Origin of the sequence: Agromyces protaetiae, assembly GCF_030866785.1 — a bacterium.
GTDB lineage: Bacteria > Actinomycetota > Actinomycetes > Actinomycetales > Microbacteriaceae > Agromyces > Agromyces silvae.
Genome location: NZ_CP133018.1, coordinates 3,198,228 through 3,255,319 on the forward strand (window position 1 = coordinate 3,198,228; position 57,092 = coordinate 3,255,319).

A 57,092-nucleotide genomic window follows, 5' to 3' on the forward strand; every position below is an offset into this window, starting at 1 on the left:
GTGCGTGACGGTCGCGCTCGAGGGCCGTCGTGCGCTTCCGGTCGAGGTCCAGGCGCTCGTCGTCGAGTCGAAGGCGCCACAGCCCCGTCGGGTCGTGAACGGCGTCGATCCTTCGCGGGTCGCGATGATCCTCGCGGTGCTCGAACGCCGCGCCGGCCTGCGCCGCATCGGCGAACACGACGTGTACGTCTCGACGGTGGGCGGCGTGCGGCTCATCGAGCCGGCGGCCGATCTCGCGATCGCCGTGGCCATCGCCTCGGCCGTCCGCGACCGCGCGGTGCCGCACCAGCTCGCCGCGTTCGGCGAGATCAGCCTCGCGGGCGAGGTGCGCCCGGTGTCAGCGGCGAAGCAGCGCACGTCCGAGGCATCCCGGCTCGGCTACTCGACCATCCTCGACGTCGAGGCCGGCAGCGTGCGAGCCGCCGTCGAACGCGCCATGATCGCCGCGGGCGACCCACGCGAGCGCGAACTCGATCGCGCGTTCTGAGCGCCGGCACCGCTATGAGCCGGCTCGGCCCCCGGCCTCGGCCCTGGTGCTAGGCGTCGAGCGCTTTCAGCAGCTCGGTCGGTGACGCCTGCATGGGGTGCGGGCCGGCGATGTCGAGGAACACGGTCGTGATCGTCGACTCGTGGCGTTTCAGGAACGACCGGAGCCACGCGGGGCTCTGCAGTCCCACCGCGGGCGGCAGGTTCTCCGGCTTGTTCGCCGCGTCGCTGAACAGCAGCAGCGCCACCTCGCCCGTCTTCACATCGCGGTAGGTCCAGACCTCGCCGCCGTCCAGCGGCTTGTCCCGCGGGCCGGGCTTGATGAGCGGCACCACTGTGTTGCCGTGCCGCAGCGCGAGCGCCACGGCCGCGACATCCTGCTTCTCGAGCGCCTCGGCGAGCGCCTGCGACCGGAACTCGATTGGCGTCTCTGACTTCCCGCTGCGCTTCTTCCCGGCCATCCCTCCAGCGTATCCGCCCGCCCTCCCTCCACCGGCCGTCCGCCCCACTCCCCCGGCGCCCCCTCGCCCCGGCGCCCCCTCCCCCCGGCGCCCCCTTCGCCCCGGAGCCCCCCTCGCCGAGTGATGCCGAAACGCCTCGAGTGTGAACGGAATGAGCGGTCGTTCGAGACGTTTCGGCATCACTCGGCGGCGTAGCCGACGGCGCGGGCCCAGGCGGCGCGGGCCCAGGCGGCGCGGGCCCAGGGGGCGCGGGCCGGCACTCAGTAGAGCAGGAACTGCTTCGACGCCGTCGACGGCATGCCGTCGACCGTCACGTCGAGGTGGTACGACGCGCCGCCAGCGGGCACGGCTTCGCGCGGGCCGTCGCAGGTCTCGACGCTCGACCGCGTTCGGTCCCAGATGATCGGCACGCTCGAACTGATCGGGTCACCGGGCTCGAGCGTGACCTCGGCGTCGCTCGGGGAGGTCTGGCAGTCGGTCGACGTCCAGTAGGTCTCCGCACCGCTCGTGATGGTGAACACCTGCGCGCTGGTGCCGGCATTGATCGTGCACGGGGCGTCGCCAATGTTCCTGATCGTGATCGAGAGCTCGGGCTGCTGGCCCTCGGCGTACTCGGTCTGGTTGGTGATCGCCTCGACGATGACCTGCTCGGGTGTGCAGGCGCCACCGCCTGCCGCACCGGGGTCAGTCGACGGCGAGGCCGATGGATCGGCAGCCGTCTCGGTCGAAGGCGTGGCCGTGTCGCCGGCCCCGCCGCCCGTCTCGCCCTGACTCGCTCCGGGCCGGACCACGATGAGCACGATCGCGACTATCACGGCGACGAGGCCGAGGAGCACCACGAGCCGGCGACGCCGGTACACGGCGGGCGAGTGCCGCCGGGCCGGGGACTGGTTCGTCGACATGTGCACAGGGTACGGCCGCGCCGATGCGAACCGGCGGCAACGCTCCGGCGCGCCGGTGGACGCTCAGAGGAGCTTCAGCATCCGCGTGTTGCCGAGGGTGTTCTGCTTGACGCGCGCGAGGTCGAGGAACTCCGCCACGCCCTCATCCCGTGAGCGCAGGAGTTCGGCGTAGAGCTCGGGATCGACGGTCTCGGACCCCATGTCCTCGAAGCCGTGCCGGCCGAAGAACCCGACCTCGAACGTCAGGCAGAACAGCCGCGACAACCCGAGTTCGCGGGCATCCGCCTCGAGTGCATCGAGCAGGGCGTGTCCCACCCCGGCGCCGAGCCACTCGTCGGAGACGGCGAGCGTGCGCACCTCGCCGAGGTCCTCCCACATCACGTGCAGCGCGCCGCAGCCGATGACCTCACCCGCGTCGGTCTCGGCGACGCGGAACTCCTGCAGCGACCCGTACAGGTCGACGCGCTCCTTGCCGAGCAGGATGCGTCGTTGCACGAGCGGCTCCACGAGGTCGACGATCTTCACCACGTCGCTCGTGCGCGCCCGGCGCACCCTGAAACCGCTCATCCGCCCATCGTATGGCCGCCGACGCATCCGCTCGCCGCGCCAGTCCGCGCACGAGGCATCCGCCCGATGCCACACTCACCGGCCCCACCGCACCATCCGCGCTCCCGCGGTCCTGACCCCCCGCGCTCCTTGCTCAGGAAGCACGACGCGACGCGCCGCAGACGCGCGCCTCCGCCGCGGCGTGTCCACCCGTTCTTCCTGAGCAAGGAGAACGGCAGCACGCGATACCGGCGGAGCATCCGCCCGCATCACCCTGCCAGGCCCGGCCTGGCCAGGCCAGGCCCGGCCCCACCGCACCATCCGCCCCCTCAGGAAGCGCGACGCGCCGCGCCGCAGGCGCGCACCCCCACCGCGGCGTGTCCACCCGTTCGTCCTGAGCACGGGCCAGGGGCATGGGACACACACGAGGGGCGGATGCCTCATGGCATCCGCCCCTCGTGAGCGAAACGTGACCCGCGGGCCCGACGATCTAGTCGCCCGACGCGGCCGCCAGGTCTGGCGTCGCCGACCCTGTGCCGAGCGCGGCGCCGGCGTTCACGCCGATGCCGACCGGCAGCGCACGCTGCGTGGTCGTGAACACGAACTCGCCGTCCTTGAAGTCGGCGTGCACGTGGTCGCCCGAGTTGAGTTCGCCGTGCAGGATCTTCTCCGACAGGCGGTCCTCGATCTCGTGCTGCACCGCGCGACGCAGCGGCCGGGCGCCGAGCGTCGGATCGAACCCGACCTCGATGAGCCGTTCCTTGGCCGCCTGCGTCAGCTCGACGGTCATGTCGCGGTCGAGCATGCGCTCGCTGAGCCGCTTGATGAACAGGTCGACGATCTGCAGCAGCTCTTCCTTCGACAACTGCGGGAACACGATGATCTCATCGACGCGGTTCAGGAACTCAGGCTTGAAGTGCTTCTTCAGCTCCTCGTTCACCTTCGCACGCATGAGGTCGTACCCGGTGCGCGAGTCGCCCTCCATCTGGAAGCCGACGGGCCCGCCCGAGATGTCCTTCGTGCCGAGGTTCGTCGTCATGATGATGACGGTGTTCTTGAAGTCGACCACGCGCCCCTGACCGTCGGTCAGGCGCCCCTCTTCGAGGATCTGCAGCAGCGAGTTGAAGATGTCGGGGTGCGCCTTCTCGATCTCGTCGAAGAGCACGACGCTGAACGGCTTGCGGCGCACCTTCTCGGTGAGCTGGCCGCCCTCTTCGAAGCCGACGAACCCGGGAGGGGCGCCGAACAGCCGCGAGACGGTGTGCTTCTCGCCGTACTCCGACATGTCGAGCGAGATCATCGCGGCCTCGTCGTCGAAGAGGAACTCCGCGAGCGCCTTGGCGAGCTCGGTCTTGCCGACGCCCGTGGGGCCGGCGAAGATGAACGACCCCGAGGGGCGCTTCGGGTCCTTGAGGCCCGCACGCGTGCGGCGGATCGTCTTCGACAGGGCGGAGATCGCCTCCTCCTGACCGATGACGCGCTCGTGCAGCGCCTTCTCCATGAAGACCAGCCGCGAGCTCTCCTCCTCGGTGAGCTTGAACACGGGGATGCCGGTCGCCTGCGCGAGCACCTCGGCGATCAGACCCTCGTCGACGACCGCGGTGGTCTTGACGTCGCCCGACTTCCACTGCTTCTCGAGGCGCAGCCGCTCGCCGAGCAGCTGCTTCTCCTCGTCGCGGAGCGACGCGGCCTTCTCGAAGTCCTGCTCCTCGATCGCCGTCTCCTTCGCGGCGCGGACGACCGAGATCTTCTCGTCGAACTCGCGCAGCTCGGGCGGCGACGAGAGGATCGACAGGCGCAGGCGTGCGCCGGCCTCGTCGATCAGGTCGATGGCCTTGTCGGGCAGGAACCGGTCGCTGATGTAGCGGTCGGCGAGGTTCGCCGCGGCGACGATCGCTCCGTCGGTGATGGACACCTTGTGGTGCGCCTCGTACCGGTCGCGCAGCCCCTTGAGGATGTTGATCGCGTGGGGCAGGCTCGGCTCGGCGACCTGGATCGGTTGGAACCGACGCTCGAGCGCGGCGTCCTTCTCGAAGTGCTTGCGGTACTCGTCGAGGGTGGTCGCGCCGATGGTCTGCAGCTCGCCGCGCGCGAGCAGCGGCTTCAGGATCGAGGCGGCGTCGATCGCGCCCTCGGCCGCGCCGGCGCCCACGAGGGTGTGGATCTCGTCGATGAAGACGATGATGTCGCCGCGCGTGCGGATCTCTTTGGTGACCTTCTTCAGGCGCTCTTCGAAGTCACCGCGGTAGCGGGACCCGGCGATGAGCGAGCCGAGGTCGAGCGAGTAGAGCTGCTTGTCCTTCAGCGTCTCGGGCACCTCGTTCTTCACGATCGCCTGCGCGAGGCCCTCGACGACGGCGGTCTTGCCGACGCCGGGCTCACCGATGAGGACGGGGTTGTTCTTGGAGCGACGCGAGAGGATCTGCATGACCCGCTCGATCTCCTTCTCGCGGCCGATGACCGGGTCGAGCTTCGACTCGCGGGCGGCCTGGGTGAGGTTGCGCCCGAACTGGTCGAGAATCTGCGATCCGCCCTGAGCCTGCTGCTGCTCGTTGGCGCCCACCTGGACCTGCTCCTTGCCCTGGTAGCCGGAGAGGAGCTGGATGACCTGCTGACGCACGCGGTTGAGGTCGGCGCCGAGCTTCACGAGCACCTGTGCCGCGACCCCCTCACCCTCACGGATGAGGCCGAGCAGGATGTGCTCCGTCCCGATGTAGTTGTGGCCGAGCTGCAGCGCTTCGCGCAGTGACAGCTCGAGGACCTTCTTCGCCCGAGGCGTGAAGGGGATGTGCCCGGTCGGCGGCTGCTGGCCCTGGCCGATGATGTCCTGGACCTGCTCGCGCACCGCGTCGAGCGAGATTCCCAGCGACTCGAGCGCCTTGGCGGCCACGCCCTCACCCTCGTGGATGAGGCCGAGCAGGATGTGCTCGGTGCCGATGTAGTTGTGGTTCAGCATCTTGGCTTCTTCTTGGGCCAAGACGACGACCCGGCGGGCTCGGTCGGTGAATCTCTCGAACATGCTCTCTCCTTGCGCGCAGGGTAGGTGCGTGCGTCGCGATACTTCGAGGGTAAACAGATCGGATGCCTCGCGGGTGGCTGTTCGCCCTGGGCGCAGCGTGCCTTGACACCTGCCGCCACATGTGCCTAGCGTATCGTTTATCGATGTTATCGAAATTCGATATGCACAATCGGAGGGCTCCATGACCACCTCGACCGACCCCAAGCGCATGACCCGCGGCGACACCCTGGCGATGTACTTCACGATGGCCGTCGGAGCGGTCGGCATCGGCGCGATCGCCTGGTCGGCCGCCGCACGCCTCATCGACGTCCTGCCCGGTCGCGACGTGCCGGTGCTCGTCCCGTTCGCCGGCGAACGTGCCGAACTGCCGATCGGCCCGAACGGCACGCCGGTCGAGGTGGACGTCGCCCAGGCGACGGTCACGGTCCCCGAACCGGCCGCGGCGACGCAGTTCGCCCTCGTCGCCGAGCCGATCGTGCACGCCGCGGCCTCGATCGCCGGCATCGTGCTGCTCGGCCTGCTGGCGTGGAACCTCGCACGCGGTCGCGCCTTCGCGAGCAGTACCGTGCGCCTGACCTGGTGGGGCGCCGGAGTGCTGGCCGTCGGCTGGTTCGCGGGCACGATGCTCACGAACATGACCGTGAACGGCGCGCTCTCGGCGATCAGCGAGTACACGTACGAGGGGATCAGGTTCTCGGCGAGCTGGCTGCCGTTCTTCGCCTTCCTCGCGCTCGGCGCCATCGGCGGTGCGTTCCAGATCGGCGAAAAGCTGCAGCGCGAGACCGAAGGCCTCGTCTGATGGCACCGGCAGATGCCGCCGACGTCCACGACATCCATTGCCGGCTCGACGAGCTGCTGGCCGAGCGCGGTCTCACGCTCGCGCGGCTCGCCGACCTCGTCGGCGTCACGGTCGTGAACCTCAGTGTGCTCAAGAACGACCGCGCACGCGCGATCAGGTTCTCGACGCTGCAGGCGATCTGCGAGGCGCTCGACTGCGAGGTCGGCGACCTGCTGGTCAGGCGCCGGGCGGATACCCCGTCGGCCCCGTGACCGCCGCGACTACTTGATCGGGACCTCGATCTCCTCGCCCTGGATGCGGACGGTGAGCGGCTCGGTGGTGGTCACGTCGAGCGGGGTCCAGAAGACCGTGGTGTACGGCACGAAGTCCATCGTGCAGACCTGGTCTTCGGCGTACTCCTTCGTCACGATCTCGACGGTGTTGCCCTCGCCCCGCGGCTCGACGACGCGGATGTCGGTGCCGACGACCGGGCAGGTCGACGAGCCCCACGTGGTGATCGCGAGCTGGCCGCCCTGCTGCAGCCAGACGGCCGAGGTCTCGCCCTCGACGGCGTGCGACTCCTCCTCGGCCGCGCCCTCTTCGTCTTCGGCGACGACGTGCTCGACCTCGGGCTCGCCCGCGTACGACTCGGCGGGCGAGGTGCCCGGGGCGCACGCGGCGAGCAGGAAGACGGAGGCGAGCGCGGCGCCCGCGAGCGCGGCGCGACGAAGCGAGGTGGAAGCCATGCGGCTATGGTATCGGCTCCGCCGCCCCCACAATTTCATGCACGCGTATGATGCCGTCGTGAGCAACCTCGAGCGCGACCCGGTCGAGTTGCAGGTTCCCGTGCGCGAGCCTGCCGGCCCTGCCATGACCGTCCTGCAGCCGCGCGACGTTCCGCTGGGCGGCGTCCGCGCCATGCAGGTGCGCCGGACGCTCCCCCAGCGCGGCCGCACCACGATCGGGGCCTGGTGCTTCGCCGACCACTATGGGCCGGACGAGGTCGCCGAGACCGGCGGCATGGTGGTCCCGCCGCATCCGCACACCGGCCTGCAGACCGTCAGCTGGCTGTTCGAGGGCGAGATCGAGCACCGCGACTCGACCGGCGTGCGCGCACTCGTGCGTCCCGGCGCCGTGAACCTCATGACCGCCGGTCGCGGCATCTCGCACTCCGAGGTCTCGACGTCCGGGACGACGCGCCTCCACGGCGTCCAGCTCTGGGTCGCGCTTCCGGATGCCTCGCGGCACACGATGCCCGTCTTCGAGCACGCCGAGACGACGCCCGTGCCGGTCGACGACGCGACCGTCCGCGTGTTCGCGGGGTCCCTGCCGGGTGTGCCAGGCGAGGCATCCGTCACCGCCTTCTCGCCGCTCGTCGGCGCCCAGATCGAGCTGCCGGCCGGCGGCGAGGCGTGGATCGACCTCGATCCCGCGTTCGAGCACGGCGTGCTCGTCGACCTCGGCCCCGTGGGGGTGACCGTGCCCAAACGCGACGACGAGGCCGACGAGGCGCCCGAGGGCGCCGACGGGCTCGCGGTCGCCGGGCATACGACCGTGCTCGAGCGCAGCGAGCTCGGTCACCTCGCGACCGGCTACGACGGCGTGCGGCTGCGCGCATCGGATGCCCCGGTCCGGGTGATCCTCATCGGCGGTGTGCCGTTCGGCGAACAGCTCGTCATGTGGTGGAACTTCATCGGCCGCGACCACGACGAGATCGTCGAGTTCCGCCGCCAGTGGCAGGCCGACGTCATCGACGGTGCCGACCGTGACGGCCGTTTCGGCACGGTCGACGGCTACGACGGCGACGCACTGCCCGCGCCCGAGCTGCCGACCGTCCGGCTGAAGCCCCGCGACTGACCGGGCCGACACCGTTCGCGAGGCGGCTCAGCGCGCCACCTCTGTCCCTCCGCGCCAGCAGTGCTGGCGCGGACCTGCAGAAATGGCGCAACGCTTCCGCTCGATAGACCCGCTCATCGGTATACTGTTATGCTTCGGCGATGATCGGTCGTGCTGGCGGCATTCCGCGCCGTGCGGGCGTCGGCATGGGAGCGGCGCTGACGGCCGTAGCGCTCGTCGTCGTCGGCAGCATGACCTCGGCGTGGGCTTCCCCGACCGGGAACCCAGGAGCCGGCGCGCCGGTGGTTGGCGGGTTCGGGCTGGGCGACGGCCTCGAAGGCCTCATCGACGAGCGCGACGGCGCGCTCTCCGTATCGGTGGCTGTGGCGGAGCTCACCCTGACCTGGGACTCCCGTTCGAGCGCCGAAGATCGGTACGGGTTCGGTTCGGGGTGGGGCATCGGCCTGAGCCGGGTCGACACCGAGGGAGGCGTGTACGTGTCGCCCTCGTCGGGCGGCAGGTATGCCGCGGATGACACGCAGGTGTCGGGGCTCTCCGGGTATCCGACGGCGGATGTGCGCTTCGAGCAGGTGCCCGGCGGGGTGCTGCAGGGCCGGCCCGACGAAGCTCGTGGTGAGGTCGGATACTCCTTCGTCCTCCGCGAACTCGGAGGTCTGACGACGTATTTCTCCGTCGACGGCGACCCGGTGGCCCGGGTCTCCGCGACGGGGCAGCGGTTGGATTGGGCGTGGCACCCGGTGAGCCCGCACCGTCTGCTGTCGGTGGTCGACGAGTTCGGCGTCGTCACCGCATTGGACTGGACGGATCCGGGCGCGGTGATCGTGCGCCCTGGCGAGAACCTTCCGCCGCCCGACCATGGTGCCGCGTCGGAATGGCGGATCGAACTCGACGGCGGCCAGGTCACCTCGGTGGTGGACCCGATCGGTGATCGTGCCCGCGTCGGCTATGCGCCCAGCGGCCTCGTCGACCGGTTGAGCGGCAGCTCCGGGGCGATCACGTCGGTTGCATGGCAGTCCCACGAGGATCAGGTGCCGCGCATCAGTACGCTCCGTACCACGGATGCCTCGGGCACGGAGCTGAGCACACGGAGCTGGAGTCTCGGTGACGCGAATCTCGCCTCTGGGTGGCCGGATGTGCAGACGCCGGTCGATCTTGGTCTCGCGCCTGCATCGTCATTCCGGTACGAGAGCGAGATCTCCGACGGATCGACGCGCGTGCGGTCGGTATACGGACCCTTGCACACCCTGCAGTCGAGGGTCCTCGTCGCCTCCACGGCCTCCGGCGACCTCGAGTTGCAGTCGCAGACGTTCACCTACCCCGAAGCCGCCGGCGGAGCGGCCGATCCGGGTGCCCTCCCGGTGAACTGGTCCCGTCCGCTCGTCACCGAGGTCACGCATTCGGACGAGACCGGTGCCACCCGAACGCTGACCGAGCAGTTCGAGTACGACGACGTGGGCCGACTCGTGCTCCGCACGCAGCCCGATGGGACGGTCGTCGAGGTCGAGTATGCCCCGAGCAGCCCGGGCGAGACCGGTCCACCGATCGGGCTTCCGGTGCTCGAGACCACGACCGCACCGGACGGATTGATCACCCGAGCCCGGCACACGCTGACTGACGACGGCACATCCCTCCTCGCGACCGAGGAGCTCACCGGGCGGACCGGCGGGGAACTCGCGCCTGTGAGCCGAACCGAGTACACCGTCGAGCCGGATGGCTACGTGTCCGAAGAACGTGTCTTCCCCGGGGGCGACCCCGACGCGGAGCCGGTCGTCACCCAGCACCGGAGATCGATCGACCTGGACCGTGGCGAGATGACCGGCAGCGAGACGATCGCCGCGGGGTCCAGCGCCGAGGCCACCACGACGACCGTGACCTCGCTCCGGCACGGTGGCGTCACCGAACAGGTCGATGCGCTCGGCAACCGCGCGACCGCGACGTTCGACGTACTCGGCCGGCTCCTGACCGAGACCGCCGCCGGGCTGACGACGACGACCGCGTACGAGTCCGCCGAGCGCCACGGCCGGAACGCCACGACCGTGACCGACCCGGCCGGTCGCGCGTCCACTGAGATCGTCGACCCACTCGGCAGGATCACCGCCGCGCACGACAACATCGACCATGGCGTCGTGAGTCCCGGTCACGTGCGCGTCGCGGAGACCCGGACGTATCCCGCACCGGGCCTCGTCGAGGTCACCGATGCGTGGGGTGCGGTCACCAAGACCCGGCAGGACATCTTCGGCCGCACCGTCGAGTCCGTCGCCCCGGGCGGGCTCACGATGCAGACCGACGCGGACGGCACGATCACGACAACGACGTACTGGGCGGACGGCTCCCGCAAACGGCGCACGCGAGCGAACGCGACCACCGGCGAACAGACTGACATCGGGTACTACTGGTCCGGCGGCATGCTCGTCAACGAAACGCATGCGAGCGGGGACACCGATGCCGCTGCCGATGCCGCTGCCGATGCCGCTGCCGAGGTGAGCTATCTCATCGGCGCCGGACGTCACGCCCGCACGACACCCGACGGCACGCAGTACTCCGACGCCGATCGCCACGGCAACATCGTCGAGACCACCGACGAACACGGCATCCGCGCCGCCTATTACTCGTACTCCGACTACGGCATCGCCCGGATCACCGGCCCGGGGAACGACGCGACGGGCATCGCACGGAATCCGTTCCAGTACGCCGGCGAATACACCAGTGAAGACGGCACCCAGCCGCTCGGCTCGCGCACCTACGATCCTCGCCTCATGCAGTTCACGACCCCCGACACCGAACCGCTGCACAACCTCCGCGCGTATGCCGACCTGAACCCGATCATGAACGTCGACCCGAGCGGCACGAGCGCGAACCTCGACGAGGTGCTCAACTGGGTCATGTTCGGCGTTGCGGTCACGGCTGCCGCCTTCAGCGTGCCCACGCTCGCGGCCGCCACGCCGGTCGGCGCACCCGCCATCTTCTCGTTCGCCGCAGCGGTCGTCGCGGGCGCCGCCGACGCCGTGAACCTCGGCATTACGGCCGCCGTGCTCATCAAGCAGTACAAGCCGCAGTGGTACGGCGATGCAGACACGAGCATGCTCGAGTCCGAGGAGCTTCGGCGTGCCGGATACGGGCTCGCCGCCGCAGCCGCACCCGGAGCCCTGTCGGCGCTCCTCTCACGCGGCTTCACCCGCCTCGCGAACCCGAAGATCGTCAAGAACGAGTCATTCGTGAGCGATCTCAAGCACCTCGACGACGACCATCGCGCGGCGGCACTCCGCATCAGGATGAAGAAGGACCGGACCGGCAAAGCGTACTTCCACGGCACGAAGCTGTACGCCTATACCAAGATCCGCCAGATGGGCTTCAAAGCCCCGTCGGGGAGCGATCGTGCCCTCTACGGCATTGGCACCTACTTGGCGAAGGATTCGCGTACGTCGGTCAGGGACTACGGGCGCCATCTCATCAGGCTCGATCCTGGCGGGGTCGTGCGGGCCATGAAGGTCGATGCGTTCCGCCAATGGTCGACACCGGGCTCGGGCACGGTGTACGGCCTGCGGAACCCGTATTGGACGAAGACCTCCCCGTTCTGGGTGCGCAAATACACCCGGATGTTCGCGTCGGTGGACGAGGTCGAGGCGTACCGGGAGAGGCACAGCATTCAAGCCGTGTTCATCGCTCGGGACTTCGAAGGCACGGTGTCGCACCCCGGACATGGCACGGTGCTCCACTACCTCCGCGTGCCGCAGAGCACCGTCGCCAGCGGCGTACTCACGAAATCCCGACTCACCTTCCTCTTCCCCTCGACCCCGGCTCCAGGGCTTCCGCCTCGCGGTCGGTGGTAGGCCCGCGCCGGCGCTACTGCAGCGCCGAGGTGAGCCGCGCGAGGTTGTCGAGCACGGTCGAGCGCAGGGGCTGCTGCTTCCATTCCTCGAGCGTGAGCTCGCGGCTGTCCCGTCGGTAGCCGGCCTCGATCTCGCGCATGTCGCGGACGAACGACGCACCTCGAACGAGCAGCGAGATCTCGGCGTTCAACTCGAAGGAACGGATGTCCATGTTGCTCGACCCGATGACCGCGACGTCGTGGTCGATCGAGAAGTGCTTCGAGTGCAGGATGTACGGCGCCTTGTACAGGTAGATCTTGACGCCCGTGCGCAGCAGCGCCTCGTAGTATGAGCGCTGCGCGTGGTACACCAGCGCCTGATCGCCGATCTCCGACACGAACAGCTCGACGTGCACGCCACGCTGGGTCGCGCCGCTGATCGCGTAGAGCATGGACTCGTCGGGCACGAAGTAGGGGCTCGTGATGATGATCCGCTCCTTCGCCGCATACAGCAGCGACAGGAACAGCTTCAGGTTGTTCTCGTTCCGGAACCCCGGCCCTGACGGCACGAGCTGGCAGTCGAGGTTCTGCTCCTCGCCCGGCTGATCGAACGCGGGGATCTCGGTGACGATCACCTCGCCGGTCTCGAGGTACCAGTCGCTCGAGAAGATCGCGTCGAGCCCCGAGACGATCGGGCCCTCGACGCGAGCGACGAGCTCCTTCCACTTGAGCCCGCGTTTCTCGTTGCTGCGCTTGTTGTAGCCGCGGTCGATGATGTTCTGCGACCCCATGAACGCGACCTCGCCGTCGACCACGAGGATCTTGCGGTGGTTCCGCAGGTCGGGCCGCTGGTACTTCCCCTTGAACGGCTGCACGGGCAGCATCAGGTGCCACTGCACGCCCATCTCGGTGAGCCGGCGCAGCGTCTGCTTGTACCCGCGCACACGCATCGACGCGATGTGGTCGAGGAGCACGCGCACGGTCACGCCGCGTGCGGCGGCCTCGCCGATCGCGTCGAAGAACGGTGCGGTCGTCTTGTCGAGCGCGAAGATGTAGAACTCGACGTGCACGTACGCCTTGGCATCGCGGATCGCCGCGGCCATCTGGTCGAGCGAGTCCTGGTACTCGCCGATGAGCTGTGCACTGTTCGACCCCACGAGCGGCATGGACCCGAGATTGCGGTTCATCTGCACGATGCCCTCGAACCACGACGGCCACGACCGGGTGTCGCTGACCCGCTCGACACCGTGCGTCGCTTCGAGGATGGCGCGGTCGACCTCGGCCTGCTTGCGGCGACGGTGCCGCGGCAGCTTCGGATTCCCGATGAGCAGGAAGAACAGCACGCCGAAGTACGGGATGAAGAAGATGGCCAGCAGCCACGCCATGCCCGCTGTCGGCTTGCGGTTCCGCGGCACGACGATGATCGCCACGACGCGGATGGCGAGGTCGATGAGGAGGAGCCCGACGACGACGAATAGCGCCCAGAACTCCTCGAAGTTCATCGGGTCGAGTTCGCCGGCCGCTCGCGGGCGAACTTCGCCCGCTCCTCCGCCTCGATCCGGGAGTACGCGTCGCGCTCGGTGCGGTCGGAACGGATGATCGCACGCATGACGAACCAGAAGATCAGCCCGATGAGCACGGTCGGCGCCAACGACCACACGGCGTTCGCCCAGAATTCTTCGACCATAGTGCTCCCAGGATACCCGGCGGGACGCTACCTTCGTGCCGCCGCCCGACCGCCCGGATCAGCCCGGGGTGATGAGGCCCCAGACGCCCGACCCGATGAGCCAGAGCGCGATGGCGGTAACGACCACCCAGATCGTGATCCGGGCTTGAGACGGCTTCTTGCGATCGTCGTCGTTCACGGTCGGGTCACCGCCTCACTTGACCAGCGGGAACAGGATCGTCTCGCGGATCCCGAGCCCCGTGATCGCCATGAGCAGCCGGTCGATGCCCATGCCCATGCCACCGGTGGGCGGCATGCCGAACTCGAGCGCACGCAGGAACTCCTCGTCGAGGCGCATGGCCTCGGGGTCGCCGCCCGCGGCGAGCTTCGCCTGCTCGACGAACCGGTCGCGCTGCACGACGGGGTCGACGAGCTCGGAATACCCGGTCGCGAGCTCGAACCCGCGCACGTACAGGTCCCACTTCTCGACCACACCAGGGGTCTCCCGGTGCCAGCGCACGAGCGGCGACGTGTCGAGCGGGAAGTCCATGACGAACGTCGGGCGCTCGAGCCCGGGCTTCACGTGGTGCTCCCAGAGCTCTTCGACGTACTTGCCGGGCAGCGGGTGGTCGACCTCGAGGCCCACCGCGTCGGCGAGCTCCTTGAGCCGATCCATGCCGGTCTCGGGCGTGATCTGCTCGCCGACCGCCTCGGAGAGCGACCCGTACATCGAGATGCGCGGCCACTCGCCGCCGAGGTCGAACTCGGTGCCGTCGGCCCAGGTCACCACGAGCGAGCCGCTCGTGACCATCGCGGCATCCTGGACGAGCTGCTGGGTGAGCGCGGCCATCGAGTGGTAGTCGCCGTACGCCTCGTACGCCTCGAGCATCGCGAACTCGGGCGAGTGGGTGGAGTCCGCGCCCTCGTTGCGGAAGTTGCGGTTGATCTCGAACACGCGCTCGATGCCGCCGACGACGGCGCGCTTGAGGTACAGCTCGGGCGCGATGCGCAGGTACAGCTCGGTGTCGAACGCGTTGGAGTGCGTCACGAACGGCCGGGCGGATGCCCCGCCGTGCATGACCTGGAGCATGGGGGTCTCGACCTCGATGAAGCCGCGGTTCGCGAAGGTCGCTCGCAGGCTCGCGTTCACGCGGGCACGGTCGACGACGTTGGCGCGCGCCTGCTCGCGCGCGATGAGGTCGAGATATCGGCTGCGGACCCGGGTCTCCTCGGAGAGTTCGCTGTGCAGGTTCGGCAGCGGCAGGATCGTCTTCGCTGCGACCCGCCACTCGCGCACCATGATCGAGAGCTCGCCGCGACGGCTCGTGATCACTTCGCCCGAGACGAACAGATGATCGCCGAGGTCGACGAGTTCCTTCCACTCCTTGAGCGAGTCCTCGCCCACCTCGGCGAGCGAGACCATGGCCTGGATGCGCGTGCCGTCGCCGGACTGCAGCGCGGCGAAGCAGAGCTTGCCGGTGTTGCGCAGGTGCACGACTCGGCCCGCGATGCCGACGGTGTCGCCGCTCGCCTCGTCGACGCCGAGGCCGACGTAGCGGTCGCGCACCTCGGGGATCGTGGCCGTGATGGGCAGGCTGACCGGGTAGGCGCCCTCGCCGAGCGCGGCGCCGTCGTTGAGTCGGTCGCGCTTGGCGAGCCGCACGGCCTTCTGCTCGGAGATCTCCTCCGGGGTCGGCTCGGCTGCGGCGTCGGTCTGCGTGTCGGCCATCGTTCTCTCTCGTCGACTGGATGAAGCGACACCCAGCCTACGCGGCGCACCCACCCCCGGTGGTCGAGAACCGGCCCGTAGGTCAGCGCAGGCTGATCAGCGCCCGCTGATCGGCACCGGCTGATCAGCGCAGGCTGATCAGCGCGTTGTCGATGAGTCGGGTCGCCCCGACGCGCGCGGCGACGAGCACGAGCGCGGGGCCGGATGCCTCGGGCTCCACGGGCAGCAACGTCACCGGGTCGACCACCACGAGATAGTCGGGCTGCACGGTCTCGCTCGCGCCGAACGCGGCCTCGGCCTCGGCGAGCACCTCGGCGACCCCCTGCGGACCGGCGGCCTCTGCCGCACGCAACGCCTCGGAGAGCGTGAGCGCCGCCCGCCGTTCGGCCGGCGACAGGAACCGGTTGCGGCTCGAGAGCGCGAGCCCGTCGGCCTCGCGCACGGTCGGGACGACCTCGACCCGAATGGGCAGATCGAGATCCCGCACCATGCGCTGCACCAGGAACACCTGCTGCGCGTCCTTCTGCCCGAAGTACGCGACGTCGGGCTGCACGATGCCGAACAGCTTCGCGACCACCGTGAGCATGCCGTCGAAGTGGCCGGGGCGCGAAGCGCCCTCGTACAGCGCGCCGACGGCTCCTGCCGTGACCCGGGTCGACGAGGGCCCGTCGGGGTACATCTCGGCGACGGTCGGCGCGAACACCACGTCGACCCCGCGCCCCGTGAGCGCGTCGAGGTCGGCGTCGAGGGTGCGCGGGTAGCGGTCGAGGTCTTCGCCGGGCCCGAACTGGAGCGGGTTCACGAACACCGAGACGATGACGACATCGGCGGTCTCGGTCGCCCGGCGCACCAGCGCGAGGTGCCCGTCGTGCAGGGCGCCCATCGTGGGCACGAAAGCGACGGATGCCCCGGCGGCACGCCGTTCGCACACGACCTCGCGGAGCTCGGCGATGCCGTCGATCACCCTCGGGCGACGCGCGGCCGCGCTCACGCGGCACCTCCTGTCGCCGCCACGTCGATCGTGCGGCGACGGCACACGGCCTCAGTCACGCGGTCCCTCCAGGCGGCGGCACGATGCCGGCCCCGTCGATCGTACCCGCGCCGTCGGGCCCGGGCCCGCTGTCGTGCCTCGCAAGCGCGTTCTCGACGGCGCTCCGCACGAGCGGCGCGAGTACCGCGCCCGGTCGGGCGACGCCGATGCCGTCGAGCAACCCGCTCGCCTGATCGACGATCGCGGTGGAGAACGAGGTAGCGGTGTCGACGGCTTCGGCGTAGGCCGGGCGATCGGCCTCGGCCACGATGAACGGCTCGCCGCCCATCTCGACGACGAGCGCCTGCCCGATGGGGAGCACGGGCGCCGGAGCGGTCACCGCGAACCAGGTGCCGGCGAGCCGGGCGAGGTCGATCGACGTGCCCGTGAACGCCATCACCGGGTGCACCGCGAGCGGGATCGCGCCCGCACGGCGCGCCGGGTCGAGCACGCCCGTGCCGTATCGCGCCGCGGTGTGCAGCACGAGCTGGCCGGGCTGCCAGACGCCCGCCGCCCCCAGGCCCGCCACGAGTTGCTCGAGCTCGTCGGCCGGCACCGCGAGCAGCACCAACTCGCTGCGCTCGATGATCTCGGGCACGGGCAGCACCGGCACGTTCGGCAGCATGACGTCGGCCCTCGTACGACTCGCCTCGGAGACCGCGGCCACGCCGGTCAGCGCGTGGCCCGCCCCGCCGAGCGCCGAGGCGAGCACGGCCCCGACCCGGCCGGCACCGATGACGCCGACCCCCAGCCGCCCCGCCCTCATCTCAGGCATGCCCGGCTCCCGATCGTGTCTTCGTCGAACAGTCCCGCATGGCGAGTGTTTCAGCGCAATACCCGCCATGTGCGACCGCTCGGCGAAGGGGGTGGGTCGACGACTGCTCAGCCACGCACCGCACCCCAGTGATGCGTGGTGTCGGCCGCGGCGCGCTCGATGGACTCGCGAGCGACCGCGTCGAACGCGGCGTCCGCGGCGCGCTCGTCGACGGCCGGCAGCGTCGGGGTGACCGGGCCGGCGACGGTGTGCAGCCGCAGGGTCGCGAGGCGGAGCATCCGCCGAAGCGGCCCGCGCTGGACCGCGACCGACTGCAGACGCGCGAGCGGCACGAGCGCGAGTCCGCGGAGCAGCACGCCGCGCCGGATCGCCGCGACACCGCCGCGCTCGAGCCAGCCGATGCGACGCCACGAGAACGGGTGCAGCCACGCCGCTCGGCGCGGGGCCGGCTCGAAACCGCCGTCGGCGCCCCGCCCCACGAGCCCGGCGGTGAGCGAGTCGCCGAGCGCTTCGGCCGCGCCGGGCAGCAGCAGGTCGAGGACGCGTCGGACGTCGTCTGCGGTGCCGACCGGCAACACCACCGTGCGCTGTGCGGCCTCATTGCTGGCCGAGAGCGACTGCCCGGCGATGTTGATCCTCACGCTCCACCAGCCGAACGGCCGCCAGAGCAGCCACTGCGTCGCCTCGACGGCGTGCACGCGCCCGGGCGGCAATGTCTGGTTGGCCGTCGAGAGCAGGCCGTGCCCGATGCGCACCCCGTCGGGTGTCCCGGCGATCGAGTACCTGAGCGATCGCGTGATGCGCGACCACACGTAGCTCACGAGACCGATGAGCGCGGGGATGAACGAGAACAGCACCCACCAGGTGCGTGTGGCGACGCCGACCGCGAGCACCCCGACGAGCACGAGCATCCAGATCATGGCGCCGCCGAGCGCCGTCGATCCGATCACACGACCGAGCGGGATGTGCACGACCGACTCGGGCGGCGCGAGATCGGGGTCGAGCTCGGGTGCGAGGAACTCGCCGACGCGCCGGTTGACGAGCTCGCCCACGCGCCCGCGCGCTTCGGCGTCCGCACCCGGCCCCTCGGGTGATGTCGCCGCAGCCGCGGCGTCCGCCGCCGCCTCGGGCGAACCGGGTGCCACGGCGGCTGCCGGAGCATCCGCCCCCGCCTTCGCGGCGCGGGCACCCGACGCGAGCCGCAGGATGTCGGCACGCAGCCCGTCGGCGAGCGCCGAGCCCAGGTACGAGAGCTGCACGTTGCCCGACTGCCCCGCGACCGAGACGTCGAGCTTCGCGGCGCCGAAGATGCGCGCGAACAGCGGCCTGGCGATGTTGATGCCCTGGATGCGGTCGAGCCGGGCGCTCCGGTGCGATCGGAACAGGATGCCGCTGCGCACCTCGACCGCCTCGGACGTGATCCGGAACGTGTGCATGCGCCAGGAGAGCCAGAACCCGAAGACGATGCCGATGATCACGACGGCGATTCCGAGCAGCACCCACCCGACCAGCCCGTTCATGACGATGCCGCCGATCGGGTCGTTCGCCCAGTCGCCCTGCCACCGGCTGAACTCCTGATCGAACTCGTCACCCAGGTCGGGGGCGAACACCGGGATGAACAGCTCGACGAGGCGTTCGCGCAGGTTGGCGATGACGATGCCGAGAATCGCGAGCAGCGCGAGGCCACCGCGCAGCAGCGGGCTCGCGGGGTGCAGCCGGTGCCACTCGCCGTCGGCGAGATTCGTGGCGAGCGCCGCGTCCGGGCTCTTCGCGGTCACAGGCCCGCCCGGCGGGTCTCGGCGAGCGCGACCAGCTCGTCGCGGAGCCGGTCGGCCTCTTCGGCGGGCAGGCCGGGCACGGTCACGGCCGTCGCCGCGGCGGCCGTGACGAACTTCAGGTCGGCGAGGCCCATCGCGCGAGCGACCGGCCCGCGCGTGATGTCGACGAGCTGCATGCGGCCGTACGGCACCGCGACCTGCCGCTGGAACATGATGCCTCGGCGGAACACCAGGTCGTCCTCTCGCAGCCGGTACGCGATCGAGCGCACCCGGCGCGGTTCGAACGCGATCGTGATGAGCGCGATCACGCCGACGGCGATGGCGACCCACAGCGCCCACTGCTGATTCCCGAGGAAGTAGGCGATGAGCATGCCGGCGATGAGGACGCCCGCGCCGATGATCGAACCGACGATCTCGACCACGATGTACTTCGGGGAGACGCGCCGCCAGTCGCGGTCGACGTGCCGCTCGGGCTCACCGGTGGACCGCACTGTCTCGGGCGCGACGTCCGGAGCGCTGGGCCGCGTCGCCTCGGGCACGCCGTCCGGCCCGGCGGGGTGCGCCGCCTCCGGGGTCGTGGGGGCGTCAGACATGCGCGTGCTCCTCGTGTGATGCGTCGGGGTCGTCGGGCGGGGGAAGCGTGCAGAACCACTCGGCGATGAGTCCGGCGACCAGCAGGAGCGCCGCGCCGATCGCGGTCGCCACGGCGAGCCAGACGGTCGCAGCACCTGGCACGACGGCCCGGGTGAGCAGGAACGCCGTGATGCCGAGACCGAGCCCGAGCACGAGCCCGCCCGCGAGGCTCGAAGCCTTCGCGAGCACCGCGATGCGCATGGCGCGGAACGGGTCGATGCGCCGCTGCGAGTGGCCGGACACCGCGCGCCGCACGGGCCACGCGAGCACGAGCACGATGACCGCGACGCCGACGAGCGTGATCGGCAGCGACAGCGGGGGCACGAGCGCCGCGCCGCCCGTGCTGACCACGAGCAGATCGCCCAGGTAGCCGAGCACGACACCGCCGACGGCACATGCGACGAGGGACGAGGGATGGGTGCGTTTCACCGGCGGGTCACCTCGTCGGATGCGTCGGCGCGGAGCGCCGCGATCGGCCCGTGCCCGGGAAGCGACGCTTCGGGTTCGAGATCGAGCCACGGCTGCAGCACGAACGCACGCTGCCAGGCGCGCGGGTGCGGGAGCACGAGGCCGCGATCGTCGATCACCTGGCCGTCGACGTCGATGAGGTCGAGGTCGAGCGTGCGATCCCCCCAGCGCTCGGTGCGCTCGCGGCCGTACGCGGCCTCGATCGCGTGCAGGCGCTCGAGCAGCGCGTGCGGGTCGAGCGCGGTCTCGATGGCGACCACGCCGTTGAGGTAGCCGGGCGCTTCGGCGTCGACCCCCTCGACCCTGATCGCGGCGGTCTCGTACACGGGCGAGACCGCGACGAGCGCGACCCCTTCGGTGTCCGCGAGCTCGCGAACCGCGGCGGCGATGGTCGCCTCGCGGTCGCCGAGGTTCGCCCCGAACGCGACGATGGCGTGGCTCATGAAGATCCTCCGGAGCGGTCCGCGACGGTGCCGGCCGGCACCGCGACGATGGGGCGGCTCATGCGCGCGCTCCCGCCGAGACGGCACGCGAGCGGGTGATCGTCACCGCGACGTCGGTGAACGGCACACGGATCGGCGCATCGGGCTTGTGCACGGTGACCTCGACCTCATGCACAGCCGGGTACGCGAGCGCGACGCCCGCGACGCGCTCGGCGACGGTCTCGATGAGGTCGACGGGGTCTCGTTCGACGGCCGCGACGACCGCGTCGGCGAGCTCGCCGTAGTGCACGGTTCGCGCGAGATCGTCGCCTGCAGCGGCCGCGCGCAGGTCGACGAACGCGGTCACATCGATGACGAACGGCTGCCCCGTCTCCCGCTCGAAGTCGTACACGCCGTGGTGCGCGTGCACGCGCACGCCGGTCAGCGTGATGCGGTCGCGAGGATCAGCCACGTCGTCCACTCTGCCACGCACCGACGACGTCGAGCGCGCGCCGCGTGGAAACGACGTCGTGCACGCGCACCGCCCACGCCCCCGCCTGGGCCGCCAGCGCGCTGATGACCGCCGTCGGCAGATCGCGGTCCTCGACGGGCGCGTCGCCCGGCAGCAGCGAGCCGATGAAGCGCTTGCGGGACGCGCCCACGAGCACGGGCAGGCCGAGCGACTGCAGCTCGTCGAGGCGCGCGAGCAGCTGCCAGTTGTGCTCGCCTCGCTTCGCGAACCCGAGCCCCGGGTCGACGATGAGCCGTTCGGCCGGCACGCCCGCCGCCACGAGCGCGTCGACCCGCCCGGCGAGCTCGTCGCGCACCTCGCGCGCGACGTCCTCGTACTCGGCGAGCCGGTCCATGCGGTCCGAGTGGCCGCGCCAGTGCATGGCGACGTACCGCGCACCCGACGCGGCGGCGATCGCCGCCATCGCGTCGTCGGCGAGGCCGGCGGACACATCGTTGATGATCTCCGCGCCCGCTTCGACGGCCGCTTCGGCGGTCGCGGCGCGCATGGTGTCCACGCTCACCCGGATGCCTCGGGCAGAGAGTTCCCGGACCACGGGGATGACCCGTCGGAGCTCCTCGTCGGGCTCGACGCGCGCCGCACCCGGCCTGGTCGACTCGCCGCCGACGTCGACGAGGTCGGCGCCCTGGGCGATCAGCTCCTGGCCGTGGGCGATCGCCGCGTCGGCGTCGAACCACCGGCCGCCGTCGCTGAACGAATCGGGTGTGACGTTCACGACCCCCATGACGAGCGTCGGCGAGGCCTCAGGCACCGACTGCCCCGTCGTGCGCGCGGACGCCGATGAGGGCGATGATCTCGGCCCGGGCGACCGGATCGGCGAGCGCTCCCCGGCTGGCGATGGTGATCGTGGAGCTGCGCTCCTGCCGCGACCCGCGGGTCGTGACGCACCGATGCTGCGCGTCGAGCACGACCAGCACGCCACGCGGATCGAGCCCGGCGACCAGCGTGTCGGCGATCTCCTCGGCGAGCCGCTCCTGCAGCTGCGGGCGGTGCGCCAACGTCTCCACGACGGCCGGGATCCGCCCGAGGCCGACGACGCGGTCGCCCGGCAGGTACGCCACGTGCGCGGTGCCGACGAAGGGCAGCAGGTGGTGCTCGCACACCGAGCGGAACGCGAGATCGCGCAGCACGACGGCGTCGCCCGTCGCGGGCGCGCCGGAGCTGGTCTCGCCGATCGGCACGGAGTCCGCGAGGTGGCTCAGCGGGTCGACCGCGAGCCCGCCGAAGAAGTCGGCGTAGGCCTCGGCGACCCTCTGGGGCGTCCGCAGCAGGCCCGGGCGTTCCGGATCCTCACCGATCGCGATGAGGATCTCGCGCACGGCGCGCTCGATACGGGCGGCATCGACCTCGGTCATGGCACCCCTTCCACCGGGCCGGCTACGCCGTGGCCGGCCGCGGGTTCGACCGCGGCTTGCGCGTGGCGACGGGCTCCTCGACCGGGGTGTCGCCGGAGTCCACGCCGCCGTCGACCGCACCCTGATCGATGGGCATCTTCTCTTTGGGGAAGGTGATCGGCGGGACGTCGGAGACCGGCCGCTTGTCGCTCGAGAGCCACAGCGGGCGCTCGGGCAGCTTGCGCACGTCCTTGAAGATCTCGGCGATCTGGTGGTGGTCGAGCGTCTCCTGCTCGAGCAGCTCGGCGGCGAGCCGGTCGAGGATGTCGCGGTTGTCGTTCAGCACCTGCCACGCCTCGTCGTGCGCCTGCTCGATGAGCGCGCGCACCTCGGAATCGACCTTCTCGGCGATGCCCTCCGAGTAGTCGCGCTGGTGGCCCATGTCGCGGCCGAGGAAGACCTCACCCTGCGATTGGCCGAGCTTCACGGCGCCGACGTTCGCGGACATGCCGAACTCGGTGACCATCTTGCGCGCGGTGGCGGTGGCCTTCTCGATGTCGTTCGACGCGCCCGTCGACGGGTCGTGGAACACGATCTCTTCGGCGACGCGGCCGCCCATCGCGTAGGTGAGCTGGTCGAGCAGCTCGTTGCGGGTCACCGAGTACTTGTCCTCGAGCGGCAGCACCATCGTGTAGCCGAGGGCGCGACCGCGCGGCAGGATCGTGATCTTCGTGACCGGGTCGGTGTAGTTCATCGCGGCGGCGGCGAGTGCGTGACCGCCCTCGTGGTACGCCGTGATGAGCTTCTCTTTGTCTTTCATGACGCGCGTGCGACGCTGCGGACCGGCGATGACGCGGTCGACCGCCTCGTCGAGGGCACGGTTGTCGATGAGCTGTGCGTTCGAACGCGCCGTGAGCAGCGCAGCCTCGTTGAGCACGTTCGCGAGGTCGGCACCCGTGAAGCCCGGCGTCTTGCGGGCGAGCACCTCGAGGTCGACGCCCTTCGCGAGCGGCTTGCCTTTGGAGTGCACCTCGAGGATCTTCTGGCGGCCCTTCAGATCGGGCGCGTCGACGCCGATCTGCCGGTCGAACCGGCCGGGACGCAGCAGGGCGGGATCGAGGATGTCGGGACGGTTCGTGGCCGCGATCAGGATCACGTTCGTCTTGGGGTCGAAGCCGTCCATCTCGACGAGCAGCTGGTTGAGCGTCTGCTCGCGCTCATCGTGACCGCCGCCGAGGCCCGCGCCACGGTGCCGGCCGACGGCATCGATCTCGTCGACGAAGATGATCGCGGGGGCGTTCTGCTTGGCCTGCTCGAACAGGTCTCGAACGCGGCTCGCGCCGACGCCGACGAACATCTCGACGAAGTCGGAACCGGAGATCGAGTAGAAGGGCACTCCCGCTTCACCGGCGACGGCGCGCGCGAGCAGGGTCTTGCCCGTGCCGGGAGGACCGTACAGCAGCACCCCCTTCGGGATCCGGGCACCGACTGCCTGGAACTTCGCGGGTTCCTTGAGGAACTCCTTGATCTCGTGAAGCTCTTCGATCGCCTCTTCCGCGCCGGCGACGTCCTCGAACGTGACCTTGGGGCTCTCTTTGGAGACCATCTTCGCCTTGGACTTGCCGAACTGCATGACGCGGTTGCCACCGCCCTGCATGCCGGAGAGCATGATCCAGAAGAAGAGACCGATGAGCAGGAGCGGCAGCAGGATGCCGAGCATGGAGAGGAACCAGTTCGGCTGCGGGACCTCGTCGTCGTACCCGTCTGCGGGGTTGGCCGCGTCGACCGCTGCGATCACGTCGTCGCCGCGCGGCGTGACGTAGTAGAACTGCACCTGCGAGCCGAGCTCGTCGTCGGCCTCGCTCAGTGTGAGGTCGACCCGGTTCTCACCGTCGACGATCTTGACGGCGGCGACCTTGCCGTCGTCGAGCAGCTCGAGACCCTCTTGGGTGGAGACCTGCTTGAAGCCAGACGCGGTGATCAGGCTGGACCCGATCCACACGGCGACGATGGCGAGCAGGATGTAGATGATCGGCCCGCGCAGGATCTTCTTCATGTTCATGGTGAGGTAAGGCTACCGGCGCGGCACTGTGGGTGCGCTCTATGTTCGCTGAAAGCGCGCAGCGCGCGAAGCGAACCATCGGCACCGCCGCTGAAAGCGCGCAGCGCGCGAAGCGAACCATGGGCACCGCCGCTGGCAGCGCGCAGCGAACCACCGGCTCTACCGCTGCACGCGCGCCTGCCGTATGCCCAGCATGTAGGGCACACCCTTCCCCGCCGCGCGGAACGTCGCCCCGAGACGTCCTCGCCAGGACGGCGGGGTCAGCGGCGGGAGGTGGTCGCCGAGCTCGCCCACGTCGACGAAGTAGGCGCGGACCGGCCCGAACCCTTCGAGCTCCGGCGCGACCTCGCGGGCCGGTGACGGCAATGCGGTCGCGCCCACGCGGTGCAGCTCCTCGGTGACCAACACGTACTCGTCGATGGCGACGGGGTTCTTCAGCAGCCGGTGGACGAGGATCACGTCGATCCCGACGAGCTTGGTGCGGTCGCGGATGGCCTGGGTGGCCACGTCCCCGACGTGGGCGACGAACTTCAGCTTGAGCTTGGCCGCTTCCTTGCAGCCGGCGCAGGGGCACAGGTTGGCGGCGACGTATTGCCGCTCGAGGTGGAAGGCCCGGTGCATGGCCGCGGCTGCCTGGAGCGTCTGGCCCATGGCCGCGGCATCCGTGCCGTTCGAGACCGGCCGCGCCAGGAAGGCGGCGTCGCCCTCGATCTCCACCAGTTCCCAGCCGGGCGCGGCGTCGATCATCCGTTCGAGCATGCGCGCGGTGTTGACCTCTGCGTGCGCGAGCGTCAGGCGATGGGTGCTCATGTACTCCGTATAGCCGCCGATGTCGGCGATGAGGAGGACGGCTCGGCCGGAGCGCATGCCTCACGATCCCATCAACACGAATGTTTCTCAATGTTTCTCATCGGGCGAGTACCTTCCGAGCTCGCCGTCGATCGTGGCGTCAGCCTCCAGCGCGCTCGCGGTGTACCCGAGGACGACGGGAAGGAACTGCTCCGCGCCGAGGGTCCGGAGTCGGAGGGCGCTCGTCGCCACCACGGTCGCGGTCCGGCGGGTCCGCCGCAGCAGGGCGATCTCGCCGAAGCCCTCCCCCGTTCCCAGCGTCGCGACGACCCGGCCGCCGCCGACGACGTCGGCCGTGCCCGACTCGATGACGTAGTAGCGATCGCCCACCTCGCCCTGCGTGAAGACCGTCGCTCCGGCCTGCAGCTCGACCGTGTCGAGGCTGCGGGCCAGCTGCTCGATCGAGGGCAGCGGGAGGGCACGGAACATGGGCACGGTTCGGAGCAGGGCGAGGTCGGCGTCGAGCGCGTGCACCGAGTGGTCGAGCCGGCGCAGGCGTCGCAACGACAGCACGGCGAGCACCGGGCACACGAGCCCGATCGCGATGAGCGCCGCCTGCAGCCCCACCCATCCGATCACCGCTGACGCGGCGACCGCACCGACGCCGATGCACACGGTGACGAGGCTCTCGAGCACGCCGAACACGCGCGCGAGCACGGCGTCGGGCGCGAGCCGGCCGAGCAGCGTGAAGCCCGCGACGTCGATCAGCGCGTTGCCGACCCCGACGAACGCGAGGAGGACGAGCGCGGCCGCCTGCTGCGGCCCGGTCGCCTGCGTGAGGGCGCCAACGAGCGCGATCGGCAGACCCCAGAGCGCGACGCCGACCGCGAACCAGACCCCCAGCCGGCCGGTGCCGACGAGGAACGACGCGAACAGCGATGCCACGACCGCGCCCACCCCGACGGCGGTCATGATCGCGCCGGCGCCGGGCTCGCCGGTGTCGAGCAGCTCGATGGCGACCACGACGGAGAACACCGTGAGCGCGCCGCGCGTGAACGACTGCGCCCCCGCGAGCCCGACGATGATCGCCAGTCCTCGATCGCGCGCAACAGCCCGGACGCCCTCGACGGCTTCGCGCAGCAGGTCCGGTCGCCGCGCCGCGGGCCGGGGCGGGGCGTCGTAGCGCACCCGGGCCAGCAGCAGGGCCGCCCAGAGCGACGCGGCCGCGGCGACCCCGAAGACGACGGCCACGTCGGTGAACTGGAGCAGCACGGCCGCGAGCAGCGGCCCGATGAGGGTGGCGGCCGAGTCGAGCAGGCCGCGCACCACGTTGGCGCTGGTCAGCTCGTGTCCGGTCCGGCAGAGCGAGGGCAGCAGCGCCGAGTGCGCCGGCCGGAACAGCGTCGCCGCGATCGTGGAGACCACCGCGAGCACGTAGACGATCGCGACCGGCCCGGCGAATGCCGCGACCAGCGCGGCGGCGGCGGTCGCGAGCCCGCGCACCGTCGAGACCAGCACGAGCACGCGCTCGCGGCGCCCGCGGTCGGCGATCGGCGAGAGCAGCGGCGCCAGCACCGCGGCGGGAAGCATGCGCAGGAGGCCGACGAGGCCGACGGCCGCTGCGCCGCCGTCACGGTAGGCGATGATGCCGAGCGCGACCGTGAACGCCCACTCGGCCGTCCACGCGCCGAGGAAGCTCAGCTGCGCGCGGCGCAGGTTCGGGTTGACGGCGTTGCTGGTGAAGGCCGCGACGGCGTCGCGGACCTTGCTGCGGCGTTCGGGCACGCCCATGCGGGAACTCTAGGGGTGCGAGCCCCCGCCGGTCGAGCGGCGATCAGGCCGGTGAGCTCAGGAGTACACGTGCGGCGCGAGGATCGCGACATCGCGCAGGTTGCGGTAGCGCTCGGCGAAGTCGAGCCCGTACCCGACGACGAACTGGTTCGGGATGTCGAACCCGAGATAGGTCACGTCGACGTCGACCTTCGCGGCGTCGGGCTTACGCAGTAGCGCGCAGATCCGGACCGTCGCGGCGCCGCGCGACTCGAGGTTCTCGCGCAGCCAGCTGAGCGTGAGTCCCGAGTCGATGATGTCTTCGACGATGAGCACGTCGCGGCCGGTGAGGTCCGTGTCGAGGTCTTTCAGGATGCGCACGACGCCGCTCGACTTCGTGCCGGCGCCGTAGCTGGAGACCGCCATCCAGTCCATGGTGACGTGCGAGCGCAGCTCGCGAGCGAGGTCGGCCATGACCATGACCGCGCCCTTCAGGACACCCACGACGAGCAGGTCGCGGCCCTCGTAGTCCGCTTCGATGCGACGCGCCAGCTCGGCGAGCTTCGCCTGGATCTCGGCCTCGGTGACGAGCACCTCAGTCAGGTCGGCCTCGATCTCGCGCGCGTACATGCCTGCTCCTGTCATCCAAGGCGAACGGATGCATCGAGCCTACGCGAGCGCGCGCGATCAACCGACCGTGCCGGCCATGCCGAGCGCGCCGACGAGCCACACCACGCAGAGTGCGACGAGGCACATGGTGAGGCCTACTCGCCGACGATCAGGCCGATGATGAGCACGATGAGTCCGAAGAGCGGGAAGGCAGCCATGCACACTAATATACGCAGCTAGTGGTCGTGCGACAAGACCTCGGTCGACCCGGTCGCCGAGAACACCACGTGCCGACCGGCCCGGGTCGCCGTCCCGCCGCCCGGCAGGTCCACCGGGCCCTGCCCGTGCCAGTCGGTCGCGAGTCGTGCGACCTCGAGCGTCTGCGACCGACGCAACGACACCCCGAATTCGCTCTCGACGACGTGCCGGATGATGCGCTGCCTGAGCGCCGGGGGGTTGGCTTCGAGCACACCGACGGACACCGCGATTCCGGCCTCGGCGGGCTCGCAGATCTCCTCGATGAACTCCTCGATCTGCGCGTCGAACGCGGCCTCGTCTTCACGCAGCTGCTCGGCCGTCCGCGCGAGCGCCTCGGCGATGCCCGGCCCGAGCTCGGCCTCGAGCACCGGCAGCACCCGTTCGCGCACGCGCACGCGTGCGTACGAGGCATCCGTGTTGTGCGGGTCGTCCCAGAAGGTCAGCCGCGCATCCGCGCACGCCTGGCGCGTCGTCTCGCGCCGCACCCCCAGCAGCGGCCGCGCATACCGGCCCGACCGAGCCGCCATGCCCGACAGACTCGCCCCGCCCGACCCCCGCGCGAGCCCCAGCAGCACCGTCTCGGCCTGGTCGTCGAGCGTGTGTCCGAGCAGCACGAGCGCGGCGCCGGTCTCCACGGCCGCGGCGTCGAGCGCGGCATACCGCGCGCGGCGCGCCGCGCCTTCCGGCCCGCCGTCCTGCCCGACGTCGACCCGGCGCACGAGCACCGGGTCGAGCCCCAGCTCTCGTGCCTGCGCGGCAGCCGTCGCCGCGACTGCGGTCGAGGCATCCTGCAGCCCGTGATCGACGACCACCGCACCCGCGCGCACGCCGGCCCGCGGCGCCTCGAAGGCGGTCGCCGCGGCGAGCGCGAGCGAGTCGGCGCCGCCCGAGAGGGCGACGAGCACGAGCCCGTCGGCGGGCAGCACCGCGCGCACGGCGCGGCGCACATGGGCGATCGGCGGGGTCAGTCGCGGACGGCGCGCTGGCGGAGCATCCGCCGGCCCGTCCGAAGGCTCGGAAGGCATCACGGTAACCTTATTGCGCCGATCGCGGGCCCGGGCCCGCGCGCAGACTTCCACCGACAGGAGCAACACATGGGCGAGTACGCCGCCGTCATCGAGATCCCCAAGGGTAGCCGCAACAAGTACGAGGTCGACCACGAGACCGGTCGCGTCTTCCTCGACCGTGTGCTCTACACGACGTTCGTCTACCCGACCGATTACGGGTTCTTCGAGAACACCCTCGGCGACGACGGCGACCCGCTGGACGTGCTCGTGCTGCTCGACTACCCGCTGTTCCCCGGCGTGGGCGTGAAGGTGCGCCCCGTCGGCGTGTTCCACATGACCGACGACGGCGGCGGCGACGCGAAGGTCATCGCGGTGCCCGCGGGCGACCCGCGCTGGAACCACATCCAGGACGTCGACGACATCCCCGAGTTCCAGCGGAAAGAGATCGAGCACTTCTTCGAGCACTACAAGGACCTCGAGCCCGGCAAGTGGGTCAAGACCGAGGGCTGGGCGAACGCGGCCGAGGCCGAGTCGCTGATCCAGAAGGCGATCGAGGCGTTCCCGGGTCACTGACCGTCGGTCACCGAGCGCACGAAGGGGCGCGAACCGAATGGTTCGCGCCCCTTCGTCGTATCCGGACCGATTTCGTCGTGCCCGACCGAATCCTTGCGCAGGAAGATCGGCGAGACACGCCGCGTCGCGGCGGGCGGCGCGCCGACGATGCATCCGTTCTTCCTGAGTAGCGAGAGCGGATGCCCCAGGCGGATGCCTCGCGTGGATGCCATGGGCTGGCGCCCCGGGCGGATGCCTCGGGCGGATGCCTCTGGCGGATGCCTCGCCGGTCAGCCCGCGGGGCGGGCGGCCGCTGACGGGGAGCCCCAGATCGGCCAGATCCGCACCGTCTTGCCATAGTCGGGCGCTTCGAGGATCTGCCCGCCGCCGAGGTAGATCGCGACGTGGTAGTAGCTTCCGCCACCACCCCAGAAGAGCAGGTCGCCGCGCTGCGCGTCGCGCACGGAGACCGCCTTCCCCTGCCCGGCGAGCGTGTGGTACTGATTCGTCGCCGAGTGCGTGCCGATGTAGATGCCGGCGGCGCCGTACGCCGCGCGCGTGAGCCCGGAGCAGTCCCAGGTGTCCCGCGAGTTCCCCGGGGACGAATACGGCTTGCCGAGCTGCCCGCTGGCGAAGGCGATCGCGGTCTCGACGGCGCCCTGGTTCGGCGGCGCGGGGGCCGGCGGCGGATTCGGCGCGGGCGCCGGCCCGGGGTTGCCGCCCCCGGGCGCCGGGGCGGGCGCGGGGGCCGGGACCGGGGGTGCGTTGCGCATCGCCTCTTCGGCGGCCTCCTGCGCGATGCCCTCGACCCGCTGGCGCTCGAGCGCGGCGGTGGTGTCCTTGAGCAGCGCGAGCTGCTCGTAGAGCTCGGCCGAACGCTGCTCCTGCTCGGCGACGGCGGCCATCGACGCGGCGGCCGCAGCGCGCGACGCCTCGGCCTGCACCTCGGCGGCGGCGGCGAGCCGCTCGCGTTCGGCGGTCGCCTTCTTCGCCTGCCCGCCCAGGGCGTCGGCCGAGTTCTTGTCGGCCTGGGCCTGGTCGTAGAGCGTCTGCGAGCGCTCGCCGAGCTTCGAGGCCATGCCGAGCTGCTGGAGCAGACCGTCGGGGTCGCCCGAGAACGCCAGTTCGCTGGTGAGCCCGCCGTCGGCGCGCTTCGCGAGGTGTGCGGCGAGCAGACCCGCGCGCATGCGTGAGATCTCGGCGACGGCCTGCGCTTCTTCGGCCTGCTTCGAGAGCTTGTCGGCGCGCTCCTGCGCGGCGTCGCGCTGGAGCAGCGTGTTGCGGTGCTTCTCGGCGGCGATCATCGACGCCTCGACCGCGGCGTCGGCGGTCGCGCGCAGGCCGGCGAGCAGCTCGCCGAGCCGCGCGATCTCGGCCTGTTTGGTCTGCTCGTTCTGCTTCGCCTGCTCGATCTCACCCCATGACGGGTAGTCGGGTGCGGCGTACGCCGGACCGCCGGCCATGCCGATGGATGCTGTGACGGCGCCGATGGCGACGGTCGAGAAGACCGTCGCGGGCTTCACCCGGGACACCGGGCGGGTGCGATGTTCAGCCAAGTCCCACTCCTCGGTCGGCCATGAAGGTGATCGGGTTGATGCGCGAGCCGCCCACCCAGACCTCGTAGTGCAGGTGGCAGCCGGTCGATGCGCCGGTCGTGCCACTCGACGCGATGTTCTGGCCCGCGCCGACCCATTCTCCCTGACCCACGAAGGTACCGCCCGGCCGGATGTGCGCGTACCCCGTCCAGACACCGCCGCCGTGGTCGATCTGCACGTAGTTGCCGTACGTGCCCGACCAGCCCGCGAAGCGGACGACGCCGCTGTTCGCCGCATAGATGGGTGCGGAGCATCCGGTGCCAAGGTCGACCGCGTAGTGGAACGAGTTCGAGCAGCCGCCACCGGTGCAGATCGACCCGCGCGCACCGTAGCCCGACGTGATGCGGCCCGCTGCCGGACGCGCCCACCCGGAGCTCACGACCGTGCCGGGGCTGCCGGCGCGCATGGCCTCTTCGCGGCGCTTGCGCTCCTCTTCCTGTCGGATGCGCTCGCCCTCTTGATACTGGGCCGTGGTCTTCGCCTCGGTGTCGCGCAGGAACGCGAGCTGCTGGTCGAGCTCGATCTTCTTGGTCTGCGATTCGGCGAGCGCGGCCTCGGCTGCGGCCTGGGCCGCCTGCGCGGCCGCGAGGGCCTCCTCGGCCGCGATGCGGAGCGACTCGCGCTCACCCCGGGCGACCTCGGCCTGCTCACCGAGCGAGGTCGCGGAGTTCGCCGCCGCCTGCGCCTGCTCGTAGATGGAGGAGGTGCGCTCGACCATCTTGTCCATGCTGCCGAGCTTGGCGAGCAGCTCGTCGGTCGCGGCCGCGTCGCCCGAGTCGAACATCAGGTTCACATTGAGGTCGCTCGCGCCCGTGCGGTAGAGCTGGGCGGCGACCTGCCCGGCGTTGCGCTTCGCGCCGTCGGCCTCGGCCGCCGCCGAATCGGCCTGCGCCTGGAGCTCGTCCGAGCGCCGGACGGCGTCGTCGTACCGCTGCTGCGCGGCGATGAGCTCGTCGGTGCGGCGCTCGGCCTCGATGCGCGCCGTCTCGGCCTGTGCTTCGAGCTGGCCGATGAGCGAGACGATCTGGTCGACCGCCTGCGCGGCCGCGACGGTGTTGGCCTTGGCGGCCTGCAGCTCGTCCCAGGTGGGGTACGTGGCCGCGGACGCGGGCGAGATCGGCTGAGCGAGCGGCAGGGTGATCGCCATGAGCGCCGCGGCGGCGGCGGCCAGGAGCCGTTGGGTGCCCGGTCGGCGCGGCCGGCGCGCCCGCGTAGGCGCGGTCGTGCGTGTCGCGGCAGTTCGGTTCATGGAGTCCCCGTCCACGCGGGGCCGGTCCCCGCGCCAAGTAGCGATCAGCAGGCGATCACAGCCACGCTAGGGAGCGAACGGCCGGGATCCGGGATTTCCGCTCCGCGTGCCGCAAACGCGGTTCATGGGCGTGAACACCTCGGCGCGGGGCATCCGCCTGGTTCGTTTTGGAATCTCGCCGCGGAGCCCGTATGCTTTCCTCTCGGTGGTTGTGCCAGTCACAACTCCCGGCCCCATCGTTTAGCGGCCTAGGACACCGCCCTTTCACGGCGGCAGCACGGGTTCGAATCCCGTTGGGGTCACGTCGAACGGCGTGAGCCGAACGGCGGGTATAATTTCACAAGCATGGCCCTGTAGCGCAGTTGGTTAGCGTGCCGCCCTGTCACGGCGGAGGTCGCGGGTTCAAGTCCCGTCAGGGTCGCCAAGGCGACAAGCCCTTTCGTCAGAAGGGGCTTTCTCCTTATCGCGGCGCCTTTTCGACTCGGTCGAGCGGATGCCTCGAGGCTCTGTAGCTCAGTTGGTAGAGCGTTCGACTGAAAATCGAAAGGTCACCGGATCGATGCCGGTCGGAGCCACCACGAAACCCCCGGGAGACCGGGGGTTTTCTTGTTTCGGCGGGACCTATCGAGGCTCGAGACCCAATTCGGCGCCGCTCGGCCGCCTCGACCCGACTCAGGTACTCGGCGCTCCACGCGGCATCGACCATGACGCTCCCCCTCGACTCATCGGCCGCCGGCTGACATCTCGTGCATGCCGACCCACGCGCGGCTATTTGCAGGTACCGGAGATTGTCATCGGTCGCAGGTTTCGGCAAGAACCTGAGCTGACACGTCCGTTCAACTAAATCGCCTCGTGCCGATCCCAGTGCCGCCTCGCGGAGATCAGTCGCACGACGACCTCCTGCATCAAGACGACCTCCTGCATCAAGACGACCTCCCCGAGGGCTGGCACCTGCACGTCGGCTTCCCGGGCCACCGCGACGACGACCCGTCGCTCGAGATCGACGAGCTGCTCGGCTACAACCGATGGCTCACCATGGAGCACGAGCAGTACCGCGTTGCCGAGTCCGACCAGAACGAGACGATCGACGGCCGCTGGCGATACATCGAACACAGTGCGACGCACACACGCGTCATGATCCGCCTGCAGCGCCAGACGTTCGCCGTACCGGAGGAGGTGCGCATCACCGGCGTCATCTACCTTCCCTGGCGGGCCGGCGACCCAATCACGAGCCAGCTCCTCCGCGAGCTGCCGACCGCCCGCATCGAGGCGGCGATCAACAAGCGGCTCTTCGCGATGAAGCGCACCGAGACGAGCACGGGCGGCAAGATCGTGCTTCCCTCAGGCCACAAGATCAGCGAGCGCGACCTGCTCAAGCCGCTCGGCGACCCGAAGAAGATGCGCGACTTCTACGAGCTGGTCGCGCTGCAGCATGGCCAGCTCACCCGGGAGGGCGACAGGAACCCGAGCGCGACGATGGCGCAGGTCAACGGGGTCGCCCTCTCCACCGCTCAGGGTTGGATCACGAAGGCGCGCGAGCGCGGATTCCTGCCGCCTGGGCGGCGAGGTCGGGCCGGGTAGGCCCCTACCACGGGGCAACCGAAGGCGACGGTCGTCGCAACTTTCAGCTCACGACCGGTTGTTTCGGTCGACGCCAGCGCCGCTCCTGGACGAGTTGACGATTCACAGCGTCGGCAAGGTGTCCCCGGGCCACGCGCTCAGCCTCGCAAAGCGGCTCGGCTTGGCGAGCGTCGACAGAGTGGTGTCCGTCTTCCTGTGCTACGAAGGAAAATTCATCGAGTTTCGCCTCAAAGCGTTCCAACGTGGATTGCCAGAGCTCGAACGCACGAAACACCTTCGTTGAAGCGTATGCGCTTACGATGGCTCGAGCGCGAACGCGCGTCGCCCTTTGAGGACGGGCTGTACGCCGGTGCGGCATCTCCGTCCGGTAATCATCATCCGAGGTTTCGAGCAGGTCATAGGTCTGGTCACCTACCCAGAGACCATAGTGCTCAACCAGCTCCATGAGCTCCAAGTACTTCTCACCGCGGTTAGCCCGATCGTCTCTGAGCAACTGCTGACGCCCGGTGATTGCGGGGACGAGCACTGCAAGCAAAGACACAATGAGTGCCGAGATGGCGAGACCGGTCGCAATCCAATCGCTCGATGCGTTCGAGGGCTCCGTCGCGGCCGAGATCATGCGCCGATCGTATCCGTCTTTGCGATAGCGCCACTCACCCACCCGTTGCCCGAGTCCACCGTACAATCCGCGAGGCAGAATCGATGATGCAAGTAGCTGAGCGTGCGGAGCTAACACCAGCGACGGCGGCCCGGACTAGAGTCCAAGTGATGGAGCATCGTTGTGGCGTACGCGTTTGAAGTAAAGACTTCCACCCCACGCGCGGGGAGGCGATTTGAGCCGATTCAGGAACGTGAGCTGCATCACGATGCGCTTGCATCAGCGCGCAGTCTTCCGGGAGCGACGCGGGGTCTGGTCGTGGTGCCTGAGTTCGCTGGACCGATCGGTATTCCAGATTTCACCGCATATGTGGGCCCGATCGACCGAATCCGACACCGAGCGCAACTCGAAGTCGAGCCTGTCATCAATGAGCTGGAGTCCGGAATTGTCTCGGCGGCCTTCTTCCGTCGACCGTCAACGGCCCTCGACATCGCCGATGCCCTCGGGTGGCCAGTCGCAACGGTTGCCGGTCGCGCGAGTCGCTTGGCCAAGCGAGGCGCATTGGTGGAAATCGGCGCGGGCCGTTACATTCGCCCTTTCCCGATCGAGCCTGGCGGACGACTGTACGCCATAGAGACCAAAGTGGACGACTGGAAATCCGCACTCCGACAAGTCCGAACATACCGAGTGTGGGCCGATGGCTACGTTTTGGTGATGGGGAAGCTCAGCGACCGCGTCGAATCGGACCTGACGAATGAGGTTAGGCGTGATCGAGGCGGCCTAGTCATCGCCGGAGCTTGGAAGATTCGTCCAAGGATCGGAAAAGTTGCTGCACGGCGAAGACTTCAAGCGTGGGAGATGTTTGCGGCCGCAACCCAAAGCGGGTTAGGGGATCCAACCTTCGCTCTGGGCGTACATTCGTAGGCCTTGCTGAAAGGGGGCGACCCAGGTTCCTGATCGGTCGGACAGACCCATCACTGCTCGGACCGCAGCCCAGTTGGTGGAAGCTTCGGTGTACATCTTGTCCAATTCTTCATAGCGCTGTTGATAACTGCCGCCCGAGATCTGGACTCGCCGGATTGCGGCGTCGAGCTGCTGAACGTGGTGGCTGAATACCCCCTTGGGCCCTGGCACGGCGGGCATCCCGCCCAATCTCGCCGCGAGGGCGGAATCCTGCTGTTGAAGGAGCGCCCCGTCACCCTTCCTGTCCAAGGTTCCGAGAAGACCAAGCACACTAGGTCGCTCATACCAACTGGCTTGGCCGCCTGCTTCAGGTCGAGGCGCATAGTCCGAGAATGAAACGACCCGCTGTCGTTTGTCCCAACCGGTTCCTGCCGTCGACGCGCCGGCTGCCACTGCAGGAAGGGCAGCAAAATCGCCATGCGAAACATGCACGGGCGCATATTCGCTTAGTGCACGAACCGTCCGACAGATTCCGTAGACCTCGTCAGCTGTCAACCGCGGAGGGAGATCATTATCAGGCTGAACAAACGAAATGAACCAAGCCGATGGATCGAGCGCTGCGAGTGCCCCGACGTGAGCGTCCAGGTCGCGACCGTCGCTCCAAAACGTCCCGACGCCAGCAATCGTTAGTGCTGCGGACGACTGCATGTCCAGTGCGACCCGGGCAGTCTCGAGAGCGAGAGTGCTCACGTTATTGAGGCCCGAAGGAAGCAACGGAGCCGGGGCGACGAACGGCGCGCCGAGATCTGATTGATGCTTGAAAACGCGCCTCACATGCTCGCGTCTGTAAGCGTCTTGAGTCAGATCCCCGACCGGGCCACCCCAGAGATTGAACTCCGCGTAGTACCGGAGATCGCCAACACCCGGCATCTGGAGAGCGTGGGTCGTTGGATCGAACCACACCTGAACCCCTGCGTCGCGCAGCTCCTGCGCCCGCTTGCCGATTCCAGGCTTCAGGCCGGGGCCGCCACGGTGACGATACGGAGACGCCCACGGGGTGAGTACGGCTCCCGTCGCGAATCCAGCCGCATGGACCTCCGTAATCCATCCCGCCTGGAATGACCGGGGGCTGTCTTCGATCAAGGTAGTCATGCGGTCGCCTCCAGTGCATCGCGGAGCGCCGCAGCGTTACGGAACCTGCGGGCGGGCTGCGGGTGGAGCGCCCTGTGAATCACGGCCACTTGCTCCGGAGAGAGATCGGGTCGAGATGCGCTCAAGGGCGCCATCGCTCCGCTCTGGAGCCGCAGAGCATACTCATAGTCATCACCGCGCCAGGGATACGGAGACACTCCGCTTAGAGCTGTGTACATGAGGATGCCGACCTGAAAGACATCCGACATCTGCATTGGGCCACCGCTGTAACTGTTGAGGTGTTCCGGCGTAAGGAAACCGCGTGTACCAGGCTGGCCCGCTACCGTCACCCCTGATCGAAGGGTGTGCCGTGCAAAACCGAAGTCCAGCACCTTATAGGTGCCGTTGCTGAGTCGGCGGACGTTGTTTGCACTCAAATCGCGGTGAATAACTGACTTCTCATGCCCGGCAGCGAGTCCATTCGCGATCTGGATACCCATGGGCCTCGCGTCATCCCAGGCCCACTGGGTGCCATCCAGGAGAGGCCCGAGATCGTCGCCATCGAGGTACTCCTCAATCCAAGCAGCCCCGCTGACTGGCGAGCCGAGCTCTACAAGATCTGACTCCACTCTCACGACGTTCGGGTTGGAGATACTTGCGAGCAACTGAACTTCGCGCTCGGCGCGCTTTAGCGTTTCGTCGGTGGTGAACTCGAGCGCCACGACTTTCAGAACGAACGGTTGACCATCGCGTGACACACGCCGAACGGCTTTCTGCCCTCCAGCGGCGCCAATCGCACCTTCATCAATCACCCCAAGTGCATCGACAGCCTCACCAATGAGCGCATCGTCTGCGACAGTCATGTTCCCGAACCTATCGGACATACCAGACACGGGAACGCAACAGACGACACCCGAATGGACGTATGCCACCGTAGGTAGTTGCAGAACCTGAGCTAGCTCGGAGGAAGGCGATGCGAGGTGGAGTGATCCTGTACCGGGGTTCCGGGGCCGACGCGCGCCGGTACCTCGAGTCCGATCGCTCACGCGCCGCCGACTACTACCTCGATGGCGGCACGGCGCTGGCCGAGTTCTTCGTCGTCGACGGCAACGGCGACCTGATCGGCGAGGGCGCGCTCACCCCCGACCAGTACGCCCAGTGGGTCGACTGGACCAACCCGCTCACCGGCGAGTCGATGGGCACACCCCGCCACGCCGGCAACGCTCGCCACACGACGAACCTGACACTGGCCTCAAGCGGCGGGAATCCAAGCCGCGGCCTCCGCCGCCATCTCAGCACGAGCGCGCGAGAGCATGGCCAACCTTCCTGGGTTCTTCGCCAAATTGATCGGCGGCCGAAAGTGGCGGATTACTGAGGTTTCGACTTCGTTCAGTGTCGATTCCATTCGCGACGGCGCCGGCCAGACCGCGAGCTTGAGCCGCTGATGCATCCACTCAGTCAGCCGATCGTCACCGCTGTCGGCGAGCCCGTAGTTCGCGAAATGCCCTGGCTTGCTCGGGTTCCTCGGGACCGCGCGAAGGTTCAGCGGTTCCCGTAGAAGCGCGGCAAAGGATCGTCGAACCGTCGAACTCCCCGTTCGTGCGGCTGAACCCGGAAGCGCTGCGAAATGTCCATTGAGGTCACGAGATACGAGGTTCTCCTCTGCCTTGCCGACGTACAGCGGGTGATCGGCGTCAGTCGTGAGACCGAGATCCGCCGCTGCGCGAACATCGCCGAAGATGGCGTATAGCCCAGGCAGTCGCGGCACATGGGCGGCGGCCTCGGCAATCCCCCAGCGAGCTCCCATCAATCCATCCACCGCGGCGGACACGAGCATGGTCGGAGGCAACGTAGTCGTCATAGCGGCGACTGTAGTCCCGACTCCTTCCCCACCGTCGCTGGCCATCTCGTCGAGTGCTGCCCTCGACCGTCATACTGTCGACGTGACGGATCGCGCAGAAGCACAGCCCAATGGCATTCAGGGTCTCGTCACGGCCCGAGCTCTGTGGGCCGTGCGTGTCAGCGCCGCGCAACAAGCCATAGACGCTGCAACGCTCGCGCTGACCGAAGGAGTCGATAGCGACCCTCTTCGCGAGCTCGCCGGCGCACACCAGGACATAAACGTGTTCGAGTTGGGTGCGTTGATTGACACCGCGTTGAGCAGCGCAGGTGTCGACGTCGACGATATGACCGAAGACGACGCCTTGCAGATTTCCGCCAGGCACTACGTGAAATGCGTGATTGAAGGCCAGATGCCCGTTCGCGAGTTCACGGCCTGGGCGCACTCGAGGTTAGGGCACGAAGGTCCCGCATGGGCTCAAGAGCTGGTGGAACTCGACGATGAGTTCGACGCTCTCGATGGAGGCTGGGGGCGCGAGCCGAATTGGGAGCAGATCCTCGAGCGATTTCTGGTCTCGCGCTAATGCGCCGCTGACAATTCATCGTGATGTGACGGCGATCCGAGCGACCCTATCCGCGCGATGGGTCCCGGCGACACTGCGTGCCAGCCGTCTCTGCACTGGTTCTACGCTCGGCTCATGATTCAGTCCGGTCGAGCGTCATTCATCGTCTCGTCCTCGGAGACGGATCCAGCCGCGATTTCGAATCTCCTCGGGCTCGATCCGACCAGCGTCACGAACGCAGGCATACCGCGCGAGTCTGGCCGCGTGCCCGATCACCACAGCTGGAGCATCGACACCGGCGAGGTCGACAACACGAGCGACGACCAGACGGGTACGCCTGCTGTTCGAACGCTCCTCATGCTGATCCAACCCGCGCTCAGAAGACTGTCGAACCTTCCCCCAGACTGCGAAGTCCGCATCCAATGGTCGGCGTACTCGGATTCCGTCCAAGGCGGATTCGTGATGCCCGCCGATCTCGCAGCAGCGATCGGCCAGTTCGGTGTCGACGTGTTCGGCACGGTCTATCTCGGCGACGTTGAGAACGCTGACTCGGACGCGTCGCTTCGATCTCGCCGCGTCACCCCACTGACGGACCGGCTGTCGGGCGGCAGCGCGCGAGCGCAAGAGGATGATGGATACATGCGCGCTGCTCACCGCCCCGGTCTTCGGGTCGGCTCAGGACTCACGATCCCTGAGTCTGAACTGTCGTGGCGGTTCTCGCGGTCATCCGGGCCTGGCGGGCAGAGCGTGAACACCGCCGACTCCCGAGCCGAACTCGTCTGGGATGTGGCGGGCTCGGCGGCGCTCTCCCCACTCCAGCGGGAGCGGATCCTCGAGCGCCTGAGCGGTCGCATCGTCGACGGGGTGCTGACGATCGCCGCATCCGAGCACCGTGCGCAGGTGCGCAACCGAGAGGCCGCGCGCGATCGGCTCGTCGCCCTCGTCACCGACGCCGTGCAGCCGCCGGCACCGGCGAGACGACCGACGAAGCCGGGTCGAGGTGCAAAGGAACGTCGGTTGGAAGCGACGAAGCGGCGCACCGAGGTCAAGCGACTGCGTCGACCGCCTCACGACTGACGGCCGAGCCGCCTGCGCCCGCTCGCCGACTGCGCGCGCTGCGGTACCCGGCAGAGCATCGCTGCTGAAGAATGGCGGCATGACGGAGATCTCCGACCACGACGCGTACATTGCGGCCGCCCCGGAACGGTTCCGCCCACTGTTGGCCGCGCTGCGCGCGCAGCTTGCGCATACGCTCCCGGATGCCGAGGAAGTCATCGAGTACCGCATGCCGGGGTTCCGGATCGGGCCTTCGATCGTCGCCGGTTACGCCGCCTTCAGCAAGCAGTGCGGCCTCTACCTCTCGTCGGGCGCCATCGCCGCCCACGCCGACGAGATCGCCGCCGCGGGGTTGAAGGCCACCAAGACGGGAATCACCTTCCCGCCGAAGAACCCGATCCCGGACGACCTCGTCGAACGACTCGCGCTCGCCTCGCGCAAGGATCTCGGGCTCTGACCGAGCCAACTCAACACCACCCCGGCCGCACTCACCCGAGCTCGAACGACGTCACACCGTAGACGTCGTGCATGGGCGCAGCGGGCGCGGGGCCGAGGTACATCCGGGCCGTCTCGAACTCGGCGCGCATCCGACGCGCGTGCACGAGCCGCACGGCGGCGTCATTCACCGTCGGCACGTCGATCGCAACCTCGACTCCGGGCGGCACGGCGCCGAGCAGGTCGGAGAGGAGGCCTTCGGCGACGGTCGGCGAGTCGGCGAAGAGCGGGCCGATACGGAACCCCTCGGTTGCCGGCCGGATGGCGCCGTAGCCCGTGACCGAACCGGCGTCCACATGCACCCGCGAATGAACACCAGCCTGCGTGAGCCACGAACCCGTGAACGCCGCGCGCGGCGCCCCGAACACACGCCCGTCGTATTCGATCACGGCAGCCAGATCGGCATCCTCGATCGGCCGGCTCGCCGGCGCCGATGGACCAGCCCCGCGCGACTCAGTCACACATCGCACGTTCCGATGCGCGAGCGCGAACCCCGCGCGCTCGTACGCAGGAATCTGCGCGACGACCCCGTCGAGACCGATGGTGCGCGCATGGCTCTGCGCAAGCGCATACTCCCACAACCGAAGTCCGTATCCCCTACCCCGGACCTCGGGCCGGACGATGTAAAACCCCAGGAAGGCGTACGACGCGTCATAGGAGACGACCGAGATGCTGGCGATCACCTCGCCGTCGAGCGTTCCCACGAAGAACCCGGACGGATCGGCCGTGAAGAATGCATCCGCATCGAGCAGGCCAGGGTTCCACCCCTCATCCGCCGCCCACCGCACGACGAGATCGAGCTCCGACCGCTGCATCCGGCGCATCGAGTAGTGCCCGCCCATGACCTCCCCCAGGTGCGGGGCCGCCGGGCCGGCGAGGAGGATTCGCCGACCCGGCCACCGGTACCCCACGCGGGTAGATCGCGGTCGGCACCGATGGCGCAGTGTCCCTTGGAGTTGCGCGTCTTCAAAGCGGAAGCGAAGTGCAAAGCCCCCCGGCTTCAACTCCCGCGACCACGCCGTTCACGGTGTTGAGGAGGCTGATTACCCGAAAATCAGCCGCCGCCGACCCGGCGCGGTGCCCCGATCATAGCAATGCGAGACGCCATTTCCGCAGCGGTTGCGCGAACATGCGGCCGCCTCGAGATGGCAGCCAACGCCCGAACCCGCGACCTCCGAGCTACCCCGCGACCTCCGACGCGGTGCCGAACCTGCGCCGATGCCAGAACCCGATGCCCTCGAGCGCGATCCACGCGATCGGCACGACGATCGCCATGTCGAGCAGCGTGCCGGGTCCGGGCATCTGGAGCTGCAGGAACTCGATCGCGATCGGCACGGTCAGCACGAGCACGAGCCCGCCGACCATGGCGAGCACGACGACCGCCTTGATCCAGGTGAACGGTCGCGAGAGCACGGTCAGGATCCAGAGTCCGATGAGCGCGAGCGTCACCATGCTCGCGGTGCGCACGGCCGCCTCGGGCTCGCCGAGGGCGCGCGCGTGGCCGGAGACGATCGTGATCGCGATCGCGACGACGAGGCCCGCGGGGATCGCGAAGGACAGCGACCGGCGCAGGAATCCCGGCACATACCGCCTCGCGTTGGGCAGCATGGCCAGCAGGAAGGCGGGGATCCCGATCGTGAGCCCGTCGGTGATCGACAGCTGCCTGGGCAGCAGCGGGAACGGCCACAGCAGGATGCCGAACAGCACCGCCATCGCGATCGCGTACGACGTCTTCGAGAGGAACAGCATCGACACGCGCTCGATGTTCGCGATGACCTTCCGCCCCTCGGCGACCACACCAGGCAGGTGCGAGAACCGGCCGTCGAGCAGGACGATGCGTGCGACGGCGCGCGTCGCGGCCGATCCAGAGGCCATCGCGATGCCGAGGTCGGCGTCTTTGATCGCGAGCGCGTCGTTGACGCCGTCGCCGGTCATCGCGACGGTGTGCCCGCCGGCCTTCAGCGCGCGCACCATGTCGCGTTTCTGCGTGGGCGACACCCGGCCGAACACGAGCTGCTCGTCGAGCACCCGGGTGAGCTCCGCCTCGTCGGCGGGCAGCTCGCGTGCGTCGAAGCCGTCGCCGGCGTCGAGCCCGACCTCGCGCGCGACGGCGGCGACCGTGAGCGGGTTGTCGCCCGAGATGATGCGGACGCCCACGCCCTCCTTCTCGAAGTAGCTGAGCGTCGCCGCGGCGTCCGGCCGCACGACCTCACGGAACGTCAGCAGCACGACGGGCCGCAGGCCCGAGGGCAGCGCGGCCGCGTCGGCCTCCGCCTCCGCGAGCGGCTCGGGCGCGTACCCGAGCAGCAGGGTGCGCCGGCCGGTCGCGGCGAGCGCGCGGCCGCGTTCGAGGGCAGCGGATGCCTCGGCGCCGTCGCCGTCCGCGAACATGAACTCGGGCGCGCCGAGCACCCACGTGCCGCGCGCGTCACCCTCGAACGAGACCGCGCTCCATTTCCGTGCGGATGAGAACTCGATGCGCGCGCAGGCCTCGGGAGAGGCATCCGTGAACTCGTCGGTGAGGCAGCGCGCGGTCGCGTTCGCGGACGGCTCGCTGCCGTACCAGGCGAGCACCCGGCGCCAGCCGCCGGGCAGGTCGTCGGTGGGCGCGCCGGTTCCGAGCACGGGATGCACCGCGTCGAAACGGACCTCGCCCGTCGTGATGGTGCCCGTCTTGTCGAGGCAGATGACGTCGACCCGCGCGAGCCCCTCGACCGCGGGCAGCTCTTGCACGAGCACCTGGTGCATGCTGAGCCGGACCGCGCCGACCGCGAAGGCGATGCTCGTCATGAGCACGAGCCCGAGCGGGATCATCGCGATGACCGCGGCGACGGAGGCGACCGCGGCTTCGCGCCACTCGCCCGTGTCGATCGCGTGCTCCCAGCCGCCGGCGGCCTGCATGTTCGCGTTGACGACGATCGCCATGATCGGGAAGATCGCCCAGGTGATCCAGCGCAGGATGCGGTCGATCGAGCGGCGCAGCTCCGAGTTCACGAGCGAGAAGCGTTTGGCCTCGGCGGTGAGTTTCGCGGCGAACGCGGCGTCGCCGACCGCCGTGACGCGCGCGACCCCCTCACCGCCTACGACGATGGAGCCCGAGAGCAGACGGTCGCCCTGGCTCTTGTCGACGGGGTCCGACTCGCCGGTCAGCAGCGACTCGTCGGCCTCGAGGCGGGTCGCGTCGAGCACCGAGGCATCCGCCGTGACCTGGTCGCCCGACCGCACGACCAGGACGTCGTCGAGGACGATCGCGCGCACCTCGATCTCGTGTTCGACGCCGTCGCGCAGCACGCGCGCCTTCGGCGCGTGCAGCAGCGCGAGCCGGTCGAGCGCGCGCTTCGCGCGGTACTCCTGCGTCACGCCGACGACCGCGTTGGCGATCGCGGCGAGGCCGAACAGCGCGTCCTGCCAGTACCCGAGGACGAGCAGGAGGGTGAAGCCGGCGATGACGATGCCGTTGAACAGGGTGAACACGTTCGCGCGGAGGATGCTCCAGATGCTGCGGCTCGAGGCATCCGTCACCGTGTTCGCGCGACCCGAGGCGACGCGCTCGGCGACCTCGGCGGCGGTCAGCCCGCGCTCGGCTCCGGCCGCACGCGACGCGGGTGCGTGCGTATCCGGACCGTGCGAGGCGACCGCGTGAGGCTCGGTCATGGATGTTCCTCCCCGGGTTCGGTCGAGTGTCGCATACTGTCGCATGATCGAGCCAGGGGCGTCCCGTCGGGCCACGTGGATCACTCGACCCCGGATCCATGCGTTCCAGGTGGCCGGAGCCGGTCGCCGCCCAGCGCAGATTGTGGAACAATCTCGCCATGCGTTTCGTCCTGGCCGTGCTGCTCGCCGCCGTGTGCTTCGGTACCACGGGTACCGCGCAGGCGCTCGGCCCGGCGGCCGATCCGCTCTCGGTCGGCGCGGCCCGGCTCGTGATCGGCGGCGGCGCGCTCGCGCTCGTCGCCGGGTTGCAGATCGCGGCCATGCGGCGGCGGACCGGGCGCGCGGCGCGGGGCGCGGCGGGTGCGGCGGGGGCTGCGGGCGGGGCCGGCGCGCTCGGCCGGCTGCCGGCCTGGGCACTCGTCGCGCTGGGCGCCGCCGGCGTGCTCGGGTACCAGCCGGCGTTCTTCGCCGGGACCGCGGCGAACGGCGTCGCGGTCGGCACGGTCGTCGCGCTCGGCTCGGCGCCCGTGCTCACGGGTGCCCTCGACTGGGTGGTCTCGCGCCGTCGGCCGGGTGGGCGCTGGCTGGTCGCGACCGTGATCGCGACCGCGGGCGTCGCGACGCTCGCGCTCGCCACCGACGGGACGACGGCGGCTGCGGACCCCGCCGGCATCGCCGCGTCGCTCGGCGCGGGCGCCTCCTACGCCGTGTACACGATCGCGGCGAAGGCGCTCATCGACCGCGGCTGGAGCTCGACGGGCAGCATGGGCGCGCTGTTCGGCGTCGCCGGCGCGGCGGCCCTCCCACTACTTCTGGTGACGGATGCCTCGTGGCTGGCGACCGGCCCCGGCCTCGCCATGGCGCTCTGGCTCGGTCTGGTCACGACCACGCTCGCGTACGTGCTGTTCGGGTTCGGCCTGCGCGGGCTCGCGCCCGCGACCGTGTCGACGCTGACGCTCGCCGAACCGCTGACGGCCGGGATGCTCGGCGTGCTGCTGCTCGGCGAACATCTCTCCGCGGCTGCCGTGCTCGGGCTCGCGGTGCTCGCCGTGGGCATCGTCGTGCTCGCGATCCCGTCGCGGAGGCCGGCGACCGAGCAGCCCGCAGCAGTGTCGGAGGGGGTGGATAGCCTCGGTCCATGGACGTCATCCTCATCCCCGGCTTCTGGCTCGACGCCTCCTCGTGGCAGCGGGTGACCCCGGTCCTCGCCGAGACCGGCCACCGGCTGCATCCCGTCACCCTGCCCGGTCTCGAGTCGGCTGACGCCGGCCGGTCGGGCATCGGGCTCGCCGAGCACATCGCCGCGGTCGTCGGCCTCGTCGACGAGCTCGAGGGCCCGGTCGTGCTGGTGGGCCACTCCGGTGGTGGCAGCATCGCGCACGGCGTGGTCGACGCACGCCCCGAGCGCATCGCGAAGGTCGTGTACGTCGACGCGGGTCCGCCCGCCGACGGCGACGTCATCAACGCCGAGCTGCCCGTCGTCGGCGACGAGGTGCCGCTGCCCGACTGGTCCGAGTTCATGGCGGAAGACCTCGTCGACCTCGACGACGAGCTGCGGGCCGAGTTCCGGGCGCGGGCGATCCCCGAACCGGTCGGCGTCGCGCGCGACGCCATCGTCCTGACCGACGCGCGGCGCTACGACGTGCCCATCGCCATCATCGCGTGCGAGTTCCCGAGTGCGATGCTGCGTGAGGCGGTCGCGGCCGGTCAGCCCTGGGTGAGCGAGCTGGCCCGCGTCCGCGACGTCGAGTACGTCGACCTGCCCACCGGGCACTGGCCACAGTTCACCAAGCCGGTGCAGCTGGGCCAGGCGATCGCGTCGGTGCTCCCGAACAGCTGACCCCCGACCCCTGCCCGGCTGACACCTCGGGCGATCGCGTCGGCACTCCCGGGCATCTCCCTGCTCCCGGGCAGCTGACCCCGACCGCGTGCCCGGCTGACAACTCAGGCGATCGCGTCGGTGCTCCCGGGCCAGTGAACAGCCCGGTCAGGGCACCTCCCGTGCAGCCGACCTCCGCCCGTCAGAGCTGCGCCCCGTCGACCGCGAACGTGTCGCACGCGGCCGGGCCCTGCTCGTACCCCGTCACGAACCAGCGTTGCCGCTGCTCGCTGGAGCCGTGCGTGAAGGTGTGCGGCGTGACCTGCCCCTGCGTGGACTGCTGGATGCGGTCGTCGCCGACGGCGGCCGCGGCGCTCAACGCCTGGTCGACCTCGTCGCGCGTCGGAGTCCTGAGCAGGGGCACGCCCGAGGCATCCGTCGTCTGCGAAGCACTGCCCACCCAGGCGCCCGCGAAGCAGTCGGCCTGGAGTTCGACGCGTACCGCGTTCGAGGTCGGCCCGGTCTGTCCGTCCTGCGAACGCTCGAGCACGCCCGCGAGGTTCTGCACGTGGTGGCCCCACTCGTGCGCGACGACGTACATCTGCGCGAGCGGCCCGGCGTCGGCGCCGAAGCGGCTCTCGAGCTCGTCGTAGAACGTGACGTCGAGGTAGATGGTCTGGTCGGGCGGGCAGTAGAACGGGCCGGTCGCGCTCGTCGCCTGGCCGCACCCGGTGGAGACCGCCTGGTCGAACAACACGAAGTCCTGCGGCGGTTGGTACGCGAGGCCGAGCTCGGCCGGCGCGGCCTGCTGCCAATAGTCCTCGAGCGACGCCGAGGCACCGCGCATCCGACAGTCGACGCGCGCGTTCGCATCGGCGCCGGTCTGACACTCCTCGAGGCTCGAGTCCGGCGCGGCCTCCTGCTGTTGCCCGCCGCCGAGCAGGCCGCCCACATCGAAGCCGAGGAACTGCGAGAGTACGAACAGCGCGATCACGCCGAGCCCACCGCCGACCGCGATGCCCGTGGTGCGCCCCCGCTTGCTCGCTCGACCGCGACTGATGTCGGCGTCGGGATTGAACGTCATGCCGCGACGCTACTCCCGGCTGCGCGGCGCACGCTCGGGCTTGACGCCGTCCGGCTCACCCCTTCGGCGCACTCCCGCGGGCGAACCGGTCGGTCGCCTCGATGAGTGCCGAGAGAATGCCCGGTTCGTCGAAGGCGTGGCCGGCGTCGTCGATGATCCGCAGCTCGGCTTCCGGCCACGCACGGTGCAGGTCCCAGGCGGTCATCGCGGGCGTGCACATGTCGTATCGGCCCTGCACGATCACCGCGGGGATGTCGCGCAGCCGCGTCGCGTCGCGGATGAGCTGCCCCTCCTCCCACCAGCCGCCGTGTCGGAAGTAGTGGTTCTCGATCCGCGCGAACGCGGTCGCGTACTCGGGCGCCGTGAACTTGGCGATGGTGTCGGCCTGGGGCAGCAGGGTGATCGTCGACGACTCCCAGCGCGACCAGGCGATCGCGGCGGCCTGATGCACCTCGGGGTCGGGGTCGTGCAGGAGCCGGCCGTAGGCCTCGATGAGGTGTGCCCGCTCGTGCACGGGTACCGGTGCGATGAAGTCCTCCCAGAGATCGGGGAAGATCGCGGCCGCGCCGCCCTCGTAGAACCAGTCCAGCTCGGCGCGGCGCAGCGTGAAGATGCCGCGGAGCACGAGCTCGGTGACCCGCTCGGGGTGGGTCTGCGCGTATGCGAGCGCGAGCGCGCTCCCCCACGAACCGCCGAAGACCTGCCAGCGGTCGATGCCGAGGTGCAGTCTCAGTCGTTCGAGGTCGGCCACGAGATGCCAGGTGGTGTTGGCCGAGAGATCGGCTTCGGGCTCCGACGCGTGCGGGATGGACAGCCCGCAGCCGCGCTGGTCGAACAACACGATGCGATAGCGCTCGGGGTCGAACAGCCGCCGGTGCTCGGGCGTCGTGCCGCCGCCCGGGCCGCCGTGCAGGAACACCACCGGCTTGCCCTGCCGGTTGCCCGAGATCTCCCAGTAGATGTGCTGTCCGTCTCCCACGTCGAGCATGCCCGTCTCGAGCGGCTCGATCTCCGGGTACAGGTCCCTCATGCTCCAACGGTAGGGCTGCCCGTGAACCGGCGGCGTAGGCTCGCGGTATGACTGCCGCACCCGTGACGATCACGATCACCGGAGGGGGCGGCCAGATCGGCTACGCCCTCCTCTTCCGCATCGCCTCGGGGGCGATGCTCGGCGCCGACACCCGGGTCCGGCTGCGGCTGCTCGAGATCCCGCAGGGCGTGCGCGCCGCCGAGGGCGCGGCACTCGAGCTGCAGGATGCGGCGTTCCCGCTGCTCGACGGCGTCGAGGTCACCGACACGGCGGCGCGCGCCTTCGATGGCGCGAACCTGGCGCTGCTCGTCGGGGCTCGCCCGCGCGCCGCGGGCATGGAGCGCGGCGACCTGCTCGCGGCGAACGGGGCCATCTTCGGTCCGCAGGGGCGCGCGATCAACGATCATGCTGCGGATGACATCCGCGTCGTCGTCGTGGGCAATCCGGCCAACACCAACGCGCTGATCGCGCGGGCCGCGGCACCGGATGTCCCGTCGGAACGCTTCTCCGCGCTGACCCGCCTCGACCACAACCGGGCACTCGGCCAACTCGCCGAAGCGCTCGAGGTCCCCGTGGGCGACATCCGGGGAGTGACGATCTGGGGCAATCACTCGGCGACGCAGTTCCCCGACGTCGCGCACGTGACGGTCGGCGGCGTGCCGGTCGTGGAACTGCTGGCGGCCCGGCACGGCGGCGCCGAAGGCGCCGCACGGTGGATCGAGCACGAGTTCATCCCGCGGGTGGCGAACCGCGGTGCGGAGATCATCGAGGTCCGCGGATCCTCGTCGGTCGCGTCGGCGGCGTCGGCGGCGATCGACCACGTGCGGGACTGGGTGCTCGGCACCGGCGAGGGCGGCTGGACGAGCGCGGCGGTCGTGTCGGACGGATCGTACGGGGTGCCCGAGGGCCTGGTCTCGTCGTTCCCCGTGACGAGCGAGGGCGGGTCGTGGCAGGTCGTGCCCGACCTGGAGCTCGATGCCTTCGCGCGGGCCCGGATCGAGGCATCCGTCGCCGAGCTCGACGCCGAGCGCCGGTTGGTGCGAGAACTGGGCTTCGCCTGACGTCTCGCCGGCCGCGGAGCGGGCGGCGCCGTGCGACGCGAGACCCCCGGCTGCCGTCCATCTAGGCTGGTGACATGGCCGAACCCACGACTCCGTCCCGCCGTCAGCAGATCATCGTCGGCATCGTCGTGGGCCTCGTCGTGGGCGTGGCGATCAGTCTCTGGACGGGCTTCTGGCTCTGGCTCGCCGCGGGCGCCGCAGTCGGCCTCGCCGCCGGCGCGATCATGAAGCCGCCCGCCAAGTAGGTCAGGGCGAGCCGAAGCTCCCGGCACCGCGATGCACGCGGCTACGTGCGAAAGCATCCGTCCGCCCGACGCATCCGCCCACCCGAGACACCCGCCCGCTCCGCGGCACCCGCCCACCCGAGGCACCCCCCACCCGAGGCATCCGGCGTCGCCGTGTCTCCCGAATCGACCCGGCCACTCTGACCCAAGCACCGTCTGCGCGACTCGGTGAGGCGGTGTCGCCCGAACCGAGCCGACGCCGTCGCCTCAGACGCGATCTGCGCGACACCGCATACCGGTGTCGCGCAGATCGCGTCGGTCAGCGCTGATCACCAGTGGGCGCGTCAGCGCTGCTTGGCCGACTTCTCCGGGACCGGGAGCGTGCCGGCCTTGCGCTGAGCGGCGTAGTACGCGCGCGCCTCGTCCTGCCGCTCCTGTTCGGCACCGGTCGCGATCTTCGCGCGCAGGTGCTCGTCGGTGTAGCCGAACGCGTGCACGAGATCGAGCGCGTGCGGGCGGAGCCGCTCGACGAGGCGGTCGATGTAGGCGCTGACGGCCTGCGCGCGCTGCGGCGAGAGCCGCCCGTGGATGAGATACCAGGCAAGGTGCTGCTCGACGAGTCCGAGCCCGAACAGATCGCGCAGCCACGTCAGCACGCGCTTCGTGCCGGCGTCCTCGACCCGCGCGAGTGCGCGGCTGAACGCCTCCCACTGCAACAGCTCGCCGTGCGCGCGCGCCGCCTCGATGAGCTCGTTCTGGTTGCGGTTGAACACGGCGGCCGCGTCAGCCTTCGGCAGCTTGCGCGCCTCGCGCAGCCGGCCGGCGATCTCACCGATCATCGTCTCGACGCGATCGGTGAGCAGCTCCCGCTGCGTCTCCTCGTCGCGGAGCTCGCTCACCGAGCGTGCCGTCGATCCGAAGTCCGCGATCGTCTGCGCGAGCCGGCGGAGGCCCGTCCCGTGGTACGCCCGCTCCGCGGTCTGCGAGACCACGTAGCGCGCGAGCGCGCCCGCATCGGCCCCGGCGAACTGCTTGGAGAAGTCGGTGAGCAGACGCTTGGCGACCAGCTGCAGCAGCACATTGTTGTCGCCCTCGAACGTGACGTAGACGTCGAGGTCCTGGCGGAGCCCGACGAGCCGGTTCTCGGCGAGGAATCCGGCGCCGCCGCACGCCTCGCGCGCCTCCTGGAGGGTCTCGAGCGCGTGCCACGTCGACAGCGGCTTCAGCGCCGCAGCCATGGTCTCGAGGTCCTGCCGGTCGTCGTCGGAGTCGGCCTTGCCCGAGAACACCTCGTCGAACTTCACGAGGAACTCGTCGTGCGCGAACGTCTGCGCGTACACCGTCGCGAGCTTCGGCAGCAGCCGTCGCTGGTGCCGCTGGTAGTCGAGCAGCACCTCCTCGTCGGTGTCGCTCGCGCCGTTGAACTGGCGTCGTTGCGTGCCGTACTCGATCGCGATCGTCAGCGCCATCGCCGCCGCCGCGGTCGCGGCGCCGTCGAGCGACACCCGGCCCTGCACGAGCGTGCCGAGCATGGTGAAGAAGCGGCGACCCGGGCTCGCGATCGGGCTCGTGTAGGTGCCGTCGGCGGCGACGTCGCCGTACCGGTTCAGCAGGTTCTCGCGCGGGATGCGCACATCGGTGAAGTGCAGCCGGCCGTTGTCGATGCCGTTGAGCCCGCCCTTGAGCCCGTCGTCCTCGCCGCCGATGCCGGGCAGGAAGTTCCCGTCGGCGTCGCGCAGGTGCACATAGAACGCGTGCACGCCGTGGTTCACGCCCTTCGTGATGAGCTGGGCGAAGAGGACGGCGTCCTTCCCGTGCACGGCGGCGTTGCCGAGGTAGTCCTTCCACGCGCCGCGGAACGGCGTGTCGATGACGAACTCCTCGGTCGCCTCGTCGTACGTCGCGGTCGTGCCGATCGAGGCGACGTCGGACCCGTGCCCGGTCTCGGTCATCGCGAACGCGCCGGGCACCTCGAGTGACATGATGCCGGGCAGCCACTTCTCGTGATGCGGCGTCGTGCCGAGGTGCAGCACCGCGGCGCCGAACAGGCCCCACTGCACACCGGCCTTGATCTGCAGGCTCGGATCGGCGATGACGAGCTCCTCGAACCCGGCGATGTTGCCGCCGTGGTCGTCATGGCCGCCGACCGACTTCGGGAAGGCGCGGTGCACGGCGCCCTGCTCGACGAGCAGCTTCATCTGTTCGAGCACGCGCTCGCGGTGCTCGTCCATCGACTGGCCCTCGATGCGGTGCAGTGCCGGGTCGGCGGCGCGCTCACGCGCCGCGAGCCGAAGGTCGGCCCAGGTGCCGAGCAGCTGGCGGCCGAGCGCCTCGACGTCGACCTTCGGCTCGTTCGCGGGTGCCACGGGCGTCGCCGTGGGCGCCGGGATGGGTGCGTCCGAGGTGCCGGTCGGCGTCGGCGGGGTGGATGCCGGGGTCGATGCCGGGGCGGCGGATGTCTCAGGCGCGAGATCGTCGGTGCGGGAAGCCGTGTCAACCATCGAAAAGTCCTCCATGAGCGGTTCGTGGCCGGAGATGCTCACGCTAGGACGGGCGTCCTCCACCCGGAAACGGGCGGTCCTCCCCCTACAAACCTGGCGCGACCCGTCGCGGCCTCGACTGTGTGCTCTCTACAAACGCACTGCACCAGGCACTATCGACACCCACAACTGATGTTGGAGGTCGATATCCGCATGTGAGGTCGAACGAGCACGGCCTCCGTTGGGGGAAACGACCTCCATCGCGAACCGGTGCCGTCAGCTGGCGAAGAACGAGGACGCCTTGCGCGACCAGAGCAGGATGAGCACGACGAGCGCCACGACGATGCCGATCCATTCCGTGATCGCGGTCGGGCTCTCGCGGTACGCGATCGCGAGGAACAGCGACCCGATGATCGAGAGGATCTGCAGCACCGTCACGACGAGCCTGGCGCCCGGACTGCCATTGAGCAGCCCGCCCGCGACGATCACGACGATCAGCCCGATGACGATCGAGCCGATCGCGGAGCCGATGAGCGCGCCGGAGCCGCCGAATTCGTCGACGACCTCCGGGACCGGCAGCAGGAAGAGCATGATGATGCCGGCGATCAGATCGAGCGCGCCCGATATCCAGGCGATCACCGCGACCACGGTCACGCCGACGGGACGGAGCGTACGATCAGCCATCGGTGCCTCCTTCGCGTCGCGGAGTGCGGCGCCCTGGCCGAATGCTATCGAGAACCGAGGATGTCTCGCGCGCATTTCTTCGCGCAGATCCGCCACGACGCTGTGTCAGGCTTCGGCGATGACCCGGATCAGTGCCTCGCCGTATGCCTCGCGCTTCTTCGCCCCGATGCCCGTGATGCCGTCGAGGTCGCCGAGCGACTGCGGCTGCGAGACCGCGACCGCCCGGAGCGTCGCATCGCCGAACACGATGTACGCGGGCACGCCCTGCGCCTTCGCCTCGCCGGCACGCCAGGCGCGGAGCGCCTCGAACCGCTCGGCCTGCGCCGGTTCGAGGTCGGCTGCGGCGGGAGCGGCTGCCCGGCGGGAGGACCCGCGGACCGGCCGGTCGGGCTCTTCCCGGAACGCGACCGTGCGATCGCCCGAGAGCACGGCGCCCGAGGTTTCGGTGAGCGTGAGCACTCCGTAGTCGCCGACGGCCTGCAGCAGCCCCTGCGCAAGCAGCTGCCGTACGACCCCGCGCCATTGCGCATCGCTGAGGTCTTGGCCGATGCCGAAGGTGGACAGCTGATCGTGCCCGTACTGCTGCATGCGCGGAGTGGACTTGCCGCGCAGGATGTCGACGAGGTGGCCGGCACCGAATCGCTGGTTGCGCTCGCGCTGCAGCCGGACGACGGTGGACAGCAGCTTCTGGCTGGCGACCGTGCCATCCCAGGAGGCGGGCGGTTCGAGGCAGGTGTCGCAGTTGCCGCATGGGTCGCTCGCCTGACCGAAGTAGCCGAGCAGGTTCTGGCGGCGGCAGTGCACGGTCTCGCAGAGCGCGAGCATGGCGTCGAGATGCTGGCTGAGTCGACGCCGGAAGGCGAGGTCACCCGGGCTGTCGTCGATCATGCGGCGTTGTTGCACGACGTCTTGCAGCCCGTACGCGAGCCAGGTGGTCGCCGGCTGGCCGTCGCGACCCGCGCGACCGGTCTCTTGGTAGTAGCCCTCGACCGACTTCGGCAGGTCGACGTGCGCGACGAACCGCACATCGGGCTTGTCGATGCCCATGCCGAACGCGATCGTCGCGACCACGACGACACCGTCTTCGCGGAGGAATCGTTCCTGCGTGTGCCGCCGCACGCTCGCATCGAGACCCGCGTGATACGCGACCGCATCGACGCCGTTCGCGCTGAGGAACTCGGCGAACCGCTCGGTGCTCGCGCGCGACAGCGCGTACACGATGCCCGAGACCGGGTTGCCGTCGGCGTCGCGGCCCTCGGTGCGGATGAAGTCGAGCAGCTGCTTGCGCACCTCGAGCTTCGGCGCGATGCGGTACTGGATGTTCGGCCGATCGAAGCTCGCGACGAAGTGCCGGGCGCGACCGAGCGACAACCGTTCGGTGAGCTCCCGGTGCGTCGCATCGGTCGCCGTGGCGGTCAGTGCGATGCGCGGCACGTCGGGCCAGCGCTCGGCGAGGCCGGACAGCGCGAGGTAGTCGGGCCGGAAGTCGTGCCCCCACTGCGACACGCAGTGTGCCTCGTCGATCGCGAACAGGGCGATGCGGCCGCGCGCCAGCAGTTGCAGGGTCGGTTCGGTGTTGAGCCGCTCGGGTGCGACGTACAGCAGGTCGAGGTCGCCCGCGAGATACCGCCGCTCGACCTCGGCGCGTTCGGCCGGGAACTGGCTGGAGTTGAGGTAGGCCGCGCGAACGCCGTTGCGCTGCAGCGCGTCGACCTGGTCGTGCATGAGCGCGATGAGCGGCGAGACCACGATGCCCGTGCCTTCGCGCAGCAGCGCAGGGATCTGGTAGCAGAGGCTCTTGCCGCCACCGGTCGGCATGAGCACGACGGCGTCGCCGCCGCCCGTCACGTGGTCGATGATGTCGGCCTGTTCGCCACGGAACGCGTCGTACCCGAACACGGTCTTGAGCGCTTCGAGCGCGGTCGCGAATCGGGCCGGCGCGGCGCCGGTTGGCTGAGACGCCCCGCCGGGCGTCGTAGCCCGAGCGGATGCCTCGCCGGCACCCGCACGCAAGGGGCCGCCGCGCTCACCCGCGCCGGCCGCTCCGCGGCCTGGGTCGACGGCGAGGTCGGGCGGAGGCACCCAACCGTCGTCTTCGGGCGGCGCGAACTCGTCGGGGTCCCACGGGATCTCATCGACCCACTCGGGCTCTGACTGGCGCTGCACCCGTCGAGTGTAACGACCCCCGCTGACACGTCGGTCGACTCTGCACAGCCCAGTGCGCTCCGCGCAGCCCACCGCCACACCCCACGCGCTCCGCGCACCCCCACCGCCGCACCCCACACGCCCCGCGCCACCTCTGCACCGCCACACCCCACACGCTCCGCGCCACCTCTGCACCGCCACACCCCACACGCTCCGCGCCACTTCTGCACCGCCGCGCCACCAGAGCTGGCGCGGAGCCGCAGAAGTGGCGCGGAGGGGAGCCGCAGAAGTGGCACAGAGCGCAGCCCAGAAACCGCAGAAGTGGCGCGGAGCGCAGCAGAGGCGGTGCAGAAGTGGCGCGGAGCCGCGGCGGGGACAGCAAGGCGACGCCGCGCGGCGCGCACACGCACGAACGGGGCCGGCGCCTGCGGCGCCGGCCCCGTTCGGGCGGGAGAGACCTCTAGCGCACCAGCACCGGGAACGGCAGACTGCGTGCATCCTCGAAGCCGGGTGCACCCGTGAAGTGCGCCCGCAGCAGGTGCAGCCCGCGCGGCAGGGTGCCGAGCTCGGCGCGGAACACACCGCGCGCCTCGGCCGTCAGCTCGACCGTGGCGAGCACCGTGCTGCCGTCACGGATCTCGATCGTGCCGACCGCGGGCGTGCCGTCGTGCGCGATGACCACGCCCGAGTACGTGATGGGCGTCTTCGAGGTGGCGATGAGCCGGTTCGCGAGCCCGATCACCGTCGTGTCGACGGGTTCGACCGGTTCGGCGTTCAGCTCGACCGTGACGCTCGCCGTGGTGCCCGTCGCGGGCACCGTGACGACGAGCGGCTGCGGCCCGTACAACCCTTCGGGGATGGTGCCGGTGACCGACGCCGTGCCGACACCGTCGACCAGCCGCACGAGCGTGCGGTCGATCGGCGCGCGACCGAGCTCGATGCCGCCGAGGGTCACGACGACCTCACCCGCGGCGGGCTCGGTGGTCGTGAAGTCGAGCGCCGACAGGTCCACCGTGATCGCGTCGCCCGGGCCGTAGCCGTCGGCGTCGGGCGCCGAGATCTGCACGCCGATCGAGCGCTGCGCGAGGTCGGGCGTCGCCTCGCCGTTCGCGGCGAACCAGTCGACCATCGACTGCAGGTCGATCTTGCCCGTGTCAGCCCGGCCGGCGCCTTGACCGAGCGTGAAGAAGTTGTCGCCGCCCGCCGCGAGGAACGAGTTCGCGACGACCCGGTAGGTCGCGGCCGGGTCGAGCGGTGCACCGTTCAGGGTGATGCCGGTGATGCGGGAGCCCGCCGGCGCCGCCGGGTCGAAGGTGTAGTGCAACTCGGCGTTGACCCCGAGCTTGAGGAACGGCCGGCTGGACCCCGCGGGCTGCCATTGCTCTTCGAGCACCTGCTTGACCTGCTCGCCCGTGAGATTCTGCGTGAACAGCGTGTTCGCGAACGGCTGCACATTCGCGGCCTCGCGATAGGTGACGACGCCGTCGGGCGCGAAGGCGAGGTTCGCGCGGAGCCCGCCGGGGTTCATGAAGGCGATGTCGACTGGGTCGTCGGCCGGCGCATCCTGGTTGACCGACCACAGCTGCACGTCGGCGACGAAGTTGCCGAGCGTCGACTCGACACCGCGCGACTCGACCGTCCTGCCGGGCACGGGGTTTCCGGCCGCGTCGACGTCGGGCTGCAACCCGCGGTTGAGATCCCCGGCGATCGTGCCGAGCTGCACCTTGCCGAGCTCGTCGGCGACCTTCGTGGCCTCGCCCACGAGCGCCGCGATATCGGGGTCGGGCTCGTAGTTGTAGCCCGTCACGGTGCCGGCGGCGTCTCTCACGGCCACGTCGTAGACCGTGTTCTGCATGCTCAGCAGCTCATCGGTCACGGGGTCGTACTCGATGACCATATTGCTGAACTTCTCGCCGTACTGCCCGCTCGAGATGACCGGTCGGCCGTCGATCACGTGGTTGTACGCGAGGTGCGTGTGCCCGGACACGATCGCGTCGATGTTCGCGTCGGCGCCGAGCACGATCCGCCCGAACGCCGAGTCGGGGTCGGTCGCGGACTCGATGCTCGTGGTCGCCGCGCCCTCGTGCACGAGCAGCACGACGACATCGGCCTCCCCGTTCGCCGCGTCGCCGTCGGAGAGCCGGCCGGCGGCCGCGTTGACCGAGTCGACGATGTCGCGCACCTGCAGGTCGGCGATGCCGGCCGGGCTCACCAGGGAGGGCAGCTCTTCGGTCACCGCACCGACGAAGCCCATGGTCACGCCGTTCGGCAGCGTCGTCGTCCACGACTCGGAGAGGGCCGTCTCGTCGGAGTCGCCGAGGAAGACGTTGGCGGCGATGTACTCCCAGTCGGCGAGCCCCTGCACACGGTCGCGCAGGTCGGCCCAGCCCTGGTCGAACTCATGATTGCCCGCGGCACTCACGTCGAGCCCGGCCGCGTTCAGCGCCTCGATCGTCGGCACGTCCTGCTGGATGAACGACGTGAACGTCGACGCGCCGATCAGGTCGCCTGCCGCGGCGAAGACCGTGTTCGGGTTCGCATCGCGGAATCCGTTCACCGCGGTCGCGAGCCGCGCGGCCCCACCCGCGGCGCCGTCTTGCTCGATGCGGCCGTGGAAGTCGTTCACCGTC

Annotated in this window: 50 protein-coding genes, 3 tRNA genes and 2 pseudogenes (2 of these 55 cut by a window edge); 19 read left to right on the top strand and 36 right to left on the bottom strand. The window is 69.9% G+C overall.

All coding sequences use genetic code 11. The features are described 5' to 3' along the window. Positions 1-487: the end of a DNA repair protein RadA gene (gene radA / locus QU602_RS14685; protein WP_308797202.1), read on the top strand. 878 nt of this gene lie to the left of the window's left edge; 487 of the gene's 1,365 nt are visible here — the last part of the coding sequence; the start codon falls outside the window, past its left edge; it ends in the stop codon at positions 485-487. A gap of 49 nt (positions 488-536) precedes the next feature. Here the strand turns inward: radA and QU602_RS14690 are convergent, their stop codons facing one another. The 4 genes from QU602_RS14690 to QU602_RS14705 form a co-directional block, all read right to left on the bottom strand. Continuing rightward, a complete protein-coding gene (locus QU602_RS14690; RefSeq protein ID WP_308797203.1) occupies positions 537-947 on the bottom strand; it encodes a dehydrogenase in 411 nt (136 codons plus the stop codon). Positions 948-1,207: 260 nt separating this feature from the next. Further along, positions 1,208-1,849, bottom strand: a complete 642-nt coding sequence (locus QU602_RS14695; protein WP_308797204.1) for a hypothetical protein — start codon at positions 1,847-1,849, stop codon at positions 1,208-1,210. 63 nt (positions 1,850-1,912) lie between these two features. After that, positions 1,913-2,416 (bottom strand): amino-acid N-acetyltransferase, encoded by a 504-nt coding sequence (locus QU602_RS14700; RefSeq protein ID WP_308797205.1) that lies wholly within the window; start codon positions 2,414-2,416, stop codon positions 1,913-1,915. Between the two features lie 469 nt (positions 2,417-2,885). Continuing rightward, complete coding sequence (locus QU602_RS14705; RefSeq protein WP_308797206.1) at positions 2,886-5,414, bottom strand: ATP-dependent Clp protease ATP-binding subunit; 2,529 nt, start codon at positions 5,412-5,414, stop codon at positions 2,886-2,888. Positions 5,415-5,595: 181 nt separating this feature from the next. On the opposite strand from QU602_RS14705, the gene QU602_RS14710 reads away from it, so the two are divergent. Beyond that, positions 5,596-6,213 carry a hypothetical protein gene (locus tag QU602_RS14710; RefSeq protein WP_308797207.1) on the top strand — a complete coding sequence of 206 codons (618 nt, stop codon included), beginning with the start codon at positions 5,596-5,598 and terminating at the stop codon, positions 6,211-6,213. Continuing rightward, positions 6,213-6,464, top strand: a complete 252-nt coding sequence (locus tag QU602_RS14715; RefSeq protein ID WP_308797208.1) for a helix-turn-helix domain-containing protein — start codon at positions 6,213-6,215, stop codon at positions 6,462-6,464. Before QU602_RS14710 ends, QU602_RS14715 begins: the two co-directional genes overlap by 1 nt. 9 nt (positions 6,465-6,473) lie before the next feature. On the opposite strand, the gene QU602_RS14720 is transcribed toward QU602_RS14715, so the two are convergent. Then, on the bottom strand, positions 6,474-6,938 hold the full coding sequence (locus tag QU602_RS14720) for a hypothetical protein (protein WP_308797209.1): 465 nt from the start codon (positions 6,936-6,938) through the stop codon (positions 6,474-6,476). A 58-nt stretch (positions 6,939-6,996) separates the two neighbouring features. Between QU602_RS14720 and QU602_RS14725 the strand changes: the two genes are divergently transcribed. Together QU602_RS14725 and QU602_RS14730 are read left to right on the top strand one after the other, a co-directional pair. Next, entirely contained in the window at positions 6,997-8,049 is a 1,053-nt protein-coding gene (locus QU602_RS14725) for a pirin family protein (protein ID WP_308797210.1), read from the top strand. Positions 8,050-8,189: 140 nt separating this feature from the next. Next, a complete protein-coding gene (locus QU602_RS14730; protein ID WP_308797211.1) occupies positions 8,190-11,879 on the top strand; it encodes an RHS repeat protein in 3,690 nt (1,229 codons plus the stop codon). 13 nt (positions 11,880-11,892) lie between these two features. Here the strand turns inward: QU602_RS14730 and cls are convergent, their stop codons facing one another. From cls to tilS, 17 genes are all read right to left on the bottom strand, one after another. Next, complete coding sequence (gene cls, locus QU602_RS14735; RefSeq protein ID WP_308797212.1) at positions 11,893-13,359, bottom strand: cardiolipin synthase; 1,467 nt, start codon at positions 13,357-13,359, stop codon at positions 11,893-11,895. Beyond that, entirely contained in the window at positions 13,356-13,544 is a 189-nt protein-coding gene (locus QU602_RS14740) for a hypothetical protein (protein ID WP_308797213.1), read from the bottom strand. The genes cls and QU602_RS14740 overlap by 4 nt, the downstream gene beginning before the upstream one ends. Positions 13,545-13,737: 193 nt before the next feature. Continuing rightward, the gene (gene lysS / locus QU602_RS14745) at positions 13,738-15,252 is read right to left on the bottom strand and encodes a lysine--tRNA ligase (RefSeq protein WP_308797214.1); all 1,515 of its coding nucleotides are present in this window, start codon (positions 15,250-15,252) and stop codon (positions 13,738-13,740) included. A 124-nt stretch (positions 15,253-15,376) separates the two neighbouring features. Then, on the bottom strand, positions 15,377-16,243 hold the full coding sequence (panC, locus tag QU602_RS14750; protein ID WP_308797215.1) for a pantoate--beta-alanine ligase: 867 nt from the start codon (positions 16,241-16,243) through the stop codon (positions 15,377-15,379). 55 nt (positions 16,244-16,298) lie between these two features. Next, positions 16,299-17,057: a Rossmann-like and DUF2520 domain-containing protein gene (locus QU602_RS14755; protein ID WP_373692828.1), complete on the bottom strand. Its 759-nt coding sequence runs from the start codon at positions 17,055-17,057 to the stop codon at positions 16,299-16,301. A 107-nt stretch (positions 17,058-17,164) separates the two neighbouring features. Then, on the bottom strand, positions 17,165-18,835 hold the full coding sequence (locus QU602_RS14760) for a PH domain-containing protein (RefSeq protein ID WP_308797216.1): 1,671 nt from the start codon (positions 18,833-18,835) through the stop codon (positions 17,165-17,167). Continuing rightward, positions 18,832-19,428: a PH domain-containing protein gene (locus QU602_RS14765; protein ID WP_308797217.1), complete on the bottom strand. Its 597-nt coding sequence runs from the start codon at positions 19,426-19,428 to the stop codon at positions 18,832-18,834. Before QU602_RS14765 ends, QU602_RS14760 begins: the two co-directional genes overlap by 4 nt. Next, on the bottom strand, positions 19,421-19,897 hold the full coding sequence (locus QU602_RS14770; protein WP_308797218.1) for a DUF3180 domain-containing protein: 477 nt from the start codon (positions 19,895-19,897) through the stop codon (positions 19,421-19,423). Before QU602_RS14770 ends, QU602_RS14765 begins: the two co-directional genes overlap by 8 nt. Further along, a complete protein-coding gene (folK, locus tag QU602_RS14775; protein WP_308797219.1) occupies positions 19,894-20,379 on the bottom strand; it encodes a 2-amino-4-hydroxy-6-hydroxymethyldihydropteridine diphosphokinase in 486 nt (161 codons plus the stop codon). Before folK ends, QU602_RS14770 begins: the two co-directional genes overlap by 4 nt. Positions 20,380-20,437: 58 nt before the next feature. Further along, positions 20,438-20,830: a dihydroneopterin aldolase gene (folB, locus tag QU602_RS14780; RefSeq protein WP_308797220.1), complete on the bottom strand. Its 393-nt coding sequence runs from the start codon at positions 20,828-20,830 to the stop codon at positions 20,438-20,440. After that, positions 20,823-21,614: a dihydropteroate synthase gene (folP, locus tag QU602_RS14785; protein ID WP_308800191.1), complete on the bottom strand. Its 792-nt coding sequence runs from the start codon at positions 21,612-21,614 to the stop codon at positions 20,823-20,825. The genes folB and folP overlap by 8 nt, the downstream gene beginning before the upstream one ends. 19 nt (positions 21,615-21,633) lie before the next feature. After that, the gene (gene folE, locus QU602_RS14790) at positions 21,634-22,245 is read right to left on the bottom strand and encodes a GTP cyclohydrolase I (protein WP_308797221.1); all 612 of its coding nucleotides are present in this window, start codon (positions 22,243-22,245) and stop codon (positions 21,634-21,636) included. A 22-nt stretch (positions 22,246-22,267) separates the two neighbouring features. After that, positions 22,268-24,286 (bottom strand): ATP-dependent zinc metalloprotease FtsH, encoded by a 2,019-nt coding sequence (gene ftsH / locus QU602_RS14795; protein ID WP_308797222.1) that lies wholly within the window; start codon positions 24,284-24,286, stop codon positions 22,268-22,270. A 159-nt stretch (positions 24,287-24,445) separates the two neighbouring features. After that, complete coding sequence (locus tag QU602_RS14800; RefSeq protein ID WP_308797223.1) at positions 24,446-25,153, bottom strand: DUF2652 domain-containing protein; 708 nt, start codon at positions 25,151-25,153, stop codon at positions 24,446-24,448. 30 nt (positions 25,154-25,183) lie between these two features. Next, on the bottom strand, positions 25,184-26,866 hold the full coding sequence (locus tag QU602_RS14805; protein WP_308797224.1) for an MFS transporter: 1,683 nt from the start codon (positions 26,864-26,866) through the stop codon (positions 25,184-25,186). Positions 26,867-26,923: 57 nt separating this feature from the next. Further along, a complete protein-coding gene (hpt, locus tag QU602_RS14810; RefSeq protein WP_308797225.1) occupies positions 26,924-27,475 on the bottom strand; it encodes a hypoxanthine phosphoribosyltransferase in 552 nt (183 codons plus the stop codon). Positions 27,476-27,690: 215 nt separating this feature from the next. After that, complete coding sequence (gene tilS / locus QU602_RS14815; RefSeq protein ID WP_308797226.1) at positions 27,691-28,737, bottom strand: tRNA lysidine(34) synthetase TilS; 1,047 nt, start codon at positions 28,735-28,737, stop codon at positions 27,691-27,693. A 69-nt stretch (positions 28,738-28,806) separates the two neighbouring features. Here tilS and ppa point away from each other — a divergent pair, with 69 nt between their 5' ends. Next, entirely contained in the window at positions 28,807-29,292 is a 486-nt protein-coding gene (gene ppa / locus QU602_RS14820; protein ID WP_308797227.1) for an inorganic diphosphatase, read from the top strand. Positions 29,293-29,561: 269 nt separating this feature from the next. On the opposite strand, the gene QU602_RS14825 is transcribed toward ppa, so the two are convergent. Continuing rightward, on the bottom strand, positions 29,562-30,827 hold the full coding sequence (locus tag QU602_RS14825) for a C40 family peptidase (protein ID WP_308797228.1): 1,266 nt from the start codon (positions 30,825-30,827) through the stop codon (positions 29,562-29,564). Next, positions 30,820-32,115 (bottom strand): M23 family metallopeptidase, encoded by a 1,296-nt coding sequence (locus QU602_RS14830; RefSeq protein WP_308797229.1) that lies wholly within the window; start codon positions 32,113-32,115, stop codon positions 30,820-30,822. The genes QU602_RS14825 and QU602_RS14830 overlap by 8 nt, the downstream gene beginning before the upstream one ends. Before the next feature lie 229 nt (positions 32,116-32,344). Between QU602_RS14830 and QU602_RS14835 the strand changes: the two genes are divergently transcribed. From QU602_RS14835 to QU602_RS14850, 4 genes are all read left to right on the top strand, one after another. After that, positions 32,345-32,417: transfer RNA gene (locus QU602_RS14835), tRNA-Glu, on the top strand. Positions 32,418-32,462: 45 nt separating this feature from the next. Further along, positions 32,463-32,539: transfer RNA gene (locus QU602_RS14840), tRNA-Asp, on the top strand. Positions 32,540-32,617: 78 nt separating this feature from the next. Continuing rightward, positions 32,618-32,693: transfer RNA gene (locus QU602_RS14845), tRNA-Phe, on the top strand. A gap of 274 nt (positions 32,694-32,967) precedes the next feature. Beyond that, positions 32,968-33,696, top strand: coding sequence for a hypothetical protein (locus QU602_RS14850; RefSeq protein WP_308797230.1), 729 nt, complete (start codon positions 32,968-32,970; stop codon positions 33,694-33,696). Between the two features lie 43 nt (positions 33,697-33,739). Here QU602_RS14850 and QU602_RS14855 read toward each other — a convergent pair whose 3' ends face one another. The 3 genes from QU602_RS14855 to QU602_RS14865 form a co-directional block, all read right to left on the bottom strand. Then, positions 33,740-34,315 (bottom strand): hypothetical protein, encoded by a 576-nt coding sequence (locus tag QU602_RS14855; RefSeq protein WP_308797231.1) that lies wholly within the window; start codon positions 34,313-34,315, stop codon positions 33,740-33,742. Positions 34,316-35,179: 864 nt separating this feature from the next. Next, positions 35,180-36,349: a hypothetical protein gene (locus QU602_RS14860; protein WP_308797232.1), complete on the bottom strand. Its 1,170-nt coding sequence runs from the start codon at positions 36,347-36,349 to the stop codon at positions 35,180-35,182. Further along, positions 36,346-37,191 carry a serine/threonine-protein kinase gene (locus QU602_RS14865; protein WP_308797233.1) on the bottom strand — a complete coding sequence of 282 codons (846 nt, stop codon included), beginning with the start codon at positions 37,189-37,191 and terminating at the stop codon, positions 36,346-36,348. The genes QU602_RS14860 and QU602_RS14865 overlap by 4 nt, the downstream gene beginning before the upstream one ends. A gap of 110 nt (positions 37,192-37,301) precedes the next feature. On the opposite strand from QU602_RS14865, the gene QU602_RS14870 reads away from it, so the two are divergent. Further along, on the top strand, positions 37,302-37,703 hold the full coding sequence (locus tag QU602_RS14870; RefSeq protein WP_373692830.1) for a relaxase domain-containing protein: 402 nt from the start codon (positions 37,302-37,304) through the stop codon (positions 37,701-37,703). On the opposite strand, the pseudogene QU602_RS19150 reads toward QU602_RS14870, so the two are convergent. Next, positions 37,683-38,234, bottom strand: a pseudogene (locus tag QU602_RS19150) (GIY-YIG nuclease family protein); the annotation flags it as partial. The gene QU602_RS14870 and the pseudogene QU602_RS19150 overlap by 21 nt on opposite strands. A gap of 37 nt (positions 38,235-38,271) precedes the next feature. Here QU602_RS19150 and QU602_RS14875 point away from each other — a divergent pair. The 4 genes and pseudogenes from QU602_RS14875 (at position 38,272) to QU602_RS14890 (ending at position 40,243) form a co-directional block, all read left to right on the top strand. Further along, positions 38,272-38,751 carry a hypothetical protein gene (locus tag QU602_RS14875; RefSeq protein WP_308797235.1) on the top strand — a complete coding sequence of 160 codons (480 nt, stop codon included), beginning with the start codon at positions 38,272-38,274 and terminating at the stop codon, positions 38,749-38,751. 114 nt (positions 38,752-38,865) lie between these two features. After that, positions 38,866-39,171, top strand: a pseudogene (locus QU602_RS14880) (DUF4279 domain-containing protein); the annotation flags it as partial. 198 nt (positions 39,172-39,369) lie between these two features. Further along, positions 39,370-39,807 carry an alternative ribosome rescue aminoacyl-tRNA hydrolase ArfB gene (gene arfB / locus QU602_RS14885; protein ID WP_308800192.1) on the top strand — a complete coding sequence of 146 codons (438 nt, stop codon included), beginning with the start codon at positions 39,370-39,372 and terminating at the stop codon, positions 39,805-39,807. A gap of 79 nt (positions 39,808-39,886) precedes the next feature. Beyond that, on the top strand, positions 39,887-40,243 hold the full coding sequence (locus tag QU602_RS14890) for an iron chaperone (RefSeq protein ID WP_308797236.1): 357 nt from the start codon (positions 39,887-39,889) through the stop codon (positions 40,241-40,243). Between the two features lie 31 nt (positions 40,244-40,274). On the opposite strand, the gene QU602_RS14895 is transcribed toward QU602_RS14890, so the two are convergent. Together QU602_RS14895 and QU602_RS14900 are read right to left on the bottom strand one after the other, a co-directional pair. Next, positions 40,275-41,123: a GNAT family N-acetyltransferase gene (locus tag QU602_RS14895; RefSeq protein WP_308797237.1), complete on the bottom strand. Its 849-nt coding sequence runs from the start codon at positions 41,121-41,123 to the stop codon at positions 40,275-40,277. A 337-nt stretch (positions 41,124-41,460) separates the two neighbouring features. Next, complete coding sequence (locus QU602_RS14900; RefSeq protein WP_308797238.1) at positions 41,461-43,935, bottom strand: HAD-IC family P-type ATPase; 2,475 nt, start codon at positions 43,933-43,935, stop codon at positions 41,461-41,463. A 158-nt stretch (positions 43,936-44,093) separates the two neighbouring features. Here QU602_RS14900 and QU602_RS14905 point away from each other — a divergent pair, with 158 nt between their 5' ends. Then, positions 44,094-45,131 carry a DMT family transporter gene (locus QU602_RS14905; protein WP_308797239.1) on the top strand — a complete coding sequence of 346 codons (1,038 nt, stop codon included), beginning with the start codon at positions 44,094-44,096 and terminating at the stop codon, positions 45,129-45,131. Further along, positions 45,074-45,775: an alpha/beta fold hydrolase gene (locus tag QU602_RS14910; RefSeq protein ID WP_308797240.1), complete on the top strand. Its 702-nt coding sequence runs from the start codon at positions 45,074-45,076 to the stop codon at positions 45,773-45,775. Before QU602_RS14905 ends, QU602_RS14910 begins: the two co-directional genes overlap by 58 nt. 181 nt (positions 45,776-45,956) lie before the next feature. On the opposite strand, the gene ypfJ is transcribed toward QU602_RS14910, so the two are convergent. Both ypfJ and pip read right to left on the bottom strand, forming a co-directional pair. Next, positions 45,957-46,838: a KPN_02809 family neutral zinc metallopeptidase gene (gene ypfJ, locus QU602_RS14915; protein WP_308797241.1), complete on the bottom strand. Its 882-nt coding sequence runs from the start codon at positions 46,836-46,838 to the stop codon at positions 45,957-45,959. A 55-nt stretch (positions 46,839-46,893) separates the two neighbouring features. After that, entirely contained in the window at positions 46,894-47,868 is a 975-nt protein-coding gene (gene pip, locus QU602_RS14920) for a prolyl aminopeptidase (RefSeq protein ID WP_308797242.1), read from the bottom strand. Positions 47,869-47,915: 47 nt separating this feature from the next. Between pip and QU602_RS14925 the strand changes: the two genes are divergently transcribed. Both QU602_RS14925 and QU602_RS14930 read left to right on the top strand, forming a co-directional pair. Beyond that, positions 47,916-48,929: a malate dehydrogenase gene (locus tag QU602_RS14925; protein WP_308797243.1), complete on the top strand. Its 1,014-nt coding sequence runs from the start codon at positions 47,916-47,918 to the stop codon at positions 48,927-48,929. Between the two features lie 74 nt (positions 48,930-49,003). Then, positions 49,004-49,174, top strand: a complete 171-nt coding sequence (locus QU602_RS14930) for an HPP family protein (protein WP_308797244.1) — start codon at positions 49,004-49,006, stop codon at positions 49,172-49,174. Between the two features lie 323 nt (positions 49,175-49,497). On the opposite strand, the gene QU602_RS14935 is transcribed toward QU602_RS14930, so the two are convergent. The 4 genes from QU602_RS14935 to QU602_RS14950 form a co-directional block, all read right to left on the bottom strand. After that, positions 49,498-51,654 carry an acyl-CoA dehydrogenase family protein gene (locus tag QU602_RS14935; protein ID WP_308797245.1) on the bottom strand — a complete coding sequence of 719 codons (2,157 nt, stop codon included), beginning with the start codon at positions 51,652-51,654 and terminating at the stop codon, positions 49,498-49,500. Positions 51,655-51,909: 255 nt separating this feature from the next. After that, entirely contained in the window at positions 51,910-52,317 is a 408-nt protein-coding gene (locus QU602_RS14940; RefSeq protein ID WP_308797246.1) for a hypothetical protein, read from the bottom strand. Positions 52,318-52,422: 105 nt separating this feature from the next. Further along, complete coding sequence (gene recQ, locus QU602_RS14945; protein ID WP_308797247.1) at positions 52,423-54,483, bottom strand: DNA helicase RecQ; 2,061 nt, start codon at positions 54,481-54,483, stop codon at positions 52,423-52,425. 439 nt (positions 54,484-54,922) lie between these two features. After that, positions 54,923-57,092 carry the 3' portion of a bifunctional metallophosphatase/5'-nucleotidase gene (locus QU602_RS14950; protein ID WP_308797248.1) on the bottom strand. Its footprint extends 119 nt past the window's final position, so 2,170 of the gene's 2,289 nt are visible here — the last part of the coding sequence; its start codon lies off the right edge, out of view — the gene reads right to left on this strand; the stop codon is at positions 54,923-54,925.

Bases quoted from the DNA above. Each gene is read 5' to 3' on its own strand.
- QU602_RS14830 (WP_308797229.1), bottom strand. From the start codon at position 32,115: ATGAACCGAACTGCCGCGACACGCACGACCGCGCCTACGCGGGCGCGC.
- QU602_RS14895 (WP_308797237.1), bottom strand. From the start codon at position 41,123: ATGGGCGGGCACTACTCGATGCGCCGGATGCAGCGGTCGGAGCTCGAT.
- folE (WP_308797221.1), bottom strand. From the start codon at position 22,245: ATGACCGAGGTCGATGCCGCCCGTATCGAGCGCGCCGTGCGCGAGATC.
- QU602_RS14715 (WP_308797208.1), top strand. From the start codon at position 6,213: ATGGCACCGGCAGATGCCGCCGACGTCCACGACATCCATTGCCGGCTC.
- QU602_RS14925 (WP_308797243.1), top strand. From the start codon at position 47,916: ATGACTGCCGCACCCGTGACGATCACGATCACCGGAGGGGGCGGCCAG.
- folP (WP_308800191.1), bottom strand. From the start codon at position 21,614: ATGGGGGTCGTGAACGTCACACCCGATTCGTTCAGCGACGGCGGCCGG.
- QU602_RS14805 (WP_308797224.1), bottom strand. From the start codon at position 26,866: ATGGGCGTGCCCGAACGCCGCAGCAAGGTCCGCGACGCCGTCGCGGCC.
- QU602_RS14800 (WP_308797223.1), bottom strand. From the start codon at position 25,153: ATGCGCTCCGGCCGAGCCGTCCTCCTCATCGCCGACATCGGCGGCTAT.
- QU602_RS14910 (WP_308797240.1), top strand. From the start codon at position 45,074: ATGGACGTCATCCTCATCCCCGGCTTCTGGCTCGACGCCTCCTCGTGG.
- QU602_RS14890 (WP_308797236.1), top strand. From the start codon at position 39,887: ATGACGGAGATCTCCGACCACGACGCGTACATTGCGGCCGCCCCGGAA.
- QU602_RS14705 (WP_308797206.1), bottom strand. From the start codon at position 5,414: ATGTTCGAGAGATTCACCGACCGAGCCCGCCGGGTCGTCGTCTTGGCC.
- QU602_RS14720 (WP_308797209.1), bottom strand. From the start codon at position 6,938: ATGGCTTCCACCTCGCTTCGTCGCGCCGCGCTCGCGGGCGCCGCGCTC.
- QU602_RS14710 (WP_308797207.1), top strand. From the start codon at position 5,596: ATGACCACCTCGACCGACCCCAAGCGCATGACCCGCGGCGACACCCTG.
- tilS (WP_308797226.1), bottom strand. From the start codon at position 28,737: ATGCCTTCCGAGCCTTCGGACGGGCCGGCGGATGCTCCGCCAGCGCGC.
- pip (WP_308797242.1), bottom strand. From the start codon at position 47,868: ATGAGGGACCTGTACCCGGAGATCGAGCCGCTCGAGACGGGCATGCTC.
- lysS (WP_308797214.1), bottom strand. From the start codon at position 15,252: ATGGCCGACACGCAGACCGACGCCGCAGCCGAGCCGACCCCGGAGGAG.
- QU602_RS14860 (WP_308797232.1), bottom strand. From the start codon at position 36,349: ATGACTACCTTGATCGAAGACAGCCCCCGGTCATTCCAGGCGGGATGG.
- QU602_RS14865 (WP_308797233.1), bottom strand. From the start codon at position 37,191: ATGACTGTCGCAGACGATGCGCTCATTGGTGAGGCTGTCGATGCACTT.
- QU602_RS14870 (WP_373692830.1), top strand. From the start codon at position 37,302: ATGCGAGGTGGAGTGATCCTGTACCGGGGTTCCGGGGCCGACGCGCGC.
- QU602_RS14900 (WP_308797238.1), bottom strand. From the start codon at position 43,935: ATGACCGAGCCTCACGCGGTCGCCTCGCACGGTCCGGATACGCACGCA.
- QU602_RS14695 (WP_308797204.1), bottom strand. From the start codon at position 1,849: ATGTCGACGAACCAGTCCCCGGCCCGGCGGCACTCGCCCGCCGTGTAC.
- QU602_RS14905 (WP_308797239.1), top strand. From the start codon at position 44,094: ATGCGTTTCGTCCTGGCCGTGCTGCTCGCCGCCGTGTGCTTCGGTACC.
- hpt (WP_308797225.1), bottom strand. From the start codon at position 27,475: ATGTACGCGCGCGAGATCGAGGCCGACCTGACTGAGGTGCTCGTCACC.
- QU602_RS14690 (WP_308797203.1), bottom strand. From the start codon at position 947: ATGGCCGGGAAGAAGCGCAGCGGGAAGTCAGAGACGCCAATCGAGTTC.
- ypfJ (WP_308797241.1), bottom strand. From the start codon at position 46,838: ATGACGTTCAATCCCGACGCCGACATCAGTCGCGGTCGAGCGAGCAAG.
- QU602_RS14700 (WP_308797205.1), bottom strand. From the start codon at position 2,416: ATGAGCGGTTTCAGGGTGCGCCGGGCGCGCACGAGCGACGTGGTGAAG.
- cls (WP_308797212.1), bottom strand. From the start codon at position 13,359: ATGAACTTCGAGGAGTTCTGGGCGCTATTCGTCGTCGTCGGGCTCCTC.
- ppa (WP_308797227.1), top strand. From the start codon at position 28,807: ATGGGCGAGTACGCCGCCGTCATCGAGATCCCCAAGGGTAGCCGCAAC.
- QU602_RS14855 (WP_308797231.1), bottom strand. From the start codon at position 34,315: ATGATCTCGGCCGCGACGGAGCCCTCGAACGCATCGAGCGATTGGATT.
- QU602_RS14740 (WP_308797213.1), bottom strand. From the start codon at position 13,544: ATGGTCGAAGAATTCTGGGCGAACGCCGTGTGGTCGTTGGCGCCGACC.
- QU602_RS14765 (WP_308797217.1), bottom strand. From the start codon at position 19,428: ATGTCTGACGCCCCCACGACCCCGGAGGCGGCGCACCCCGCCGGGCCG.
- QU602_RS14930 (WP_308797244.1), top strand. From the start codon at position 49,004: ATGGCCGAACCCACGACTCCGTCCCGCCGTCAGCAGATCATCGTCGGC.
- folK (WP_308797219.1), bottom strand. From the start codon at position 20,379: ATGAGCCACGCCATCGTCGCGTTCGGGGCGAACCTCGGCGACCGCGAG.
- arfB (WP_308800192.1), top strand. From the start codon at position 39,370: ATGCGCGCTGCTCACCGCCCCGGTCTTCGGGTCGGCTCAGGACTCACG.
- QU602_RS14755 (WP_373692828.1), bottom strand. From the start codon at position 17,057: ATGCCTGAGATGAGGGCGGGGCGGCTGGGGGTCGGCGTCATCGGTGCC.
- QU602_RS14940 (WP_308797246.1), bottom strand. From the start codon at position 52,317: ATGGCTGATCGTACGCTCCGTCCCGTCGGCGTGACCGTGGTCGCGGTG.
- ftsH (WP_308797222.1), bottom strand. From the start codon at position 24,286: ATGAACATGAAGAAGATCCTGCGCGGGCCGATCATCTACATCCTGCTC.
- QU602_RS14730 (WP_308797211.1), top strand. From the start codon at position 8,190: ATGATCGGTCGTGCTGGCGGCATTCCGCGCCGTGCGGGCGTCGGCATG.
- QU602_RS14935 (WP_308797245.1), bottom strand. From the start codon at position 51,654: ATGGTTGACACGGCTTCCCGCACCGACGATCTCGCGCCTGAGACATCC.